Origin of the sequence: Janthinobacterium sp. 344 (assembly GCF_900112025.1) — a bacterium.
In the GTDB taxonomy this organism is placed as follows: Bacteria; Pseudomonadota; Gammaproteobacteria; order Burkholderiales; family Burkholderiaceae_D; genus Janthinobacterium.
In genome coordinates, this window is the sequence record NZ_FOKL01000001.1 from 208,281 (window position 1) to 265,951 (window position 57,671).

A 57,671-nucleotide genomic window follows, 5' to 3' on the forward strand; every position below is an offset into this window, starting at 1 on the left:
CCAGCTGGATGTCCGGATAGCGGGCGGAAAACTGCGGCAGCGCGGGCACCAGCAACATGCTGGCGAGCGGACTGGGCACGTCGATGCGCAACTGGCCACGCGGCAGCGCCGCGGCGCCGGGCAAGGTGGTTTCAATCTCGTCCAGGGTCGCCAGCACGGGCAGGATGCGCGTGTAATACGCTGCGCCATCGGCCGTGACGTTGACCTTGCGCGTGGTGCGGTTCAGCAATTTCAGGCGCAGCCGGGCTTCCAGCTGCTGCACCAGCTGCGTCACGCTGGTGCGGCTCATGTGCAGGGTCTGGGCCGCCCGGGTAAAACTGCCCGTCTCGACCACTCGCACGAACACGCGCATCGCATCCAACTTGTCCATCCTCGCCTCCGCCACTTGATTGTTTGGATTATACAAACAGTCTTGGGGGCACTTGCCCCTTTATCCGCCCTGCCTTGATGGCTACAGTGTTCTCCAGGCAGCCAGGTGGCTGCAACATCCGGCCAATCATCCCAGGAGCAAGACAATGACCCAAACACACCAGAAACGCGACGTGGTGTTTCCACCAGGACGCCAGGCCTTGTATGAGCAGAACCGCTATTCGCCCGCCGTGCGGGCCGGCGGCTTGCTGTTCGTTTCCGGCCAGGTGGGCAGCCGCGCCGACGGCTCGCCCGAACCGGAGCTCGAAGCGCAAGTCAGGCTCGCCTTCGACAACCTGAACGCCATCCTGCGCGCCGCCCGCTGCAGCTTCGACGACGTGGTCGACGTGACGGTCTTCATCGTCAATCCGGAAGCGCATTTCCAGCGTATCTGGGATATCGTGCAGGCCGGGTATTGGGGCGAGGCGCCGCATCCGACCGTGACGGCCGTCGGGGTCACGTGGCTGTACGGTTTCCAGTTCGAGATCAAGGTGGTGGCCAAGCTGCCGGACTAATACACCTCGTGGCCCCGCGAGCGCCGCAGAATATACGGCGTGGCGCAGGCTCGGCAAATATTATAGGAAATACATGCCAACTCTTTACTGATCTCCACGAGACACTGGTTCCCCTCAGCAATCCGTGGCACCATGGCTGCGCCGTTTTGCCTGCAACACGGCCTCCATCCGGATCACCAAGGAACCCTCTATGTCGTCATATCGCACCTTCGCCGGCAGCATGCTGCTCGGCCTGGCCGCAGCGGGCATTGCCCATGCACAAGCACCCGCCCCTGCCGCCGCCAATACCGATCCCCATCAATGGCTGGAAGACGTCCTCGGCGACAAGCCGCTGGCCTGGGTGAAACAGCACAATGCCGTCACCGTCAAGGAGCTGGAAAGCCAGCCCGGCTTCGCCGCCCTGCAGGCGCGCCTGAAAACCATCCTCAATTCCAAGGAGCGCATTCCCTACGTCAGCAAGGAAGGCGAGTATTACTATAATTTCTGGCGCGATGCCCAGCACGTGCGCGGCATCTGGCGCCGTACCACCCTGGCGCAGTACCAGTTGGCCGAGCCGGCATGGGAAACCGTCATCGACCTCGACCAGCTGGCCGCCGGCGAGAATGAAAACTGGGTCTGGGCCGGCGCGTCCTGCCTGTATCCGAAGGGCGAACGCTGCCTCATTTCCCTGTCGCGCGGCGGCGGCGACGCCACGGTGGTGCGCGAATACGACGTGGCCAGGCGCGCGTTTGTCGACGGCGGCTTTACCCTGCCCGAAGCGAAAGGCAGCGCCAGCTGGATCGACCAGGATACCTTGTTCGTCTCCACCGATTTCGGCCCAGGCTCGATGACCAGCTCCGGCTACCCGCGCATCATCAAGCAGTGGCAACGCGGCACGCCCCTGCCGCAGGCGCAGACCGTGTATGAGGCCAGGGCCGACGACTTGAGCGCCGCCGCCTACAAGGATTTCACGCCCGGCCACGAACACCAGTTCATCGAGCGGCAGATCGATTTCTACAGCGGCGAGATGTTCCTGCGCGATGGCGCCACGCTGACAAAAGTGCCGAAGCCGGACGATGCCACCGCCTTCACCGTGCGCGACCAGCTGATCATCACCTTGCGTTCGGACTGGAAAGTCAACGGCAAGACTTACCCGCAAGGCGCCCTGCTGGCCACCGACTTCAAGGCCTTCATGCAGGGCAAGCAAGAGCTGGAAGTGCTGTTCGCGCCGACCGCCACGTCGTCGCTGGACAATGTCACGCCGACCAAGTCGGCCATCCTCGTGACCACCCTGGATAAAGTGAAAAACCGCCTGACGGAACTGCGCCACGTGAACGGCAAGTGGCTGCGCCGCAGCGTCGACGCGCCGACACTGGGCACCCTGGCCGCCAGCGCGCTCGACCCCGTCGATTCGGACCAGTACTTCCTCACCGTCACCGACTTCCTCACCCCCACCACGCTGTACCTGGGCACGGCGCAGAGCGACAAGCGGACGAAAATCAAGTCCCTGCCCGCCTTCTACGACGCCACGCCGTACAAGGTGGAGCAGTTCGAATCGACGTCGAAGGATGGCACCAAGGTGCCGTACTTCGCCATCATGAACAAGAAGACGAAGTTCGATGGCAGCAACCCCACCGTGCTGTATGGCTACGGCGGCTTTGAAGTGTCGCTGAAACCGAGCTACAGCGGCACCACGGGCGTGGCATGGCTGGAAAAAGGCGGCGTGTACGTGCTGGCGAACATCCGCGGCGGCGGCGAATTCGGCCCCCGCTGGCACCAGGCGGCGCTGAAGGAAAACCGCCAGCGCGCATATGACGATTTCATCTCGGTGGCGCAGGACCTGATCGCCCGCAAGATCACCACCCCGCGCCACCTGGGCATCATGGGCGGCAGCAATGGCGGCCTGCTGACGGGCGCCGTGCTGGTGCAGCGTCCCGACCTGTTCAACGCCGTCGTCAGCCAGGTGCCGCTGCTCGACATGCGCCGCTATAACAAGCTGCTGGCGGGCGCTTCGTGGATGGGAGAATATGGCGACCCGGACGTGCCGGAGCAATGGGCCTACATCAGCAAGTACTCGCCGTACCAGAACGTCTTCAAGGACAAGAAATATCCGCGCGTGCTGTTTACCACCTCGACGCGCGACGACCGGGTCCACCCCGGCCATGCGCGCAAGATGGTGGCCAAGATGGAAGAGCAAGGCCACGACGTGCTGTACTGGGAAAACACGGAAGGCGGCCATGCGGGCGCCGCCAACAACGACCAGCAGGCGCTGATGTGGGCGCTGACCTACACCTTCCTGCAGGAGCAGCTCAAGTAACACGGGCTTGACGGCCCCGGCAAGCGAGAACGCCTGCACCGGACTTCCGGCGCAGGCGTTTTTTTTGGGAGCTTACTTCGCCTGCGCGCTGGGGCGTTCGGCGATGCGGTCGCGGTAGGCCTGCAGGTTGGGCAGGCCTTCCGCGCCGGGACGGTATTTCATCAGGCCGCGCGCGAACTCCAGCGCGCAGAAGGCCGTGATGTCGGCAATCGTAAAACGCTCGCCGGCGACGTAGGGCTGGTGGGCCAGCACCTGGTCGAGCCATTGCGCCGTCTCGCGCAGCTTGCCTGCCTGCGCCGTGGCGAAATCGGGAAACTGCGGGTTTTCCAGCGCCACCAGGGCCGGATGGCCGTGGCGCACCCAGTTGGCGGCGGCGCTGAACAGGTGCAGTTCCACCCGGCGGTCCGCCATTTCAATGAACGCCCGCTCTTCGAAACCCTCGCCCATCAGGTTCGGCTGCGGCTGCAAGCCTTCCAGGTAGGTGCAGATGGCGCGCGTCTCGGTCAGCACCCGCCCGTCGTCCAGTTCCAGCACGGGCACGCGGCCCAGCGGGTTTTTCGCCAGGAAGGCGGGATCGCGGTGCTGGCCCGCCATCAGGTCGAGCGCCACTTCCTCGATGCCGCCGATGCCCTTCTCGGCGATGAACATGGTGACGCGGCGTGGATTGGGCGTGCGGGGGCTGATAGTCAGTTTCATGTGCTTGGGTCTCGTCTCGTTATGGTGGTTGGCAATCAGTGGCGGGACTGGCCTGCGGCGGCACAGTCAGGCCCCCATCATACCAGCGCTCCGCCGTGCGGCGGCGCCCCTGGCGCGTTGACTTTGCCCCCGTTTCGCCTTAGATTGCTGGACGGGAACGCTGACCGACAACTCCAGCGAGGTCCCGCCACCGTCATCCACGCCTGCGGCCTATCCGGCCAGCGGGCGTTTACTTCATGAACCCAGGGCATACCATGCATCGCACTCCCCGTTTCCGCCGCAGCCAGCTGGCCGCCGCCGTTCTGGCGCTGACCGCCATCACCACCGCCGGCGTGGCCATCGCCGCCCCCGCCGCCGCCAAAACCAGCCATGTCTCGGCCAGCCATGCGCCCGGCACCACCACGCAGCTGCCGCGCGGCGTCACGCCGCTGCACTACATCGTGTCGATCATGCCGGATGCCGCCGCATCCACCTTCAAGGGCCAGGTCGCCATCAAGGTCGCCATCGACAGGCCGACGGCCACCATCACCTTCAACGCGCTGGACCTGGCGTTTCCCGCCGCCGCCATCGAAGGCGCGGGCGGCACCAAGCAGGTGACGCGCAACATCGATTTCGATACGGACAAGCAGACGGCCACGGTGCATTTCGCCCAGCCGCTGGCCAAGGGCGAATACCTGCTGCGCATCGACTACAGCGGCAAGATCGGCACGCAGGCGACGGGCCTGTTCTCGCTCGACTACGACACGCCGCAGGGCCGCCAGCGCGCGCTGTACACGCAGTTCGAGAACTCGGACGCGCGCAGCATGCTGCCATCGTGGGATGAACCGGACTACAAGGCCACCTTCGATCTCAACGTGGTCGTGCCGAGCGGCCAGATGGCCGTCGGCAACATGCCGATCATCAGCAGCGAGGAACTGGGCAATGGCATGAAGCACGTGTACTTCGCCACCACGCCGCGCATGTCGACCTACCTGCTGTTCTTCGGCCTGGGCGACTTCGAGCGGGCGACCACGATGGCCGACGGCACCGAGATCGGCGTCATCACGAAAAAAGGCGCGCTGGCGCAAAGCCGCTTCGCGCTTGACGAATCAGCCGCCCTGCTGCGCGAATACAACGATTATTTCGGCGTGCGCTACCCGCTGCCCAAGCTCGACAACATCGCCGCGCCGGGCCGCAGCCAGTTCTTTGGCGCCATGGAAAACTGGGGCGCCGTCTTCACTTTCGAGTATGGCCTGCTGCTCGATCCGGCCATCTCGACCCAGGCCGACAAGGAAAACATCTACACCACGCTGTCGCATGAAATGGCGCACCAGTGGTTCGGCGACCTGGTCACCATGCGCTGGTGGGACGACCTGTGGCTCAACGAAGGCTTTGCCTCGTGGATGGAAGGCCGCACCACGCAGCGCTTGCACCCCGAGTGGAACACCGCCCTGGCCAACGTGGCCGGGCGCGAAGCGGCCATGAGCCAGGACGCGCTGCGCACCACGCACCCCGTGATCCAGCGCATCGCCACGGTGGAACAGGCCAGCCAGGCCTTCGACGGCATCACCTACCAGAAGGGCAAGGCGGTGATCGGCATGCTCGAAGCCTACGTGGGCGCCGACACCTGGCGCACGGCCGTGCGCAGCTACATGCGCAAGCATGCGTATGGCAATACCGTGTCGGACGACCTGTGGCGCGAAGTCGATGCGGCCGCCGGCAAGCCTGTCAGCGCCATCGCCCATGATTTCACCCTGCAGCCGGGCGTGCCGATGCTCACCGTGGGCGACGCCGTGTGCCGCAAGGGCAGCACGCGCGTGACCCTGCGGCAGACGGAATTTTCCAAGGACCAGGCGGATAAAAAACCGCTGTCGTGGCAAGTGCCCGTGATCGCCTCGACGGTCGGCAGCGGCAAACAGGCCACGGTGCTGGTAAAACATGGCAAGGCGACCTTGAACGTGCCGGGCTGCGGCGCGCTGCTGGTGAACGCGGGCCAGAGCGGCTACTACCGCACCCTGTACGCGCCATCCGGCACGCGCGCGCTGGCCGGCAGCTTTGCCCGCCTGGCGCCCATCGACCAACTGGGCCTGCTGGCGGACAGCCAGTCGCTGGGCCTGGCGGGCCTGCAGGCGCCGTCCGACTTCCTGGAACTGGTGAAGGCCACGCCGCTGTCGGCCGACCCGCAAGTGCTGGGCAAGATGGCGGCCGCGCTCAATAGCCTGTACGAACAGTACGCCGGCGACCCGGCGCGCCAGCAGGCATTTGCCCGCTTTGCCATGGCCCGCCTGGCGCCGATGATGGCGCAAACGGGCTGGGACGCGCGCGCCGGCGAAGCCTCCAGCGTGGCGACCCTGCGCGCCCAGCTGATCGCCATCCTCGGCGACATGGGCGAGCCTGGCGTGCTGGCCGAAGCGCGCCGCCGCTATGCGGCCAGCGAGCAGGACGGTGAGCACGACGGTGAGCAGAACAGTGAGCAAAATACGGCCGCCATGCCCGCGCCCCTGCGCCGCAGCATCCTGGGCGTGGTGGCGCAGCACGCCGACAGCGCCACGTGGGAGCAGCTGCATGCCAAGGCGCAGCGGGAAAAGACGCCGCTGATCAAGAACCAGCTGTACGACTTGCTGGCGGCCAGCGACGACCCGGCCCTGGCGCGGCGCGCGCTGGACCTGGCGCTGACGGATGAACCGGGCGTGACCAACAGCCCCGCCATGATCTCGCGCGTGGCGCGCACGCATCCGGAACTGGCCTTCGACTTCGCGCTGGCGCACCTGGAGCAGGTCAATGCGCGCATCGACGCCAGCTCGCGCAGCCGCTACTTCCCGCGCCTGGCCGCCGGCTCGGCGCAACCGCAGATGATCGCCAAGCTGCAAGCGTACGCGCAGGCGAACCTGCCCGCCAGTGCGCGCGGTGACGCCGACAGTGCCATCGCCGGCATCGCCTACCGCATCAAGCTGCGCGCCGAGCGCTTGCCGGCCATCGATGCGTGGCTGGCGAAACAGTCCAGTTAAACGGCGGTCCCGGCGCCAGCGGGCTGGGCCAACAATGGCGTCGGCTTGCGCCCGCTGGGCTAAGCCGGCCTACGCCGAGCGACGCCACCAGAGAGAAAACGGCAGGCAAAAAAAAACCGGCTTCGCAAGTCGCGGCAGCCGGTTGAAACGCTGTTTCAGAGCGCAGGGATAAACTGGGAAAGCTGGTAAAACAAACACAGCGGAAATCGTGCCGGTCATTGAGGTGTCCGGCAACCTTGGGCCCGGGGTTTCCGTGCGCCATGTATCCACTATGCCAGCCCTTCCTCGCGGCAGGCTTAGGACTTCATTAAATCCCCGGCCTGACGGTCGCTTTTCCTGTTCCCTGCCCTGCTTTCATTGCTATCAAAACAATTTTGACGTGTCTGGTGCCGATGGTTGAGCTCACCGGCTAAGCTGTTGAGTCATGCCTGCATCCTATCGCTCCCGGAGCGTAGTGATATGCGCAATGCATGCTGTGTGCCAACGAAAGCATCATAACAGCGGCATATGACCGCCCCATGACGCAGGCTAAACTTTGGCGCGTTCAAGCGCAGTTTTTAGCGCGCGTGGAACTGGTGCCGCTCACCCGCGCCGCGCACGGCGTCGACCAGCGCCAGCACGGCCGGCGTGTTGTTGCGTGGAAAGGCGTAAAAACGGGCATCGGGCAATGGCGGCAAGCCCTCTTCCACTCCCAGGATGCGCAAGCCGTCGCGCAACTGGCTGCGCGCCACGGGCGTCACGGCAAAGCCGGCCAGCGCGGCCGCCACGCAGCCGGCCATGCTGCCGCTGTCAAATGCCAGCCGCCAGGCGCGGCCCGCCTGCGCCAAGGCGACCAGCGCCGCTTCCCGGTACACGCACGGCGCGGGGAACAGCGCCAGCGGCACGGGCAGTTGCGCATCGGGCAGGCGGCCGGCCGCATACGCCCAGACCAGCGGCTCGGACCACAGCAATTCGCCCGCCCCTTCCGTCCGGCTGCATTGCTTGCCGAAAATGACATCGATCTGCTCGTGCGCCTGGCGCCGCAGCAGGTCGGCCGTGATGCCCACCTTCAACTCGATCGACGCTTGCGGATGCCAGCGCTGGAACGTCTGCAGCACTTGCGGCAGCCACGCGCCCGCAAAATCTTCCGACGCACCGAGGACCAGCCGGCCCTGCACCGATGCACCGCTGAGCCTGGCCCGCGCCTCGCGTTCCAGGTCGACGATATTGCGCGCATACATGTACAGCAGTTCGCCGGCCGCCGTCAGTTCCAGGCTGCGCGTCGTGCGCGCCAGCAACTGTTTGCCGGCGCTGTGTTCCAGGCGCTTGATATGCCCGCTGACGGCCGACGGCGTCAGCGCCAGGTTGTGCGCGGCCAGCGCGAAGCCGCCCGTATCGACCACTTCCAGCAGGCTGCGCAGGAGGACGATGTCCAGGGTCATTGCCGGCAAGGCGTGCATGGGCCGCTCCAATTCATCAAGATACACTCATAATATCGATGAATTCCTCACGAATCAACTGCATTGCCGGCGCTACCATGCAGTTCTCCCCCCACCTTCGTCAGGAATGCCATGCAAGACTATCACTACATCGCCACCCCGCTGCTGGACGTGGCTTACCTGGAATGGAATCCGTCCGGCAACCGCTGCGCCGTGCTCGTGCACGGCTGGCCCGACAGCCCGGAAAGCTGGACCGCCACGGCCGCCGCATTGGCCGCCGCCGGCTACCGCGTGCTGGCGCCCGCCCTGCGCGGCTTCGCGCCCACGCGCTTTCGCCATGCGGACACGCCGCGCAGCGGCCAGCTGGCCGCGCTGGGCCGCGACTTGCTCGACTTTATCGATGCCATGCGACTGGACCGGCCCTTGCTGGTCGGCCACGACTGGGGCGCGCGCGCCGTCGCCAACGCCTGCGGCTTGCGCCACGACGCGGCATCCGGCCTCGTCATGCTGTCGGTAGGCTATGGCACGAATGACCCGCGACAGGAGTTGTCTTACCAGCAGGCGCGCAACTACTGGTACCACTGGTTCATGGCCACGCCGCGGGGCCAGCATGCCGTCGAGCATGACCGCCACGCGTTTGCCCGCATGATGTGGGACAGCTGGTCGCCGGCCGGCTGGTACACGCAAGCGGATTTCGCGCAGGCGGGCCGCGCTTTCGACGGTCCCGACTGGGCCGAGGTGGTGCTGCACTCCTACCGCCACCGCTGGGCGTTTGCCGAAGGCGACCCCGCGTATGCGGCCGACGAAGCGCGGCTGCATCCGGCGCCCGTGCTGCAGGTGCCCACCCTGGTGCTGCACGGCGCGGCCGACACTTGCAACCACCCGGACAGCTCGGCCGGGCGCGAGCGCCATTTCAGCGGCGCCTACCAGCGCGTGCTGCTCGAAGGCATCGGTCACTTCCCGCAGCGCGAGGCGCCGCAGGCCGTGGCGGGCGCCATCCTGCTGTTTGTCGACGCACAGACACCCTCCATCTAATCCTTGCGCACGCGCTTGATGCCTGTCAGCTCGATCTCCACCCGGCGGTTCGGCTGCAGGCAGGCGATCAGGGCCGCGCGCGGCACCACCTGGTCGCAGGCGGCGACAGGCTCGGCCTTGCCTTTGCCGTACGCGCTGATGACGTTGGCGATGCCCTGCTCGCGCAACAACTGTTTCACCGTCAGCGCGCGCTTCTCGGACAGGGCCTGGTTATAACTATCGCTGCCGAGCCTGTCCGTATGCCCCGTCACGGACAAGGTATCGATCTGCACATAGCCCTGCTGCAGGCGCGCCGCCAGTTCGCGGATCTTTTCCAGTCCTTGCGGCAGCACGTCGGCCGGGCCGGCCTTGTCGAAGCGGAACAAGGCATCCATGTCGAGCGTGATGCGTTCATGCTCGCTGCGCGGCGGCAGGATTGCGGGCTGCGGGTCCGGCTTGGGCTGGTCGGCCGGGCACGCCGCAGCGGCGGACCGGGCCGCTGCCTGCGCGTCCTCGGCCAGCTGTACGTACGGATTCGCATGGCGCCAGCCCTGCTGCTTGTATTCATTGCCCGCATGGACCAGCTCCACTTCGCCGCACGCCACCTTCTGCGCCGCGCAGGCAAAGCCGGGCGACGCCCGCAGTTGGCCAAAGCCGGACCACAGGTCCTCGCGCAAGCGCGTGGCGTCGTTCACCAGCGGCGTGGCGTCGCCGGGATTGGGCGCGCTGCCGTCTTCCAGCGCGGCGACGATCTTCGCCGATTCCTGCAAGGCTTGCAGCGGGAAGGCCGAGCGGTCGTTGCGCGTGTATTCGTGGAAGGACACGTCGAGCCAGCATTGCGCCTTGGACAGATAATAATCGCCCACGCGCACGCCGCCGTCGTTGAGCTTCTTGATGCGCTCCTGCAGCAGCCGGTAAGCCTGCTGGTCGGCGGCAACGGCGCGGTCGCTGATGCGCAGCTCGGGCATGGCCAGCGGCGCCGCCGGCAAGGTGGTTGTGGCGGCCTGGGCCAGGCCCATGGCCAGCAGGCTGGCGAGCGGCAGCAGTGTCATCATCGGGTTCTTCGTCGGTGTCAGTGTGGGTGTCATGGTGGTTTTCATGGCCGGGCCAGGGTACGGTTGATGGTGGCGTCTTTGCCTTTGAACAGGTTTTCATCGAACTTGAAGCGCAGGCGCAGGTAGGGGCCGCGCGCCGTGTAGTCGGCGCCCGTCAGGTCGCGGTCGGAAAAGCCCGACCAGTTGTGGCCGGCCGACAGCCACAGGTTTTGCGCCAGCAGATAGCCCACTTCGACGCCGTTGGCCCACTGGCGGCTGCCCCCTTGCGGGCTGCCCATCACGGCCGCCAGCACGCCGATGTCCCAGTTCTTGCTGATGTCGTACACGGTGCGCCCGGAAAACAGCCACGCCGTGTATTTCTCCTGTCCCGCCGGCAAGTTCTTGTCGTTGTTGTGCTTGGCGGCCACGCGGCCCGTGAACCACCATGGACGGCTGGGGTGGTAATCGAGGTGCGTGGATACGATATGCGCGCGGTAATGGTCGCCATCGATCTGCGACTGGTCGCGCACCGTCTTGTACTCGTAGCGGGCCAGGCCATTGAAACGGTTGTCGTCGACAGGGCGCCAGGCAAAGCCCAGCTGTGCCCGGTCCTGCAGCACGTTGCCGACCGGCGCGCCGCTGGCGTCGTCGTGGTTGCGCGTGTACAGCAGGTAATTGCGCGCGAGGAACGTCCAGTCGCGGCTCAGCTTGCGCGCCCACGCGATGGTGTTGAGCCATTGATCCTGGCGCTGGTCGCCCGGCGCGATCTCGCTGTCGAACAGGCGCCGGTACTCAAGCTTGACGGAGCCGCGCCACAATGGATTGGTGGAAAAATCGAGCCCTGCCGCCACGGCCACGGCTTGCTGCTGCTGGCCGTTCATGACTTTCAGGTATTCGATATGCGTGTTCGCCGCCAGGCCTTCGCCCAGGTTCCACGTGTTGCGCAAGCCGGAGGCCAGTTGCAGGTCGCGCTGGTTGCTCAGGCTGTAATCGATGGCATCGCGCATGCGGTATTCGCCAAACACGGTGCCGCCCGGCATATAGCCCGTATCGGCGCCAGCGATAAAGCTGGTGCTGCGGTCGGCCGGATTGAGCGCATACGCGGATGCCAGTCCCGTCTGGTTTTCATAGCGCGCATACAGCCGGCTGCGTTCGGCCAGCTGGTATTGCGCGCCCAGGCCGTAGCGATGCTGGTCCGTGTCGGCGATGCTTTTTTCCACCTCGCCCGTCAGGGTCCAGCGGTCCGTGGCCTTGTACTGCGCGCCCAGACGCACGGTGGTGGCGTCGAGCGGCGCCGTGGTGCCGCCGCCGACACCGGGGTTGACGGGCGCAAACGTGGTGATGCTGCCGCCCGTGACGGGATCGATGGCCGTGTTCGCCGTGCCGTTGCCAAAAAAACCGCCCGTGGGATTGAGGCCCGTGCCCAGTGGCGACGTATTGGGCGCGATGCCGGCCGTCGATGGCATGCCGCCGCTCTCCTTCATGTGCTGGATGGACACGTCGAGCAACCATCGCTCGCTGGCGTTCCACGCCACGCCCAGGCGGGCCGCCTCGCGCCGCGCATCGGTGCTGCGCTCGTCGCTGCGGATGGCTTCGCCGTACACGGTGACGGCCGGGGTCAGCTTGTAGCCCGCCTTCAGCCCCGCCTCGCCGCGTCCGCCCGTGATGCCGGCCGCCGTGTTGTTGAAATCCTGGTCCGAGCGGCTCCAGAAGGCTTTCGCGTCGAGCTTGTCATCCTTGTGCTGCAGCTCGACCCGCGCCGCGTTGCCACTGACTTCATCGCGCAGCTCGCCCGCCTGGCCCGACGGCGTCGTGTAGACATTGCCGCCCGCGCTGTAGCTGGTGGACGTGGTGCGCGCCACTTCCAGCACCAGCAGACTGTGCTCGCCCAGCCGCACGCCCGCGTTAGCGCTGTGCAATTTGTACGGCGACAAGGGGTTCCTGTCTTCCACGGCCGACCCGCCGAGGGAAACCATCGTGCCCAGCTGCACTTGCCCATCCACGCCCAGGGTCCAGAATTTCTCGCCGCCCTGGTCCACCTCGTAGCTGATGCGGATCGATTGCGGGTCGCCATTCGGCGTGAGGGCAGGAATCGCCTGCTTGAACAGGATGCGCCCGCTGAACGGCTCGAAACTGTAATCCTCGAAACGCCGCAGCTGCGTCACCTGCAGGATGTTGCCATTCTGGTTCTTGTCGCGCACCACGATCTCGATCTTTTCCGAGTTTTCGATGGCGTCGTTGTTGCGCACGGCGAACGGCCCCGAAGTGCCGTTCGCCCGGTACTCTTCCACCACCTGCTTCAGGCTATCGTTGATGGCGAAGGCGTTGGCGACGATGCCGTCTTTTTCGTAATGGCCGCGCCCGCCCGTCGCCGTGCGGTTGTACTGGCCCAGTTTTCTCTGCTGCAAGTTGGCCACGGCGCCGCCGCCCGCCATCTGGCTGAAACCGTCGCCCGTGGCAAAGTCGCCGTACAGCACATAGCTTTTCTGCTGGTCGATGCGCACATACAGGCGGTCACTGGAGCGGGCGTCGAAATTGCGCACGGAACTGTCGCCATACACCGGGTAAAACTCTTCCGGATTGACGTCGCGCATCAGGCGCGCGCGCGTGTCCTTGTCGGAATCGTAGGCGGCCGTCAGCAGGGCGTCGCCGCGGATGGTGCCCTTCAGGAACATCGCCGCCCTGCCCGCCACGTTGGCCTTGCCATTGTTGAAGGCGCGGCTCCAGCGCTGGATGTCGCGCTCGAAACCGTCATTGAAGCGCGACGGCGCAATATCGCTGCTCGACAGGCTGCGCTTGCTGATGATGCCGTCGATCAAGCCGACGGCCAGCATGTCGCGCAATTCCGGCAGGAAGCTGATGGTGCCCTGCGCCGCCACGGCACCGGCCGACACGCGCAGCAGCACGTCCTGCGGCGTGGCCGGGGCCAGCAGGCTGAAGGTCGCCACGCCGTTTTCCACCGTCAGCTGCGTGCCGGGCGTGACCTTGTCCACGTCGCGCCGCTCCGGTCCCAGTTCATCGGTGCGCGCGCCGGGCAGCAGGATGCGCCCGCCGCTGGCCTCGATGGTCAGCAAGGCCGTGCCCGTCAATGGCTTGCCCTGCTCGTCAAACAGTGTCACCGTCACCTTGACGGGGCTCTGGCCATCGGCCGGCGCCTCGCGGTAGTCCGTCTCGACGGCGATGCGCGCCACGCCCCGGTTGATGGCGTAGTCGGCCAGGCCTACCTTGCCTGGGAAAAAGGTGGGCGCCACGACGCCAGGGCCGGCGGCGCTGTCCGGCAAGGGCATCTGCGCCTGGCCCGCTGCCGGGAAAGCCAGCAGCGCCAGCACGGCGGCCAGGCGCCGTGGCGCGGGAGGATGTTTCTTCATGACCTGTTTCTCTGTGGCGGCGCTGGCAAGCGGCACGTGATGGAAGGGAGGCTTATTGCGCATGACTGCCTCCTGCGGCTGGCGCCTTGGACGGCACGGCGGCTGGCGCGCGGGGCGCCACGACCGGCTGGTTGGCGCTGTCGGTCGCCTGCGCGGGCGCGCTGGCGGGCTGGCTGCTGAAACTCAGGCCCGGCCCCCTGCCCTCCCTTTCCACGCTGCGCACCTCGCCTTGCGCGCGGCGCGCCTTGACCTGTTCCAGCACGGGGTTCGAGCACGAGCCTTCGATGAAGTCGGCGCGCAGCAGCTCGCCATTCTTGGTATCGAGGAACAGGCTGTGCGGATCGCCCAGGTTGCGGTTCGACGCTTCCATCATGCGGCTGGCGCGTGGCAGGGTTGCGCCATCGACCTTGATCACATGGCTGTTCGGCGTGATGCCGCAATAGCTGTACTTGCCTTCCACGTCGGTGGTGAAGTTCGTGCCATCCTCCATGTACAGGCGCACGCCGGGGATGCCCAGTTCCTCCTCGTCCTGCACGTGGTTGTTGTTGCAGTCAACAAACACCTTGCCGGCGACGCAGGCATCCGTGGTGAACACGCCGCCCATCACTTTCACCTTGGCGCGCGCCTCGTTCGACGGCGGGCCGCTGGTGGTCGTGGCCTGGGCGCGGTTGACGCCGTCGCCCTGCAGCGAACCGACGCCCACGCGCAGGCGGTAGCGGAAGCTGGCGCTGGCGTTCGGCGCCAGCGATTCCAGCTTGAAGCTCAGCTGCGGGCCCGGCTTGCCGGACGGATCGGGCTGCACCACGTTGTTGCGCGTGGTGGTGCCGTCGATATAGCGGAAGCCGGCCGGCAGTTTATCGAGCACGCTGACGCCGAATGCCGTCGCCACGCCCGTGTTCTTCACCTCGATCGTGTATTGCAGGCTGTCGCCGATCTCGGCCTGCGCCTTGTTGACGCTCTTGCTGATCAACAACATCGGCTTGTCCGTCGTGTTGAACACCACGGGCGTGAAGCTGGGCGGCGTGGCGCCCGGCGTGGCCGGCAGCAGCAAGGTGTCGGACGAACTGGCCAGGGCCAGCACGCTGACGGGCGCCACCGGCGTGTTGCCGCCATCGCCACCGCTATAGCTGTGGCCGACGTTGCGCCCGCCCGCTTCCGTGCCCGGCATGGTGCTGGCATACACCTGGTTCAGTTGCGGCACGGTGGGAATCGCCGCCACGCTGCCGAAGTCGACCAGCACCGTGAAGACGATGTTGCAGCTTTCCTGCGGCTGCAGGTCGCCCTTGCCGTTCAGCAAACCAAACACCGTGACGCCGTTGAAGTCCTCGTTTGCCACGCAAGCCGTGGCGCCGGCCGGCCGCGCCGTGACGGCCAGGCTGCCCGGCTTGAAGGTGACGCTGGTGGCCGTCGGGAAGACGGCCTTCAGGTTTTCCGCCACCTGCACCATGGTCGAGGTCGGATAACCGGCCGGATAGCGGTTGGCCGCCTGCACCGTGTAGCTGATCTCGAACTTGCTGGCATCGACCTGCTGCTGGGCGGAAACAGCCTTGATGACGTCGACCACCTGGCGCAGCAAGACCACGGGCGTGGGCGTGTCCTCGCCCGTGAACGGCACGCCGCCCACGGTTTCCGACGCATTGCCATTGCGGTTCGGGTCGGCCTTTTCCGCCAGCGCGGCCACTTCCGCCGCCGTCGCCGCGGCACCCGCATGGCCGCCGCCATTGTTCGACGCGTCAAACACCAGGCTGCCCGCCGGCGGGGTGTAGGCCGGGTTGGCGGCGATGGCGCCGGCGCCTGGTGCCGGCGGCACGCTGATGCTGCCGCCCGCATTGGCGACATTGCCGCCCAGGGCGCTGGCAAACACGCTGTTGTTGTACTGCGGCGCGCTGGTCTCCGGCACGGTGATCTGCACGGTGAAGGTCACCACAGTCAGTTCGCCTTCGGCCAGGGCCGCGTCACCGCCGAACAGGCGCAGGTCGCCGCCGCCGCAACCGCCGGTAAATCCCGGGTTGACGGCCAGCTGCCTGCTGCCGGCGATGGCCGGCGCGGCTGGCGGCGTGACGATGCGGCACGCCACCGGTTCGGGGAAGGCGGCGCGCAGGCTGTCGAGCGCCTGCACGTTCGATGCCGTGCCCTTGCCCACGTTCCGCACCACCACGGTGTATGGCACGTTGAAGACCTTGGCCGACAGCTGCGTCACCTTGCCCACGCCCAGCGCCGCGCCGATGGCCGGGTTCGCCACTTCCGTGACGGCCGTGCAATCGGACGCTTGCGCGCAGCGCGGCAAGTCCGTGCCGGTGGGCACAATGGTATTGCTCAAGCTGCCGCTGGCGGCCACTTTCGCGCTGACGCTGACGGCGGCCACGGCATTGGGCGCCAGGCCCGCCGGCACCGTGCACACCAGCTTGTTGGCGGCCAGCGGTGCGCACACGGTGGGGGCCGCTGGCGTGACGGCGATGTCCGTCAGGCTGGCGGCCAGCTCATCCGTCAGGACGATGGCCGCCGTGCTGGCGCCGCTGCCACTGTTGGTGGCCGTGATGGTCCAGCTGACGGTGTCGCCGATGCTGGCGCTGGCCTTGTCCGCCACTTTTTTCACCATCACGCTGGGGCTGGTGACGTTGGTGGTGGTCTGGCAATCGGCTGGCGCCAGGCACAGCGGCGCGTCGGGGCCGGACGGCACGACGCTGTTGCGCGCGCTGCCTGCCTGGGTGACGGTGGCCGACACTTCCACGCTGGCTTCGCCGCCATTGCCGATCAGTCCGGCAGGCACGCTGCAGGTGAGCACATTGCCGGCCACGGGCGCGCAGGTGGCGCGCAGCGGCGTCACCACCACGTTCGTCAAGCCGGCCGGCAAGGTGTCGACCAGGGTCATGACGGCGCGCGTGGGACCGCTGCCCGTATTGCTGGCCGTGATGGTCCACGCCACGGTGTCGCCCACGTTGGCGCTGGCGCGGTTGGCGATTTTCTTCACCGCCACTTTCGGCCCCGTCAGCACCACGCCCGATTCGCAGCTGCTGGCCTGGGCGCAGGCCGGATTATCGGGACCGCTCGGCATGACCCGGTTCGACAAAATGCCTTCCACGGTGCCGGTGGCCGTCACGCGCACGCTGCGCGCGCCATTGCCGGCGGCCAGCTGGCCTACCGCAATGCGGCAGCTTTGCACGCTGTTCGCCACCCAGCTGGCCAGCGGCGGACACGTCACGCCGGCGTCGGCGCTGACGGCCAGCACGGAGATATTCGCCGGCAGCAGATCGGCCAGGGTCACGATGCCCGCATTGGCCACGCCGCCGCTGTTGACGGCCGTGATGGTCCAGACGATGCTGTCGCCCACGTTGGCATTGACCGTGCTGGTGCTCTTGCTGACGCGGATGACGGGACCCGGCATGGTCACTGTTGCCGTGTTCGGCAAGTCATTCGCCACTTCCGTGGAGCTGGTGGCGATGATGCTGACGATGGTCGACACATTGCTGGCCGGCTGGATATACGACAAGCCAAAGCTGTGCACCTCGTTCGGCGCCAGGCTGGACGGCAAGCCCTGTAGCGTCAGCATGCCGCTGACAGCGTCGTAGCTGCCCGCGGCGCCGCTCAGGGTCACGCCCATCAGGCCTTGCGCCAGTTTCAGGCTGTACGTCACGTTCTCGGCGGTGCCGGGGCCGATGTTGCTGAAGGTCACGATACCGTTGATCTGGTCGCCCGCATTGGTGGTGCCGGGGAAACCGTTCAAGGTGGTGGTCACGTCGACCAGCAGCTTGATGGCCGTGGTGCTGGTCGTGCAATCGGCGGCCTGCACACACACAGGATTGTCGGGGCCGGCAGGCAGCACCGTGTTTTGCAGCACGCCGGCCGCGCTCACCGTGGCGCGCAGCACCACTTGCGCCTGTCCGCCCGGCGCCAGGCCCGCCGTCACGCTGCACGTGACGATATTGCCGGCCACGGGCGCGCAGGTGGCCAGTTGCGTCGACAGCACTTGCGCGCCGCTGACGCCGGCAGGCAGGTTATCGGTCAGCACGATGGCGGACCTGGTCGCGCCCGTGCCGGTATTGCTGGCGGTAATCGTCCAGGTCAGCAAGTCGCCCACGCTGGCGCTGCTCTTGTCGACGCTCTTGCGCACCGTCACCTGCGGCGCCACCAGGGTGGTGGTGGCCTGGCAGGCGCTGGCCGTGTCGCAGGCGGGATTGTCGCCACCGGCGGGCACGACGCGGTTCGACAGCTTGCCGCCCAACGATCCGCGGCCCGTGACGACGACCTTGCGGCTGCCATTGCCGGCGGCCAATTGACCAGCCGCCACCGTGCATGCCTGCACGCTGCCGGGCGCCCAGCTGGCAGCCGGCGGACACGCCACGCCCGCATCGGGCGTGACGCTGACAATGACTATATTCGCGGGCAAGACGTCGCTGATGACGACCGGGTTTTGATTCGGCAAGTTGCCCGTGTTGACCGCCGTGATGGTCCAGCTCAGGAGATCGCCCACGGCCGCATTCGTCTTATCGACCGTCTTGCTGACGCGGATCACGGGGCCCGGCAGATTCGTCGTCGCCGTGTTCGGCAAGTCGTTGACGATTTCCGTGGAACTGGTGCCCACCACGCTGGTGATGCGTGAACTGTTGCTGGCCGGCTGCGTATAGAACAGGTTGAAACTGGCACTTTGTCCGCTGATCAGGGTGGTCGGCAAGCCGCTCAGCACGAACAGGCCCGTGCCGCTGTTGTAGGCGCCGCTGATGCCGGGCGCGCCGCTGATGGCGCTCAGCGACACGCCGGCCAGGCCCGTTTCCAGCTGCAGGCTGTAGCTGACATTGTCCGCCACGCCCGGGCCGGAATTGGCGAACGTCACCACGCCACGGATGGCGTCGCCCGCATTGCTGCTGGCGGGGAAACCGTTCAGGGTGGTCGTCACGTCGACCAGCAATGTCGATACCACCGTGGTGGTCTGGCAATCGCCGGGCACGGCGCAGGCGGGATTGTCCGGCCCGCCAGGCACCAAGGCGTTCACCAGGCTGCCCGACAGCGTGGCCGTGGCGCTCAGTTTGACGCCGGCGCTGGCGCCGGCGGCCAGGCCGGCCGGCACGCTGCACGTGACGACATTGCCCGCCGGTACGGCGCAGGTGGCGGGCGCCACCGGCGTGACCAGCACGTTCGCCAGGCCCGCAGGCAAGGTATCGCCGAGGGTGGCGATGGCCGTGCTGGGTCCCGTGCCGGTATTGCGCAAGGTCAAGGTCCACGTCAGGGTGTCGCCCACGCTGGCCACCGTCTTGTCGACGGTTTTGCTGGCCGTCAGCAGCGGCGAACTGACTGTGCTGGTGGTGCCGCAATCGCCCGCCTGCAGGCACACGGGCGTATCCGGGCCGCTGACGCTGACGCTGTTGGCCAGCGTGCCGGCGGCGACGGCGCGCGCCGTCACCTGCAGCGTGGCGGCGCTGCCGGCGGCCAGGCCGGCCGGCACGCTGCACGTGAGGACATTGCCCGCCAGCGGCGCGCAAGTGACGGGCGCGGCGGGCGTGACGACGAGATTCGCCAGGCCGGCCGGCAAGGTGTCGGTGATGGTGGCAACGGCCGTGCTGGCGCCCGTGCCCGTGTTGGCCAGGGTGATGGTCCAGCCCAGGCTATCGCCGATATTCAGCGCCGTCTTGTCGACGGTCTTCTTCAGCGCCAGGGCCGGGCTGGTGATGGTGGTGCTGGTCTGGCACGTGCTGGCCTGGAAGCAGGCGGGATTGTCCGGACCGCTCGGCATCAGCTGGTTGGCCAGGGTGCCGCCCGCGCTAGCCTTGCCGGTCAGCACGATCTGGCGCTGGCCATTGCCCGCCGCCAGCTGGCCGATGGCCACGCTGCAGCTCTGCTGGCTGTTGGCGACCCAGCTGGCCAGCGGCGGGCAGGTCACGCCGCTGTCGGGCGTGACGGCCGTGATGACGATATTTGGCGGCAGCAAGTCCGTCAAGACCACGGCGCCCTGGTTGGCCAGGCTGCCCGTGTTGCTGGCCGTAATCGTCCAGATGATTTCCTCGCCGACGTTGGCGATGGCCTTGTTGGCCGTCTTGCTGACGCGGATGATGGAGCCGGGCATGGTGACGGTCGCCACGTTCGGCTGGTCGTTCGCCACTTCCGTCGAGGTGGTGGCGATGCGGCTGACGACGGTCGACAGATTGCTGGCCGGCTGGATATAGCCGAGCTGGAAGCTGAAACCCTGCCCCGGCGCCAGGGTGGCGGGCACGCCGGTGAAAGTCGCCAGTCCGGTGCCCGCATTGTAGCTGCCCGTCACGCCATTGAAGGTGACGCCGGCCAGGCCGGGCGCCAGCTGCACGCTGTAGCTCACGCCTTCGGCCGCGCCGGGGCCGATATTGCTGAAAGTGACCGTGCCGCCGATATTGTCGCCCGCATGCGTGCTGCCGGGGAAACCGTTCAGCGTGGTGGTCACGTCGACCAGCAGCTTGACGGCCGTGCTGGTGGTGCTGCAATCGCCGGCCTGCAGGCAGGCCGGGTTGTCCGGACCGCTCGGCACCACGCTGTTGACGAAGGCGCCGGCCGCGTTGGCCACGCCCTTGACGAGGATGTTCAAGGTGGCGCCCGCCGCCATGCCGGCGGGAATGGAACAGACAAGCTGGTTGCCGTTCGGCACGGCGCACGTGGCCGGCGATGCGGGCAATACTTGCCACACGGTCAGGTTGGCCGGCAAGGTATCGGTCAGGGTGATGACGCCGCGCGTCGCGCCCGTGCCCGTGTTGGCGACGGCAATGGTCCAGGTCAGCGCATCGCCCACATTGATGTTGCTCTTGTCGACCGTCTTGCGCACGGCCACTTGCGGGCTGAGGATGGTGGTGGTGGTCTGGCACGACGCGGCCTGCGCGCAGGCGGGATTGTCCGGTCCGCTCGGCAGCACCTTGTTGCCCAGGCTGCCGCCCGCCGTGCCCGTGGCGCTGATGGTGATGCTGCGGCTGCCATTCACGGCGGCCAATTGGCCGGGAGCAATGGTGCACGCTTGCGCGCTGTTGGCCAGCCAGCTGGCCAGCGGCGGACACGTCACGCCCGCGCCCGGCGTGACGGACAGCACCGTCACGTTGGCGGGCAGGATGTCCGTCAGCGTCACCACGCCCAGGTTGGCCAGGCTGCCCGTGTTCGTGGCCGTGATGGTCCACGTCACCGTCTCGCCCACGTTGGCCGTCGCCTTGTCGGCCAGTTTCGTCACGCGGATGATGGGACCGGGCACGGTCGCCATGGCCGTGTTCGGCAAGTCGTTCGCCACTTCCACCGAGGTGGTGGCAATCGTCGACGTCACCATCGACAGGTTGTCGGCCGGCTGCGTGTAGCTGACGTTGAAACTGGTGCTCTGGCCATTCGCCAGGGTCACGGGCAGGCCGGACAGCGTCACCAGGCCCGTGGCCGGATTGTAGCTGCCGACGGCGCCCGTCAAGGCGACGTTCGCCAGGCCCGGCGTCAGCTGCAGGGTGTACGTGACGCCTTCGGCGGGACCGGGCCCCACGTTGGCATACGTGACGATGCCGGAAATGCTGTCGCCGGCCAAAGTATTCGGCGGGAAATTGTTCAAGGTGGTGGTGACGTCGACCAGCAGCTTGACCACTGTGGTGGTGGTGCCGCAATCGCCGGGCAGCGCGCAGGCGGGATTGTCGGGACCGCCCGGCACCACGCTGTTGACGGCGGCGCCGGCCAGGGTGGCCGTGGCGCTCACGAAGATGCGCGCGGAAGCGCCGGCGGCCAGGCCGGCCGGCACGCTGCACGTCAGGGTCGCGCCGGCCAGCGGCGCGCAGGTGGCGGGCGACTGCGGGCTGATCACGACGTTCGTCAGGCCGGCCGGCAAGGTGTCGCTCAGGGTCACGCTGCCCGTGCTGGCGCCCGTGCCGCTATTGCTGACGCTCAAGGTCCAGGTGATCGTCTCGCCCACATTGACCGTCGCCTTGTCGACGCTTTTCTTCACCGCCACGTTGGGGCTGGTGACGGTGGTCGTCGTCTGGCAGGCGCCCGGCGTGGCGCAGACGGGATTGTCGGGGCCGGACGGCAGCAGGCTGTTGGCCACCGTGCCGGGCGCATTGGCCACGGCTTTCACGACGACGCTCGCTTCCGCATTCGCGGCCAGGCCGGCCGGCACGCTGCACGTCAAGGTGGTACCGGCGGGCACGCCGCACGAGACGGGCGCGACAGGCAATATCTGCAGCGCGCCCACGTTGGCGGGCAAGCTGTCCGTCAGGGTGATGACGGCATTCGTCGGGCCGCTGCCGTTGTTGCGCGCCTTTAAGGTCCAGGTGATGGTGTCGCCCAGGTTGACGGTGGCCTTGTCGACGCTTTTCGTCACGGCCACGCTGGGGCTGGTCACGGTGCTGGTGGTGGCGCAATCGGCGGGCGTGGCGCAGGCCGGGTTGTCGGGGCCGGACGGCACGACGCTGTTGGCATAGGTGCCGGCGGCGGCAGGCTGGGCCGTCACAGTGAACCCGGCGACGCCGCCATTGGCGGCCAGGCCGGCCGGCACGGTGCAGCTGAGGATATTGCCCACTGGAACAGCGCAGGTGGCGCCGCCCACCAGGGCCACGTTCAGGCCCACCAGGTTGGCCGGCAGGGTATCGGTGAGGGTGATGGGCGCCGTAGTGGCGCCATCGCCGCTGTTCGTCGCCGTCACGCTCCAGCTCAGGGTGGCGCCGATATTCACGGTGGCATGGTCGACGGTTTTCTTCACCGCCACTGTCGGGCTGGTGATGGTGCTCGTCGTCTGGCACACGCTGGCCGAGCTGCAGGCCGGGTTGTCGGGACCGCCGGGCATGATGCGGTTCGACAGGCTGCCGCCCGCCGTCGCATGCGCGGTGATGGTGACGGTGCGGCTGCCGTTCACGGCCGCCAGCTGGCCGGCGGCGACGGTGCACGTCTGCGTGCTCGACGCCACCCAGCTGGCCAGCGGCGGACACGTCACGCCCGGTGCCGCCACCACGCTCGTCACCACCAGGTTCGGCGGCAGCAAGTCGGCCAGGCTGACGATGCCCTGGTTGGCGATATTGCCCGTATTGCTGGCCGTGATCGTCCAGGTGATGTCTTCGCCCACGTTGGCCGTGGCCTTGTTGGCCGTCTTGGTGACGCGCACGTTCGGTCCCGGCACCGTCACCCTGGCCATGTTCGGCAAGTCGTTCGCCACTTCCGTCGAGGTGGTGGCGATGATGCTGGTGACGGAGGAGATATTGCTGCCCGGCTGGGTGTACGACAGGTTGAAGCTGAATGTCTGCCCCGATGCCAGGGTCACGGGCAAGCCCGTGAAGGTGACGAATCCCGTGCCTGCGTTGTAGCTGCCGCTCACGCCGGTGACGGAGACGCCCGCCAGGCCCGTGGCCAGTTGCAGGCTGTACGTCACGCCTTCGGCCGCGCCCGGCCCCTGGTTGGCGTAGGTGACCACGCCAGCGATGATATCGCCCGCGTTCGAGGTGCCGGGGAAACCGTTCAAGGTGGTGGTGACGTCGACCAGCGGCTTGCTGACGACGGTCGTCGTCTGGCAGGCGGCCGGCGCGAGGCAGCTGGCGCCATTGCCGCCCGACGGCAGCACGCTGTTGATGAAGTTGCCCGCCGCCGTGGGGCTGGCGCTGATGCTGACCTGGGCGCTGGCGCCCGCTGCCAGGCCGGCCGGCACCGTGCACGTGAGCGTATTGCCGGCCAGCGCCGCGCAGGTGGTGGGAGCCGTGGGCGTGACGACGATGGCGGCCAGGTTGGCGGGCAAGGTATCGGTCAGGGTCAATGCGGCCGTGGTGGCGCCCGTGCCACTGTTCGCGGCGCCCAGGGTCCATTGCAGCGTGTCGCCCACGGTGGCGGCCGCCTTGTCGACGCTTTTCTGCACGCGCACCAGGGGGCTGACGACGCCCAGCGGGTCGCTGTCGACATTATTCGCCGGCACGGGATCGAGCGTGGTGCTGCCGGCCGTGGTGGTGATCGTCAGGCTGCCGCTGGCGGGCAGGTTGAAGGTGGCGCTGCAATTGATGCGCGAGCCGGGAATGAAGGGCGCGGCAGGCACGTTGCAGCTGGGCGTGGTACCGGCCGGCAAGCCGCTCATCACGCAGGTGGGCACGGCCGCGTTGTCGGGGCCGTTATTCGTGCACACGCCCGTGACAGTGATGGCGCTGCCCGCATTGTAGGGGCCGGGCGGCACGGTGGTAACGGCTTGCATGTCCGCCTGCAGGCGGCGGTTGCTGATGGTGCACGCAACGGGCGCGTCCGGCATGGTGAGATTGCCCGATGCGGCCGCGCCGCTGGCGATGACGGCGGCCGTATCCGTGCGCACGCAACTGTAGCTGCTCTGGTACTGCGCCAGCGCGGTGCCCGTGCCCGCGCTTTCCGCGAACGTCGCCACGTTACCCACGCGCACCACGGCGCTGGCCGTGGCGCCATTGCCGCCCTGCGCGCCAGGCGTGCCGTTGGCGTTCATGATGAACAGGCCGGCGTCGCTGACGGGCGCCAGCGCCTTGGTCACCGTCAAGGTATTCGTCCTGACGGTGGCCGTGGTGCTGCTGCTGTTGTTGCTCAGGTCGCTATCCGTCTCGTTCGGCGAGACGGTGACATTCGCCGTGTTGACGATGCTGGCCGCGTCGCCGGGCGTGGCCGTGATGGTCACTGTCAGATACGCGCCGCTGGTGGGGTCGCTGACGGCGGCATTCAAGGGCAAGGCGCCCATGGTGATGGTCACGCTGTTGCTGCCGGCCCCCGAGGTTTTCGTGCCGCACGAGGCCGTGCCGCTGGCGGCGCACGTCCAGCTGACATTGCTCAGGGTGGCGGGCAGCACGTCGCTGAAGGTGGCGCCCGTGCTGACGGCCGGTCCCCGGTTCCACACCTTCATGGTGTAGCTGAAGGGCTTGCCAACGGAAAACGTGGCAGGTCCGACCTTGCCCACGGCCAGGTCGGTCTTGGCGTTGGTGCAACTGGTATAGGAACTGGCCTGGCCGGGATCGCGCAACTGGGAAGCGGGAATGATTTCCGTGACATTGTCGGGACGCGTCCAGCGCATGTGCAAATAATTGATGCCGCCGACGTTATTCCACAGGACGCGGGCCAGATAACAGCCCCCTGGTGTGGCGCTATTGAAATTGCCGGCCAGATTCTGGAAATCCGTTTCATTATTCGAATATTCGGCCACGCTGCCGACGGCCACGTTATACACGGCGCCGCGGTAATTGGTCGAATACTGGGTGGAAAAATCGACTTTCACGTCATCGTCGTGCGCCACGCTGAACTTATAGTTGCCCGCTTGCGGAAATACCACCAGCGTGTACATCGCGCGGCCCATGATCCACGCGCGGCAGGCAGGCGACGTCTGCTGCGTATCGAGGTTGCATAGCTGGCCCGGAGCGGCAGACGAGCCATTGGCCCAGTCCAGCTGGGCCGAGCTCCCCGTGCGCGCCGCGTTGGCGCCGGGATTGGCGGCCAGCGCCATCAGGCTGGCCAGCCTGGCCGTGCTGCCGGCGTCGAAGCCATTGTTGTAATTGGGCGTGAGCGGATTGGCCGGCACGCGGTCGATACCGCGGTAATCCTCCCAGAGCACCTGCGCGCTGGCGGGCGCCGCGGCGCCCAGCAAGATGGCGGCCAGCGCCAGCAGCGGCGTGCGGCGGGCATGCGTGACGCCGGCGGAAAAACGGGACGCGCCGACAAGGTCGGTCACAAGGCGGATGGCACGGCGGGCAATGGCGGCAACAGGCGGACGCGGGGCGGGCGAGACGGAGTTCTGGCGGCCGGCATGCACCGTACCCTGTGATTTTTTTGTCATGTTGTTCGCTATGAAATGTTCCTCTGCAAGGCGCAGATCGATATTAAAATGTCATTAAATTGACACAATTATATGGACAAGTAACAGTTCAAGCGTACGTGACGGCGGCTTTTTTTGCTTCCAACAAAGAAATTAAATTTATTCGTTGATATTTCGCAACACATTCCTTTAATTAACATGCTGATCAAGTCGACATTCTCGATTGATGCCTATACTGATCGACTCAACTGATTATTTAAATTATCAATTACATAATCATGAGAAACTATCAAATACATAGTTTGTTTTCCAAATGCAATTATTAATTCTGATTGTCACTGATTATTTCAAGGCGCCACCGCTATTACATCCACAATAAAATATTAATCAAAAGATATTGATAATATTTCTCTCGCCAGATTTTCTTTCTTTTCAATAGTCAATACCAATTTTCATTTCCAGACGCCGCTTTCACTGCTGAGTTAGGCATCGCCGTACCCGACTGGTCTTGTTTTGCAGGCAGCTTGCCGGCGCAACAATCCACGGCGGCGCGAACAGGGCTGGCCCCTGGCCCGCCCGATCGCTTACCATTGGCACATTGCCCACCGCGCCATCACTGCCTGCCCATGCCCTTCCAGCAATCCTCATCGATGCCGACTCCCCGCCGCCGCGCCCTGCTCGCTTGCGCCTGTGCCTGCGGCTGGCTGGCGGCCTGTTCGCCATTCGCCCCGCCGCCCGCCGCGCTGGCGCCAGTGCCGGCCACGCAGGCGGGCGCGATGCCGGCGCCCGCGTGGCAGCAGCCTGGCATGCGCCTGCTGCAGATCGACCCGCAAGCGTCCCTGCTGACCATTACCGTGCGCCGCGGCGGCGCGCTGGCGCGCCTGGGCCACGACCACGTGATCGCCAGCCGCACGCTGCAAGGCGTGGTGGCGCCCGCGCCGGGGCGCGCCGCCTTCCGGTTCCGGCTGGACGAGATGAGTGTGGATGAGGACGGCCTGCGCCAGGCGACAGGCCTGACGACCACGCCGTCGGCCGACGCCATCGCCGGCACGCGCCAGAACATGCTGGTGCGCGTGCTCGACGCGGAACGTTATCCGTGGGTGCGCGTCGACGCCCGGCGCATCGACGCCCGGCGCATTGGCGACAGCGAGGCGCTTGACGCCGACATCACCGTGCACGGCGTGACGCGCGCGGTGCAGGTGCCCGTGCGCATCGAGGCAGGCGCCGACGGCGGCAGCCTGCAGGCCAGCGGCACCCTGCTGTTGAAGCAGAGCGATTTCGGCATCGTGCCGTTCGCCATCCTGGGCGGCGCCATGGCCGTGCAGGACCAGATGGAACTGGCCTTCCGCATCACGGCCAGGCGCGAGGCCGGCGCGATCAGCGCGCCAGGATCAGGCGCAAGCCCAGGGCGATGAAGATGCTGCCGGCCACGCGGTCGAGCCACAGGCCGGCGCGCGGGCGGCCGTTCAGCCAGGCGCCGACGGCGCCGGAAAAGTAGCCAAGCAAGCCGAACAGCACACACGCCTGCGCCGTGAACACCAGGCCCAGCTGCGCCGTCTGCCAGCTGGCATTGCCCTGTCCCGCGACGATGAACTGCGGCAGGAACGAGAGGAAGAACAGCACGACTTTCGGATTGATACTGTTGGCAAACAGGCCCTTGCCGAACAGGCGCAGCAGCGATTCATCGGGCAAGGCCGCCGCGCCATCGACTTTCGCGCCGCCCCGGCTGCGGATGGCGCCGATGCCCAGCCACACCAGGTACAGGCCGCCGGCCACTTTCAGGGCCGTAAACGCCGTGGGCGAGGCGGCCAGCAGCGCCGATACGCCGATGGTCGCCAGCACGGTGTGCGTGAGGCAGCCGAGGGCGCAGCCCAGGCCGAACGCCATGCCCTGGCGCCGCCCGCGCGACATGCCCACGCCCAGCACCATCAGGTTATCGGGGCCGGGGCTGGCGGTGATGAGAACGGCGGCGGCCAGGAAGGCCAGGAACTGGTCGGGACTGAGCATAATGACTCGCAGGCAAAAGGCGACATGATACCGGAGCCCGGCCGCCGGCCTGGCCGCGGCATGTCCGTTGCCGACGAAATTGCGCGTGCGCCACCAAGAGTCGATTAAAATGGGCACTCCACAGCACAGGGCGTTGCCGCCACTCCCACGCGCGACCATCACCATACTCACCGATGCCAGCCCACCCGTCCCCATCCCGCCACCGCGCCTCCAGCTTCCGCGCCAGCGCCTGGCTGTACGGGTGGCTGTTCGTGCTGGGCCTGCTGGGCCTGGCTGGTACGGTGCAGGCACAAGCGCCAGGCCAGTCCCAGCTCCAGCTCCAGCCGCTGCCATTGACGACGCAAGGCATCCACACCCTGGGCCACGGCGCGCGCCTGTTTCTCGCCAGCGACGCTACCGCGCCCGCCGATGCCGCCGCCCTGCCCGCCTGGCTGGCGCAGCAGCGCCCGGCCGCCGAAGTCGACCTGTTCGGCGGCGCCTACTGGATGCTGGCGCAGGTGCGCAACGACACGCGCGAGACGGCCTGGGTCATCGATCCGAACGATACCCTGATCGACCTGGTCGACATCCACGTCTACGGTCCCGGCGAGCACGACGCCCCCCAGACCCTGCTGACGGGCTACCAGCGCCCGCACGAGTATTTGCTGCACTACGGCAAGAACGTGCAGCTGCGGCCGGGCGCCACGTATGCCATCCTGATCCGTTTTTCCAGCCCGTACTACGCGCGCGCGCCCATGTTCGGCGTCAAGACGCAGCAGGCTTACCGCAAGCTGGTCGGCAAGGAAAATTTCCTCATGGTCGCCTCGATCGGCGCCCTGCTGGCGCTGGGCCTGTTCAATTTCTTCATCTTTTCCATCACCCTGGAAAAGGCCTCGGCATATTACGCGCTGTACGTGCTGACGTATGGCCTGGCCTGGGCCATGACCTTCCATGTGTTCGCCGACCTGTTCGACTGGCACCTGCTGCAGCTGCATTACGTGCCGTTTTTCCTGCTGCCCGTCTTCAGCACCCTGTTTTACATGCATTTCCTGCACCTGCGCGACTATTCGCCCCTGCTGTACCGCATCAGCAAGGTCAACCTCGTGCTGCCGCTGCTGCTGCTGCCCAGCTGCTACTTCGCCATGCAGTATGCGCACGCGCTGGCCACCATCGCCATCACCATCTGGATGCTGCTGGCGCTCACCTGCGGCATCGTCGTCTGGTGCCGCGGCTACCAGCCGGCGCGCTTCTTCGTGCTGGCGTTTGTCGCGCTGATGCTGCCCGGCTTCCTGATCCTGCCCGCCAACCTGGGCCTGATGCCGGCCATGGTCGACAACGCCCAGCTGGTGACTCTGCTGGGCGGCACCTTCGACGGCCTGCTGCTGGCGTTTGCCCTGGCCGACCAGATCCGTCTGCTGCGCAACAACCTGGAGCAGCGCGTGCGCGAGCGCACGCTGGCGCTGACCCTCAGCAACGACGCCCTGCTGACAGCCAAGGAGCATGCGGAAGTGGTCAGCCGCCACCGCATCGACTTTTTGTCGGCCATGAGCCACGACATCCGCACGCCGCTGGCCGGCGTCATCGGCATGCTGAAATTCGCCCTGCGCGACCAGTCCATACGGGGCCGTACGCAGGAGTACCTGCGCATCGGCCTGCATAATGGCGAGTCGCTGCTGACCATCCTCAACGACATCCTCGACTTTTCCAAGATCGACGCGGGCAAGCTGAGCCTGGAAACGCTGGACTTCGACCTGCTGGCCCTGATCGGCGACGCGGCCGGCATCGTGCAGGGCCAGGCCGACGCCAAGAGCCTGCTGCTGCGCCGCGAACTGGCGCTGGACCTGCCCCGCTACGTGCGCGCCGATCCCACGCGCCTGCGGCAAATCCTCATCAACCTGCTGGGGAACGCGCTGAAATTCACGGCGAACGGCGAGGTGCTGCTGGAAGTGCGGCGCGCCCGCTCGGCGCCGCGCCGCGACGGCCGCGTGCAGATCGACTTCATCATCAGCGACACGGGCCCCGGCATCGATGCCGACACCTTGCCGCGCCTGTTCCAGAAATTCGAGCAGGCCGACCATTCCACCACGCGCCGCTACGGCGGCACGGGCCTGGGCCTGGCCATCTGCAAGGAACTGGTCGAGCTGATGGGCGGGAGCATCGGCGTGGAAAGCCGGGTCGGCATCGGCTCGCGCTTTCATTTCAGCCTGCCGCTGCTGGAAGGCAACGCGCCGCCGGCCGATGCGCGCCTGGCGCCGCGCCATGCGCGCCACGCCTGCCGCCTGCGCATCCTGTGCGCCGAAGACGTGCGCACCAACCAGATCATCATCGGCACCCTGCTCGAAAGCATGGGCCATGCCGTGACCATCGTCGAGAACGGCGAGGAAGCGCTGCGGGCGCTGGGCAGCGACGCCTACGACTGCGTGCTGATGGATGGCCGCATGCCGCTGATGGATGGCGAACAGGCCGCGCGCCTGGTGCGCGACGGCGGCAACGCGCAATTCCCCATTCCCGACGCGCATATCCCCATCATCGCCCTGACAGCCAACGCCAGCGAACATGACCGCCAGCGCTACCTGGCGGCCGGCATGGACGACTTCCTCAGCAAGCCGGTCGACGAGGCGCTGCTGTTTGAAAAAATCGACGCCATCATCGACCTGCTGCTGGCGCGCGGCCAGGCGCTGCCGCCGGCGTTGCCGGCCTCCACCGACGACGATGCGCTGGCGCGCCAGTTCGGCCTCGATGGCGCCAGCGCGGCGCCGGCCGCCGAACCATCCGCGCCGGCCGATCCCATGACCACGGCCGTGCATATCCTGCCGCTGGCGGGCCTGTCGCCGCAGCACCTGCAGCGCATCGCCCAAGCCTTTTTGCTGGAGGCGCCACGGCGCCTGGACCTGGCCTGCCACGCCGTGCGCAATGGCAATGCCAGCGCGGCGGCGGCCGCCTTCCACGCCTTGAAAGGCAGCGCGGGCTACCTGAGCCGGCCTACCCTGCACAGCCTGTGCCACCAGATGGAAACGCTGGCCTCGAATGGCCGGCTCGATGAGGTGGAACAGTACCTGCCGCAGATCCGTGCGGCGCTGGACGCGGCGCGGCAGGACCTGGAAGCGCACTCGGGCAGCATGTCCTAAGGCTGGCCCGGCCAGCGATGCCCTTGCAGCCACGCCAGCAGCAATCGCGGCCAGGCGGCCGGCTCGCTGCCCGCCCGGCCCAGGCCCCAGCCATGGCCGCCGTGCTGGAACAGGTGCAGTTCCACGGGCACGCCCGCGCGGTCCAGGGCGGCGGCCATCAGGCGGCTGTTTTCGGGAGGCGCAATCGGGTCGTCCAGCGCCTGCGCGATGAAGGCGGGCGGCGTGCGCGCATCGACGTGCAGCTCCACCGACATGGCGTCGCGCGCCGCCTGCGTCGGATGGGTCCCCAGCAGTTCCTTCTTCGCGTGCGTCGTGTCGAAGGGCCGCCGCATGGTCAGCACGGGATACAGCAGCACGGCGAAATCGGGGCGCGCCGGGACCCGGTCCGCCGCATCGACGGGTGCGTAGCGCGCGGCGTCCGGCTGCACGGCCATCATGCCGGCCAGGTGCGCGCCGGCGGAGAAACCGAGCATGCCGATGCGCGCGGGATCGATGCGCCATTCGGCGGCGCGCGCGCGGATCACGCGCATGGCGCGCTGGCCATCCTGGAATGGCGCGTCCACCCCGCCGCCCTCCCGGGGCAGGCGGTACACCAGTTCAAAGGCCGTGATGCCCTGCGCCTGCAGCCAATCGGCGGCCGGGCCGCTTTCCTTGCCCGCCTCGATATGCGCATAGCCGCCGCCGCTGACCAGCAAGACGGCCATGCCGTTCGGCCGCGCCGGGCGATGCACGATCAGGTAAGGCTGCGCCACCTGCGTGATGGAACCTTTGGCGCTGTCGCGCTGCGGTCCCGGCGCCGCGCCACCGGGCGGCGCGCCTGGCCACAGCACGATCGCGCCGGTCGGCGCGGCGCCGGCGTGCAGGTGGACGAGGACGAGGCACAGCGGCATCAGGCGTTTCATGGGCATGCTCGCGCAAGGTTCAATGAAACGCCATCATAGCAAGACTAGAAATCCGTCTCGCCCTGGATCACGGCCGGGTAGCCCGTCATGGCGCGCGAGGTCTGCATGCCCGCCATCACCGCCGCTTCCACGCAGCCGGCGTTGATGCCCGTCCTGATCCAGTCGCCCGTCAGGAACAGGTTGGAAAAGCCCGACTGGTCGGTGGCCAGCCGGTACTGCGTGCTGTTCACCACCGACATGACGTAGCGCTCGGACGGATCGACGTTGGCGCGCCAGTACTGGCTATCGAAGCGCGCCGGCCCCGTCCCCGCCTTCGCGTCGACCAGCCATTGCCACGGAAACGCGCCGGGCGCGCCCGCCTCGGGCCACAGCGCGCCGATCTCGCGCTCGAGCTGGTGCAGCGCGCCCTGCTTGGCGCGTTGCGCGCAGCGGGCGGGGAAATCCGTGTCGGTGACGGGCGGGTAGCTGTCGACGGGGAAGGCGCTGCAAAAGTACGAGACGTTCTTCGGCTCCAGCCCCGCCGGCCAGTCCTCGTGCGCCAGCAGCTGGTCCATCGGCGCCCACGTGTCGTACGGTTCCGTGAAGGCCGACAGCACCGGCTGCTGGCCTTTCGGCTGCGTGGTCCAGCCCATCTGCGCCAGGTTCTTGTTGAGCCACACCTGGTAGGCTTGCGTGGCCACCGTCTTCACCTTCTCGGCGCTCAAGCGCAGGGCCGGGCTTTGCGCCAGCAACTGGGGACACAGGGCCGGCAGCGCGCCGATGGAAATGCCGAACACCACCTTGTCGAAATCGACGCCCCGCTTCAGGACGGTGACGGGCAGCTGCCGGCCGAACGCCTGCTGGTACTGCCGCGGCCAGTCGCTCCAGTACGATTCGAGGTTCACCTCTTTGTCCTGCAGCAGGGCCGCCTGGCCGGGTTCGAGCTGCGCGTAGTCGGGCGCGCTGGGCCAGCAGGCCAGGCCCTTGACGTCGACCAGCGGCGCGTAGCCGGCGGCCGGGTCGCGCAGCTGTACCTGCTCGGTGATGCGGATGCTGTCGATGTCGCCCGCGCCCGGCACCAGTTCCTCCACGCGCTGGAAGAACTTGAACTTCACGCCGCGCTTTTCCAGCACTTCGTACAGGGGCGTGAAAATCGTGTCGCCCATGCCGGCCTGCATCTTGAACATGATGCCGCCCTTGTAGGCCAGGCCGATGCGCGCCATCGCCCGCAACAGCGTTCCCGCCTCGATGTTCGGCTTGGCGAAATCGCCGCCCTCGTAGGCGAACACCAGGTCGTAGAAGCCCCGCACGGGGGCGGAGTTGACGCTGAACTGCTCGTCGCCGCCATGCTTGCGCAGCCAGGCGCGGAAGTCGATATCGTTGATGACGTCGAAGCCGTTCTTGAACACGCCATCCTGGAACATGCCCTTCATGACGGTGATGCCCAGGTCCAGGCAGATGAACAGGCGGCGCAATTCATCGTCGCCATCGATCAGCGCGCGGTAGCGCAGGCGCAGCCAGGCGCGGATGCCGTTCAGGGTGCTGGCCAGCAGCTGGTGGCGCGCCACGTCGTGGCGCGTGGAATCGGGCGCCAGGTCGGCCACCAGCGCCGCCAGCGCGCCCACGGACAGGCCCACGTCGAGGCCCAGTTCATCAGCCTGCCCCACCACTTCGTCGGCCAGGCGGCGCAGCCAGCCCGGCCACACGCCCTCTCCTTGCGATGCGCTGGCCCGGACGATGCGCGCGTCGGCGTCGGCCACTTGCCGGATCTGGCGCAGCCACTGCTCGATCCAGCCCACCATGGCGATGGCCATCTGCCACAGGGTGATGTCCTCGCCGCCCTCGCCCGGCTCGCCCGGCAAGGTGGGAAAGACGATCGACCAGTTGCGCCACTGCCCTTTCACGTCTTCGGACAGGGCCACGTAGTCGTGCTGCTTGAAGGCGTCGCGCCAGGTGGCCAGCGGCGATCCGGGCGGGCGCTGCAGGCTGGCGTAGGCTTCCTTGATCATCTTGAAGGCGTTGGCATAAAAGCCGAACCAGATATGCAGGCCGTGCTCCTCGATGCGCTGCCCCGCCTGCGCATTGCGTCCGCTGGCGCCCTTGCCGCCCAGGCGCCAGCCCAGCTGGTAGACGGTGATGTCATGCTGGTTTTGCCAGCCAGGCTGGCTCGTCAAATAATACGCGGTGGTCATGGCCGCCACGCCGCCACCGAGGATGGCGATCTTTTCCGGCGCGATCTGCGAATTGTCGACCAGCTCCTCGCCCGGCATGGCCGTGAAATCGAACTGCACGTTGAAGGGCAGGATGGCCGCCTGCGGTCCCAGCTGCAGTCCCAGGGTCTGGTCCAGCGGGAAGCTGTCGAAGGCGTGCAAGGTGCATTCGTAGTCGTAGCCGAGCAGGCGCGCGCTGTGCAGGCGGTTGATCTCGGCCGGCGCCGCCACCAGCGCCTGGTATACGGCCTTCACGCCCGCGCTGTCGGGGAATTGCTTGAGGAAAATCTGGTCGATGCGCGGCTTGCGCAGCAGGGACAGGATGTCGGCCCAGCCGGCCTGGTCCATGTCGAAGAAATCGGGGATGGAGAGGAAGATCTTGAACGCCTGCTCGATGAGTTCCAGGAAACTGTTGACGGGTTTGTGCGGCCCCGTCTGCACGGTGGCGTTGACTTCCAGCAGCGGGTGCAGCGCCAGTGGCGTTTCCGGCGAAAAGTGCTGGAATCCCTTGGCGGCCACGGAGCAGCGCAGCGGCTCGCTGCCGGCCACGGGAATTTCATATTCGCACAGGTATTTCGGGTAGCCGAACAGCTCGCGGCCGTTGATCAGGGCCATGGCGTCGTCGACGAAAATGTGGCACGGGTACCAGTAGATATGCGCCAGCTTGCCGTGTTCATCCATCTGGCCGACCATGATCCAGGTGACGATATCGACTTCCGTGATCCAGCCCTTGGCCTGGTCGACGGGATTGGCGGAATCGGCATGGTTGACGCGCGTAAACGTCAGCATCACGTACGGGGACAGGGCTTTCAGGGTCAGGCGCCGGCCCGCCACCTGGTTCAGGGTGGTGTTGACGGTCGCCTGCAGCTTCGCCAGGTCGCCCTTGACGAAATAGCCATACATTTCCGACTGTTTCAATTGCAGCGGCGAGTGCATCATCACCGAACCGCCCTGATAGATATACGAAGGTCTTGCCGAAGGTATCGCCGTCATTGCCCTGCCCCCAAAGTAGGTTTCAGAAAAACAAGATTGATATAGTGTATTTGAGAAAGATCAATGAATGATATGAAATAAATTAAAGGATTTGCCAAGATGCATAGCGTGGCGTCCCTCCCTGCGGGAGGGACGCAGGCGCGCGCGGCTGCCGGGGCAAGCCCCTGCCATCGGGTGTACGATGCAGCATCTTGAGCGTTCCGAGCACCATGCCATGGCAATGATTACCACCGACTACGTGTCGACTTTTTCCGGCAACCGTTTTTATCCCTTGCGCCCGCATATCGACAAGGTCGCCATCGAGGATATCGCCCACGGCCTGGCCTACCAGTGCCGCTTCAATGGGCAGACGCACGTGTTTTACTCGATTGCCCAGCACAGCCTGATCGTCGCCAGCCTCGTGCCGCCGCCCCTGCGCCTGGCCGCGCTGCTGCACGACGCCGCCGAGGCTTACCTGGGCGACATGGTAAAGCCGCTGAAAGTGCTGCTGCCGGAATTTGCCGCGCTGGAAGACAAGGTGAGCGCCATCATCGCCGCCACCTACGGCATCGACTTTTCCGATTACGCGCCCATCAAGCAGGCCGACCTGATCGCGCTGGCGACGGAAAAGCGCGACTTGATGCCCCACTCGGCCGAGCGCTGGGCCTACCTTGACGGCATCGCCCCCTTGCCCGGTATAATCGAGGCCATGGGACCGGCCGAAGCCAAGCAGCATTTCCTGCAGGCATTTGCCGAGCTGAGCGGAGTAGGCATGGCCGCATGAGTCCCTCGCATCCCGCCTCGCCATCGCGCTAAGGCCCCGTTTTTACACGGCTTTTTTAGATATCCACAGCAACTGTGGATAAAGTTGTTGATAAACCCCTCTTGACAAGCCGCAACGCCAGTATTGATGCGGCTTTCAATAATTTGCTGATTTCGCAGGCATTTTTTTAGTCGAATAAAATCAATGACTTGCAACCATGCATTTGCGCTTGGGCAAAGTTACTTCACGACTATGAAAATATATTTTTGCCGTGCAGCGATAGCCAGGGCCATTTCACCCATTGCCAGAACAGCATTGTTTTGACAAACCTTGCGGACTGGCATAGTGTGGAGTGAAGGGGAACGATCAACGTTGGAAAATGCATGAATATGGATAGCGATAGTGCCGCGAAGGCGGCGGACGAACCGGACTGGCTGATGGATGAGCCGCTGGAGCATGCCGGCGGCGCATCCGGGCAAGCCGGCGCGCCGGCGCCATGGCGCGTGCTGATCGTCGACGACGATGTCGACGTGCACGTGGTGACCAAGTTCGCCCTCAGCCAGGCCAGTTTCCAGGGGCGCCGGCTGAGTTTCCTGCACGCCTATTCGGGCGCCGAGGCGCTCAGCGTGCTGCGCGCCACGCCCGATATCGCCGTGGTGCTGCTCGATGTCATCATGGAAACGCAGGATGCGGGCCTGCAAGTGGCGCGCCAGATCCGCGAAGAGCTGCACAACAGCGCCGTGCGCATCATCCTGCGCACGGGCCAGCCGGGCCAGGCGCTGGAGCACCGCATCATCATCGATTACGACATCAACGATTTCTGGTGCAAGACGGACTTGACGACGCGCAAGCTGTTCACCACCGTGATCGCCTCGCTGCGCACCTATGCCAGCCTGCGCGAAGCGCAGCAGCAGTTGGCCGACCTCGCGGCCGCCCTGGCCCGCAATGGCGGCACGCCGCCCGCCCCGCCCGCCGGCACCCCCTGATGCCCCGCGCTTACTTTTAGTGACAAAACAAGAGCACTGGATAGACATACAGCCTTGTGCGCGGGACCCATTTCGCCTTTCGCGCCGGCAAATGCGGCGCGCGGATTTGCCGCAATAGCCTAAGTGGCGGATTGTTAAGCGCTTTTTCAGATATCCACACGGACTGTGGATATCTTTGTGGATAAGCGCCTATTGACAGGCCTCAAAGCCACAGCCCGTGCGGCTTTCAATAAACTGCTCAATCAAACAGCAAAAATAAAATCGAATAAAATCAATGAGTTAGAAAATCACACATAATCACGAGAAAATTATTTCGCCAATTTCGCTAGCCCATCATTTGTGCATAACTGAGCCGTAATGAGCAAATCGACAACGCACGATCATGACGCTCGGCAACACCGTTGCCGCCGCGCGTATCAGTGCAAGACTTGGCGGCGCTGCTCCGGATGCAGCAGCACCCGTTCGATCAAGGCGGCGTCGATATTGTATGACTTCAGGTATTCCAAGGCGCACAAGGTGCTGAAGGCGGCCTGTACGGCAATACCCAGATTGACGATATCGCACATCTTCTGGTCGACCCGCGCATGGCGCACCATGGGCTTGACGGGCATATGCAAGGTTTCGGTGGAATTCGGCATGGCGGCAACTCCTGCGATGAGGGGGATGAAAGGACGGCGGCGCAAGGAATGGCTACCCTGACGCCTGCGGAGGCACGGAGGCAAGGGACAGCGGCTGTGTCGCCGGTAAAGTATTGCCGATAAATTCTCGATGTCAATGACAGGCGAACATGAGATGCCGTTTTTTCTTGCAGGCACAACAGTCGCCGAAAGCGGTGGACAAGCATAATCGGCCACGGCGATAATCAGCCATGCCCCCCGCTTCCCCCGCCCAGCCCGACCTCTCCCGCCCGCAGCCCGCCTCGCTTGCCGACCTGTTCTTCTCGTTCACCTGGCTGGCCCTGCAGGGCTTCGGCGGCGTGCTGGCCGTGATCCAGCGCGAGATGGTGGAGCGCAAGCGCTGGCTGACGCAGGAGGAATTCCTCGAGGACTGGGCCGTGGCGCAGATCATGCCCGGACCGAATGTCGTCAACCTGTCGCTGATGGTGGGCGGGCGCTATTTCGGCTTGCGTGGCGCGCTGGCGGCGCTGGCCGGCATGCTGGCCGTGCCCCTCGTCATCGTCCTGCTGCTGGGCGTGCTGTACACGCGCTTCGGCGACAACCCGCAGATGGCGGGCGCCCTGCGCGGCATGGCCGCTGTCTCGGCCGGCATGATCGCCGCCACGGGCGTGAAACTGGCCGCCGCGCTGGGCAAGCACCCGCTGCCCCTGTGGCTGACCTTGCCCATCTGCGTGCTGGGCGTGCTGATGGTGGCGGTCTTCCGCTGGCCCCTGCTGTACATCCTGCTGGGCCTGGGCGGCATCGGCTGCCTGCTGACCTATCGGAAGCTGTCCGCATGAACCCGCCCCTGCAACTGGTGCTGAGCGCGGGCGACTGGCTGAACCTGTTCGGCCATTACCTGATGCTGTCGCTGATGTCGATCGGCGGCGCCATTTCCACCACGGCGGAAATGCACCGCTTCCTCGTCGAACAGCATGGCTGGCTGACGCAGGCGCAATTCAATGAGTCGATCGCCATCGCCCAGGCCGCGCCGGGACCCAACGTGCTGTTCGTCGCCCTGATGGGCTGGAACGTGGGCATGAACGCGGGCAGCTATGCGGCCGCCTATTTCGGCGTGCTGGTGACGATGGTGGGCATCATGCTGCCCAGCACCACGCTCACCTACGTGGCCGCCCAGTGGGGCTACCGCAACCGCGACCTGCGCGCCGTGCGCGCCTTCAAGCAGGGCATGGCGCCCATCGTCGTCGCCCTCCTGATTTCCACCGGCATGATCCTGGGCGGCGCCCACCATGACATCCGCACGGACTGGCCCCTATGGAGCCTGTCCATCGTGGCGGGCCTGATCATCTGGCGCACGCAGATCCATTTATTGTGGCTGCTGGCGGGCGGCGCCGTGCTGGGCTGGCTCCAGCTCGTGTAAGCTACACGGCCAGGTGCCGCTTCACCTCCTCGCCATCCATCTGCGCCGCCAGTCCGCTGGCCACCACGCTGCCGCGCGACAGGACGATGAAGTCATCGGCCAGTTCGCGGGCGAAGTCGAAATACTGTTCGCACAGCACGATGGCCATGTCGCCCCGCTGTTTTAACAGGGCAATGACCCTGCCGATATCCTTGATGACGGAAGGCTGGATGCCCTCGGTCGGCTCGTCGAAGATGATCAATTGCGGCTCGGCCAGCAGGGCGCGGGCGATGGCCAGCTGCTGCTGCTGCCCGCCGGACAAATCGCCGCCGCGCCGCTGCAGCATCTCTTTCAATACCGGAAACAGCTCGTACACGTGCGGGTCGATGCGCGATGCCTGCCTGCCCCGCTTGCTCGCCATGCCCATCAGCAAGTTTTCCTCGACCGTCAGGCGCGCAAAGATGTCGCGCCCCTGCGGCACGTAGGCGATGCCCAGTTTGGCCCGCGCATGCGGCGCCAGCTTGGTGATGTCGCGGCCGTTGAACAGCACCGAGCCGTGCGCCACGGGCAGCACGCCCATCAGGCATTTCAGCAAGGTCGTCTTGCCCACGCCATTGCGCCCCAGCAAGGCCAGGCATGCGCCCTGGCGCGCCGACAGGTCGATGCCGCGCAAGGTGTGCGAGGAGCCATAGTACTGATTCAATTCTTTGACTTCCAGCATGATTATCTTCCCAGATAGACTTCGATGACCCGCTCGTCCGCTTGCACTTCGTCCATGCGGCCCTGCGCCAGCACGGCCCCTTCGTGCAGCACGGTGACGATGCCTTGCCGGGCGATTTCCGCAACGAACCCCATGTCGTGCTCGACCACCATGATGGAATGCTTGCCGCGCAACTCATTGAGCAATTCCGCCGTGCGCGCCGTTTCCGCGTCCGACATGCCCGCCACGGGTTCGTCCAGCAGGATCAGCTGCGGTTCCTGCATCAGCAGCATGCCGATTTCCAGCCATTGCTTTTGCCCATGCGACAGTAGTCCGGCCGGCCGCGCTTCGTGGCCGTTCAGGCGGATCAGGCGCAAGATGGCTTCGATCCTGCCCGCCTGCTCGGACGACAAGCGCGCAAACAGGGTGGGCGCCACGCGCTTGTCCATCTTCATGGCCAGCTCCAGGTTGTCGAATACCGTGTGCTGCTCGAACACGGTGGGGCGCTGGAACTTGCGGCCGATGCCTGCGTGGGCGATCTGTGCTTCCGTCATGGTGGCCAGATTCATGGTCTGGCCGAACCAGGCCGTGCCGGACGTGGGGCGCGTCTTGCCGGTGATGACATCCATCATCGTCGTCTTGCCCGCGCCATTCGGGCCGATGATGCAGCGCAACTCGCCCACGGAAATGTCAAGGCTCAGCTGGTTGATGGCCTTGAAGCCGTCGAACGACACGCTGATGTCTTCCAGGTACAAAATGGCGCCATGCGTCGTATCGACGCCCTCGCCTTTGACGCGCGCGTACGTGGGGCCCGCCTCGGCGCTGGCCATGCCGGGCAACATGCGGATGCTCATGCGGCCTCCTCTGCCACGATGGCGGCTTTTTTACGTTTGAGCTTGTTCAACACACCGAGCATGCCCTGCTGCATGAACAGGGTGACGCCGATGAACAGCAGGCCCAGCGCGAACAGCCACAGTTCCGGCAAGGCGGCCGTGAACCAGCTTTTCAAGCCATTCACGGTAAAGGCGCCCAGGATGGGCCCGAGCAGGGTGCCGCGCCCGCCGACGGCCACCCACACGACCATTTCGATGGAGTTCGCCGGCGACATCTCGGACGGGTTGATGATGCCCACCTGCGGCACGTACAGGGCGCCGGCGATGCCGCACAGCACGGCCGACAGGGTCCAGACGAACAGCTTGAACCACAGCGGGTTGTAGCCAAGGAACATCAAGCGCGCCTCGCTGTCGCGCACGCCCTGCAGCACCCTGCCCAGTTTCGACGTGACGATGGCGCGCGCGCCGATCAGCGCCGCCAGCAGCATGGCCAGCGTCAGCAGGAACAGCACGGCCTTGGTGGCGGGCGCCGTCACGCTGTAACCAAGGATGGTCTTGAAATCCGTGAAACCGTTGTTGCCGCCAAAACCGGTGTCATTGCGGAAGAACAAGAGCATGAAGGCATACGTCATCGCCTGCGTGATGATGGAAAAATACACGCCCTTGATGCGCGAGCGAAAGGCAAAATAGCCGAAGACGAAGGCCAGCACGCCCGGCACCAGCACGACGAGCGCCATACAGTACCAGAAATGCTCCGTAAACGCCCAGTACCAGGGGTAGGTTTTCCAGTCGAGAAACACCATGAAATCGGGCAAGCTGCTGTGGTACTGGCCCTGGTCGCCGATGGCGCGCATCAGATACATGCCGTGCGCATACGCGCCCAGCGCAAAGAACACGCCGTGGCCCAGCGACAAGATACCCGTGTAGCCCCACACGAGGTCCAGCGCCAGCGCGGCCAGCGCGTAGCACATGAACTTGCCCACCAGCGCCACCGTGTAGGCGGACACGTGCAAGGCATGCCCTTCGGCAAACGCCAGGTTACACATCGGCAGCAGCGCCACCAGCACGCTGCAGGCGGCAATCGCCATCCACGCGGGCCGCGTGAACAGGCCGGGTTTGATCGGGTAGGAGGTAGTCATTCGACGCTGCGTCCCTTCATGGCAAACAGGCCCTGCGGCCGGCGCTGGATGAAAATGATGATGAACACGAGGATGGCGATCTTCGCCAGCACGGCGCCCGCCACCGGTTCGAGGAATTTGTTCACTTCGCCCAGGCCCAGCGCGGCGATCACGGTGCCGGCCAGCTGGCCCACGCCGCCCAGCACCACCACCATGAAGGAATCGACGATATAGCTTTGCCCCAGGTCCGGCCCCACGTTGCCCAGCTGCGACAGGGCCACGCCGCCCAGCCCCGCGATGCCGGAACCGAGGCCGAAGGTCAGCATGTCGACCTTGCCCGTGGCCACGCCCACGCAGTCGGCCATGCGGCGGTTTTGCGTGACGGCCCGCACGAACAGGCCCAGGCGCGTCTTGTTGAGGATCAGCCACACGGCCACGACGACGACGACGGCGAAGACGATGATGGCCAGGCGGTTGTACGGCAGCACGAGGCCGCCCAGCACGGTCACGCCGCCCGACATCCAGGCCGGGTTCGCCACTTCCACGTTTTGCGCGCCGAAGATGGTGCGCACCAGCTGCATGAGGATCAGGCTGATGCCCCAGGTGGCCAGCAAGGTTTCCAGCGGCCGCCCGTACAGCCAGCGGATCACCGTGCGCTCCAGCATCACGCCCACCAGTCCCGCGACCAGAAAGGCGGCCGGCAAGGCGGCCAGCAAGTACCAGTCCTGCACGCCGGGCAGGTAGCTGCGGAAGAACAGCTGGCATAAATACGTCGTGTAGGCACCGATCATCAGCAATTCGCCATGCGCCATATTGATGATACCCATCAAGCCGAAGGTGATGGCCAGGCCCAGCGCCGCCAGCAGCAGCACGCTGCCCAGAGAAATGCCGTAGAACACATTGCCGGCGAACTCCATGCGCGCCATTCGTCCCTTGATCTGGCGCATGGTCTCGATGGCGGCCAGCTGCACGGTTTCATCGGGCTCGCCAGCCTTGCCGTCCGGCCCGTGCTCCAGCATGGCTTGCAGCACGGGCAGCAGGCGCGCATCGCTGCTGCCGGCCAGGTCCTGCACGGCGGCCTTACGCGTGGCGGCATCGGGCGCGTGCAGGTTGGCGCTGGCAATCAGCACCTGCAACCGCTGTTTAATGTCAGCATCGCTTTCCTGCGCCAGCGCGGCGCGGATCAGGGGCAGCTGGGCGGGATCGACGGATTGCTGCAGCGCCTGCGCGGCGGCCAGGCGGGCGTTGCGCTCCGGCGCCAGCAACTGCAAGCCCGACAAGGCGCCCGCCACGGCCGCCCGCAGCCGGTTGTTGACCATCACGCCATCGATGCCGTCGGGCAGCGGCACCTTCCCGCCGCTTGCCGGGTCATATGCCTGCTCGCCCTCGACGATGTACACCTTGCCATCGGGCGCGGCATACAAGGCATCGTCCTGCAACGCCTGCAGCACCTTGGCGGCCTCGGGCGTGGCCAGGGCGGCGATCCGCGCCACGGCGGCGACCCTGGCGTCGGGGTCATCGCCCGCGAGCGGCTTGAGCAAGTCGGAAGGGATGGCGGCCTGCGCCAGCGAGGATAGCAACAGGCAGGCGAGGACCAGCAGTTTGGGGAGAAGCTGCATGTGCATGGATTCCATGTAGTAAAACCGATGTCTTGATAGGTATCCTTCCCCCAAAGACAAGGACAGGGGTCAGACCCGGCGGGTCTGACCCCAGCTCTCTGCCTGGGGTTGCGGCGACGAATCGACGCGCAAGCTTTTTACAACTTCTGCTTGCCCTCATTGCCCTTGATATACGGGCTCCACGGCTGGGCGCGGATCGGTTCCTTGGTTTTCCACACGACATTAAATTGCCCATCGGCCTTGATCTCGCCGATCATCACGGGCTTGTGCAAGTGGTGGTTCGTTGCATCCATGGTCAGGGCAAAGCCCGACGGCGCCTTGACGCTCTGGCCCGCCATGGCGGCGATCACCTTGTCCGTGTCCGTCGATTTCGCCTTTTCCACGGCTTGCGCCCACATGTGGATGCCGACATAGGTCGCTTCCATCGGATCGTTCGTCACGACCGAACCCGCGTTCGGCAGCTTGTGCGCCACGGCGTACGCTTTCCACTGCTTGATGAAGGCCGTATTCACGGGGTTCTTGACGGATTCAAAGTAATTCCACGCCGCCAGATGCCCCAGCAGGGGCTTGGTATCGATGCCGCGCAGTTCTTCCTCGCCCACGGAAAACGCGGCGACAGGCACGTCCGTCGCTTTCAAGCCCGCGTTGCCCAGTTCCTTGTAGAACGGCACGTTGGAATCGCCATTGATGGTGGAAATGACGGCCGTCTTGCCGCCGGCGGAAAACTTCTTGATATTGGCGACGATGGTTTGATAGTCGGCGTGGCCGAACGGCGTGTAGACCTCGCTGATATCGCTATCCTTGACCCCCTTGCTTTTCAAAAAGGCGCGCAAAATCTTGTTGGTGGTGCGCGGATACACGTAATCCGTGCCCAGCAGCACGAAGCGTTTGGCGCCGCCGCCATCTGTACTCATCAAATATTCCACGGCCGGGATCGCCTGCTGGTTCGGTGCGGCACCCGTATAAAACACATTCTTTTCCAGCTCCTCGCCCTCGTATTGCACGGGGTAAAACAGCAGGCTGTTGAGTTCCTTGAACACCGGCAAGACGGATTTACGGGACACGGACGTCCAGCAACCGAACACGACGGCCACCTTGTCCTGCGCCACCAGTTGTCTCGCTTTTTCCGCGAACAGCGGCCAGTTCGAGGCCGGGTCGACGACGACCGGCTCCAGCTTCTTGCCCAGCACGCCGCCCTTGGCATTGATTTCGGCGATCGTCATCAGGGCCACGTCTTTCAGCGACGTTTCGGAAATGGCCATGGTGCCCGACAGGGAGTGCAAAATGCCCACCTTGATCGTATCGGCGGCCCAGGCCGCCTGCATGGTGGTGGACGTGGCCAGGGCCAGTGCGCCTGCTGCTGCCGCTTTCAAGATGATGCGTCGTGACATGTGGACTCCTGAGTGAAGAACTGCATGAGTATCAATGGATGGGCATACGATGTTGTTAAAGCAGAATGCATGCCAGCGCCGGCAGGCGTCCAGCGTGGTGCACGCGGCTCGCGCCGCACGAAAAAAAACCTGGCTGCACAAGGACTGTGCAGCCAGGTTTCAAATTGCCGTAAAACGGTGCGCCGGCGACTTTAATGCTTGCGCATCAATCCTTGCGCGGCAGGCCCCGCAGGCGGCGCCAGCCCTTGCGGCCCAGCGGGAACAGCAGCACGAACGCGAGCAGCCACGGCAGGATGTAGGCCATGGCCGTGATGGCGTTGGCCACGCCTTCCGACAGGTTTTCCGTGAAATTGCCCAGCGCGCGCTTGACTGGGCGCCAGAACGATTGCTTGCCTTCCGCACTGATGGCCACGTTCAGCAAGTCCGTGTCGATACGCTGCATCAACAGCGCATTGGCCGCCGTCGCCTGCTCCAGTTCCGCCTGCACGGTGGCCAATTCCTTCGTCACCTTGATCAGCGCGTCCACATTCGTGCCCGAGCGCTTTTCCAGCTCCTGCAATTGCGCCTGGTACTGTTTCAGCATCTCCAGGCGCTTCTTGCTGTCGAGCACGGGGCGGCCCAGGTCTTCCACCTTCGTGCCCTGGCTGGTGACGTCGCCTTCGGCCGCGACCAGCGCGACGAGCTTCTTGATGCCGGCCGGCTTGGCGCGCATGCTGATGCGCGCGTGCACGTAACGGCCGCCGTCGATGCTGGAATCGAGCAGCAGGCAGCCGTTGTCCGTGTCGGCCTTGCAGGCGGCCACGACTTTTTCGTACAGGGGCCGCACTTGCGCCTCGCTCGTGTCGACGCTGACATTATGTTCATAGGCAAGAAATTCGCTGCCCTTTTCCTTGCCATCGAGGCGCGCGGCACTCGATGGGCCGCCGCTCTCGCCTTTGCCGGCGCAACCGGCCAGGACAATCATGCCGGCCACTGCCAGCCGCCGCATGCCTGTGTGTAGACGCTTGTTCATGAAATCCTTAATTAAAATGCTGCGTGTCCCTGCTCGCGCCAAGTTTATTGCCTCATGAAAACCATAAGGAAAAAACAAGGGGCGATTTTAGTCGAAAGACAGGTCCATCCGCTGTTCTTCTGCGCCAGCGCAATAAAAATGCGGCCTTTTGCCCGCAGTGCGCGGCCGCTGCGACTTTGGCGCCGGCGCCGTAGCTGGTATCATGCGGGCAAACGCCAGCCGGCGCCTGTGCAACAGGACCGGCGCATGCACCACCTTGCGAAGCGGCCCTGCCCAGGCGCGCCGCCGACGCCCCCCTACAGATCAGAGAAACGAGTTCCTATGAGCACATCATCGTCCCACCCATCGTTCTGGCGCAGAGTCCCGCTGGCTTTCGGCGCCTTCTTCAGCACCCTGTCGGACGCCGCCTATGCGGCCCGCGTGGAAAAGCTGTCCCTGCCCGAAGCCGCTCCCGTGGCGCCCGTGGCCCCTGCTCCGGCGCCCGTGCCGACGCCCGCCGCCGCCCCCGTCATCTTGAAGGAAGCGACGCCGGACGCGGCCCTGCAATTGCTGGCCCTGCTGCAACGCGAAGCGCGCTTGATCGACTTCACCCAGGAAAACCTGGGCAGCCATGCCGACGCCGACATCGGCGCGGCCGCCCGCGTGGTGCATGAAGGCTGCGCCAAGGTCCTGCGCGACTACTTCACCATCGACGCCGTACGCCAGGAAGCCGAGGGCAGCCGCATCGTCCTGCAGGAAGGCTTTGATTCCGCGCAAGTACGCCTGACGGGCAACGTGGTCGGCGCGGCGCCATTCACGGGCACCCTCAGCCACCGCGGCTGGCGCGCCTCGAGCGTGCGCCTGCCGAAACTGAGCGGGCAGCACGACGCGGCCATCCTCGCGCCAGCCGAGGTGGAACTGTGAACGACGTGACCAACAACACCCCCCGCTACGCCATCGGCATCGACCTGGGCACCACCCACAGCGCCCTGTCGTATGTGAACCTGGTCGAGAGCGACGGCGAAAAGTCCAGCCACGGCGTGCTGAAAGTGCCGCAGCTGTCGGCGCCGGGCACCGTCGAAGAATTGTCGCTGCTGCCCTCCTTCGTCTACCTGCCGCACGCCGAGGAAGTGGCGGCGGGCGACCTGGCCCTGCCCTGGGTCACAGAGGAAGCCGAAGCGCCGTTCGTCGTGGGCGAAATGGCCCGCAGCCGCGGCGCCACCACGCCGATCCGCCTGGTCTCCAGCGCGAAAAGCTGGCTGTGCCACCCGGGCGTGGACCGCCGCGCGGCCATCCTGCCGAACGACGCGCCGGCCGAAGTGCCGCGCATCTCGCCCATCACGGCCGCCACGCGCTACCTGACGCATTTGCGCCAGGCGTGGGACCACGCCCACCCGCAAGCGCCGTTCGCCGAGCAGGAAATCACGGTGACGATACCCGCCTCGTTCGACCCGGCCGCGCGCGAGCTGACGATGGAAGCGGCGCAGGCGGCCGGCTACACCGCATTGACCCTGCTGGAAGAGCCGCAGGCGGCCCTGTACAGCTGGATCCAGACCAGCGAAGGCCGCTGGCGCAAGGAAGTCAAGCCGGGCGACATCATCCTTGTCGTCGACGTGGGCGGCGGCACCAGCGACTTTTCGCTGATCGCCGTGCTCGAACGCGACGGCGTGCTGGAGCCGCACCGCGTGGCCGTGGGCGAACACATCCTGCTGGGCGGCGACAATATGGACCTGGCCCTGGCCCACCTGGTGGCGCGCAAGCTGGCCGCCAACGGCACCCAGCTGGACGCCTGGCAAATGCGCGCGCTGACCTATGGCTGCCGCAGCGCCAAGGAAAGCCTGCTGGCCGACAGCGGCCTCGATGTGGCACCGATCGTCGTGCCGAGCCGCGGCTCGAAACTGATCGGCGGCTCCATCCGCACGGAACTCACGCGCGCCGAAGTGTCCACCTTCATCCTCGACGGCTTCTTCCCGCAGGTGGAAGCGTCGAGCCGCCCCGCCGTGCGCACGCGCGCCGGCCTGACGCAACTGGGCCTGCCATATGCGCAGGACGCGGCCATCACGCGCCACCTGGCCGCCTTCCTGGGCCGGCAAGTGGCGGCCACCAGCGAACTGGAAGGCTTCGCCGGCCGCCAGTCGCAAGACGCCAGCTTCCTGCATCCGACGGCCGTGCTGTTCAACGGCGGCGTCTTCAAGTCGGACTTGCTGGTCCAGCGCATCATGAGCACCGTCAACGACTGGCTGTACATGGAAGGCGCGGAACCGGCCCGCATGCTGGCCGGGGCCGACCTGGACCTGGCCGTCGCGCGCGGCGCCGCCTACTACAGCTACGTGCGGCGCGGCCATGGCGTGCGCATCCGCGGCGGCACGGCCAGCGCCTTCTACGTCGCCATCGAATCGGCCATGCCCGCCATCCCCGGCATGGAACCGCCGATCCAGGCCCTGTGCGTGGCGCCATTCGGCATGGAGGAAGGCAGCGAGCTGGAACTGCCGGGTCAGCAATTCGGCCTGGTGGTGGGCGAACCCGTGCACTTCCGCTTCTTCGCCTCGTCCACGCGCCGCAACGACCAGATCGGCGACCTGCTCGACTTCTGGGGTCCCGATGAATTGCAGGAGCTGAGCGAAATCCAGGCCACCCTGTCCGCCGAAGGCCGGTCGGCCGGCGACGTGGTGCAAGTGAAACTGCATGCGCGCGTGACGGAAGCGGGCACCCTGGAGCTGCTGGCCGTGTCCCCTGACGGCGCCGAGCGCTGGAAGGTGGAGTTCGACGTGCGCGGCACGCCGCAGCAATAAGCATGCGCGGCGCTGCGGGCAAGCCGGCCTTCCTGGTCGGCATCGACCTGGGCACCACCAACACGGTGGTGGCGTATGCCAATGCCAATGATGCGCAGGCGGCGATCGACCTGTTCGACATCGAGCAGCTGGTGGCGCCCGGCGAAGTGGGCGCACGCCCCCTGCTGCCGTCCCTGCGCTACCACCCCGCCCCCGGCGAGCTGGCGGCGGGCGATTTACAACTGCCGTGGCAGCAAGATGACGTGGCCGGCGTGGCGCAGCCCGTGCTGGGCGCCCTGGCGCGCCAGCTGGGCGCACAGGTGCCGGGCCGCCTCGTTGCCAGCGCGAAGAGCTGGCTGTCGCATGCCAGCGTGGACCGTCAGGCCCCCATTTTGCCGTGGGGCGCGGACCATGATGTGCCGAAGGTGTCGCCCGTGGCGGCCAGCGCCAGCTACCTGGCCCACGTGCGCGCGGCGTGGAATGCGCGTTTCCCGCATGCCCCTTTGGCGCAGCAGGAACTGGTGCTGACCATCCCCGCCTCGTTCGACGAGGGTGCGCGCGCACTCACCCTGCAAGCGGCGCGCATGGCGGGTTTGCCCACCGTGCGGCTGGTGGAGGAGCCGCAGGCGGCCTTTTATGATTACCTGCAGCGCCGGCGCGCCACCCTGCGCGCAGACCTGGCCGGCACGCGCCGCATCCTGGTCTGCGACGTGGGTGGCGGCACCACCGATTTCAGCCTGATCGACGTGGCCTTCGACGCGGATGGCGAAGCGCAGCTGGAACGCAGCAGCGTGGGCAACCACCTGATCCTCGGCGGCGACAATATGGATCTGGCCCTGGCGCACCTGGTGGAAACGCGCATGGCCGCCGGCATCGAGGGCGGCATGAAGCTGTCGGCCGCGCGATTGTCGCAGCTGATGCAGCGCTGCCGCGCCGCCAAGGAGCTGCTGCTGTCGAAGGACGCCCCCGACAAGGCCACCGTCACCCTGCTGGGCGCCGGATCGCGCCTGGTCAAAGGCAGCCGTTCCGTCGACGTCACGCGCGAGGAAGTGGCGGCCATGCTGGTCGACGGCTTCTTCCCGATGGTGGCACAGGACGAGACGGCGAAAAAAGGCCGTGCCGGCATCGTCGCATTCGGCCTGCCGTATGCGCAGGACGCGGCCATCACGCGCCATCTGGCCAGCTTCCTGCAGCAGCATCCGGGGGCACTGCCCGACACCGTGCTGCTGAACGGCGGCGTGTTCCGCGCCGACGCGCTGGCGCGCCGCCTGGCCGAGACCCTGGCGCACTGGCGCGGCGCGCCCTTGACCATCCTGCACAACGACAATCCCGACGTGGCCGTGGCGCGCGGCGCCGTCGCCTACGCGCTGGCCCGCCGTGGCCAGGCGCCGCGCATCGGCGGCGGTTCGCCGCGCAGCTATTTCCTCGTGCTGGGCGAAGCGGGCAAGGACAACCGCGCCGTCTGCATCCTGCCCCGTGGCAGCGCCAGCGGCGAGGAAATTCGCCTGACGCAGCGCCTGTTCGCGCTGCGCCTGGGCCGGCCCGTGCGCTTCCACCTGGCCACCTCCATCGCGGAAGCGGGCACGCCGCCCAAGCTGGGCGACATCGTCGACCTGGGCGCCGGCGACTACCTGCGCCTGCCGCCGCTGGCCAGCGTGCTGCACGACAAACAGGATGCGGGCGACAAGCGCGAAATCACCGTGCAGCTGGCCACCGTGATGACGGAGGTGGGCACACTGGAAGTGCATTGCGTGGCCGAAGCCGATGCCAGCGACCGCTGGCTGCTGGAATTCCAGCTGCGCGGTAGCGAGGAGGAGCAAGGCCACGATGGCAGCGAAGGCAACGCTGCCGCAGTCCCGCCCCGGATAAAAGAGGCGGTCGAGAAAATCGAGCGCATCTTCGGCGGCAAGGCGCAAAAGGTCGACGTCAAGGAAGTGCGCCAGCTGCGCCAGCACCTGGAACGGGGACTGGGCGGGCGCGACAGCTGGGACACACCCCTGCTGCGCCAGCTGTTCGACGCCCTCCTGCTGCGCGCCCGCGGGCGGCGCCGCTCGGCCGAGCATGAGCGTGTCTGGCTGAACCTGGCCGGCTACTGCCTGCGTCCCGGCTATGGCGACGCGCTCGATGCGTGGCGCATCGAGCAGCTGTGGGCCATGTTCGACGCGGGCGTGCAGCATCACAAGGACAGCCAGGTGTGCGCCGAATGGTGGACCCTGTGGCGCCGGGTGGCCGGCGGTTTGAGCACGGAGCAGCAATTGCGCCTGCTCGACGACTTCGCCTTCAACCTGCAAGCCGATGCGGCCCAGCGCGGCAGCCGCCCCGTCACCCTGGTGAACGGCAGCGACGACGACATGCTGCGCCTGGGCGCCTCGCTGGAGCGCATCCCTGGCGCCTACAAGGCGGAAGTGGGCGCCTGGCTGCTGAAGCGCCTGGACAAAGCCAGCAAGAAGGGCGAGCCGGCGGACACCAACACCCTGTGGGCGCTGGCCAGGGTCGGCGCGCGTCAGCCCTTCCACGGCAGCGCGCACGAAGTGGTCGACAGCGCCACCGTGGCCGACTGGCTGGCCGTGCTGCTGGCGCTGGACTGGAAGAAGGTGGAGCCGGCGGCGTTTGCCGCCACCCACCTGGCCCGCATGACGGGCGACCGCTCGCGCGACATCGGCGACGAGCTGCGCGCCACCATCCTCGCCCGCCTGAAAGCCGTGGGCGCGCCGCCCCTGTGGCAGGCGATGGTCAGTGAAGTGACGCAGCTGGACGAGGCGGCGGCCAAGCGCATGCTGGGCGAAGCGCTGCCGCCGGGCTTGAAGCTGATCGGCTGAATCAGGCTGGCGTGCCGCTGCGCGCCCCACGGCGGCGGCGCAAGCCGGCTGCGCCGCACAGGGCCAGGCCGGCCAGCAGCATCGCGTAGGTGCCGGGTTCCGGTACGGGCGACGTGAAAATGGTCAGGGTCGGATTGACGAGGCGGTAACTCGCATAGGCAGGAAGGCTCCCGTCATAACTATAATCGGGGCCGTTCACGCGATATTGACCCAGCTGTGCATTGACATAGCTCATACCGCTGATAAACATCGTGAACGGGTCCGTCAACGACAAGCCGACTCCTTGCAGCAATATGTTCTGCGTGCCGTCCAGGCTTTCTTGGCGGAATGATTCGCCCGCGATGCGCTGGCCATGCGGCCCGGTCAAAGCGAGGGCTTCCATCGATCCACTGTTGCTGGCGTTGCCAGGCTGAATAATGCTGGCGCCAGCGGGCGCCTCGGCAACCTGCAGCACGCCCACCAGCGTGGCGGCAAAGGAAAAGCCCGTCACGCGATACCCGTTACGCACGCTGATATCGAACACGCCCGTGTACAGATCGCCATTCGACATGCTGGTTCCCTGGGTATCCATGCTGAGGCTGCTGGCCAGGCTCGTCATGCCCAGTGTCGTCACGCCACCGGCATCGGACAACAAGGTCACCTTCTGTGCTTGCGAATTGCCATAGTACTCCGGATACTCCGTCATCAAAAAATTGCTGGTTTGCAAAGGTTGCATCGTTGACTGGGCGTGCGCCGCGTGCATCGACGCAGCGGCCAGCATCATGCTCAAAAAACACAGCTGTTTTCGTATCAGGTTCATTTGTCGGCTTTCGCGGAAAGGGAAAGTGAGCACCTGCGGCGCAGATGATGCCTCACATGAAATTATCAAAAAATCATTTTAAATTAGTAAGTAAATAAAAACAACAATGTTTTTTTAAATTTACTTAAAGATAATTTCGCCTTCCTGTCCAGCCCTGCCCGGCCCGCGCCGTTTCCCGGGGATTTACAGCAGCGCCACCACCAACAGCAGCACCGCCAGCGGCGCCTGCACCAGCACGATGCCGGGATGCGTGCGGCGCAGCTGGGCCCATACGTTCAGGCCCGGCACTTCCTCGTGCGGGTGGTGCGCCTCGTCGCGCAAGGACATCGCGTGCAGGAACATGCCGGCGATCAGGGGCCCCGGGTTGACCCACCAGCCCTGCTCCAGCAAGCCGCGCGACAAATACATGGCCAGCGCGCCGATGACGAAGGGCGAGGCCCACACCAGCACCAGCATCAGGCGAATGCCATAGAACTCGGCCAGGGTACCCATGCGGTGCAGGCGGCCGAAGTCATGGTCCTCCATGCGCTTGTCGATGGCCAGTTCGGCGCGGCCATACAAGGTCCACAGGCCGCCGAACAGGCAGCCCAGCAGCACGCCGATGACGATATCGGCCAGGAAGACCACATATTTGTTGACGTCGGCCGTGCCGATGCCCAGCGAAGTGTAGCCCGCCGCGTGCAAATGCAAGCCCGCCTGCTCGCCTTCGGCCGTCGTGTAGCGGTCGCGCACATCGTAGGTGGCGCCGACGAACAGGACTTTTTTGCGCGCCGCATCGGCCGCCACGCCCGCCTTGCCATCGACCAGCCGCACGCCCAGGCGCGTGGGGTCGAGAAAGGCGGGCGCCACGGCGGCCGGGTGAAAGGGCGCCGTGACGGCATTCTGCTCGGCCGCGTCCTTGGCGTCGCCGTGGATGACGGGTTCGAAGGCCCAGCGCGCCAGTTCCTTTTCGCTGCGCGCGCGCTGCGCCAGCTGGCAGACCCGGTCGGCGAGCCGGTAGCCCTGCTTTTGTTCCGACAGCGCGGCCGGCATGGGCTGCGCCTGCTCCTGCTGCCAGGCGCCATGCGCCAGCTCGAACGCCACGGCCGCCAGCACGGGGCTTTTCAGCTCGATGCGCGTGACGGCGCCCATGCGTTCGCGGATGCGCGGGCTGGCGAAATGCACGCCGGCCGCGCAGCGCGCGCGCAGCCACGGCAGGTTCGCGTTCTGGTCCGATTGTTCCGGCAGGATCAGCACCAGCTGATGGCCATCCGTGGCCAGCCGGTCGAGCAGCTGGTCGAGCGGCCGCGCTCCCGGCGCATGCTGTTCGTAGACGGCCGGCGCCAGGTCCAGGTCGATGGCCAGCACCTGCGCGCCGCGCTGCGCCACGTTGGCCAGCAACTGCTGCAGGCGCGCCCGCTCCAGCGGTTCACGCTCGTCGAACACCTGTTCAAACGCGGGCTGGTCGATCTCGATGATGCCGGGCCGGTAGGCGGCGCCCGGATCCTTGCCGCGGTTTAGCAGCTGGCCCTGTTCCGCGCTGGCGCGCAGCATGGCCGCATCGAGCCACTCCAGCACGTGAAACCCTTCCAGCGCCAGCATCAGCGAGGCGATCAGGCTGGCGCCGATCACATGGTGCAGCAGATGCGTGCCCGTCAGCTTGAAGGCCGAGCCGAGCTGGACAACCGGCCACAGCAGGCGCCGCCACAGCGGTGGGCGCGCGGATTCAGGCTGGCCGGTTTTCAATGTGCATTCCCCTTGGTGTCGTTGTTGAATTATATTTCAAACAACAATTGATAACGAAAGGAATATAGTATTGCAATTGTGCTCAGGCTGCCGCACGCCTGGCGCCGGCGCCGCTGACAGGATGCCGGCGGCAATACGCAATGAACTGCGCTGCCGGCAAGGCCTTGGAAAACAGCCAGCCCTGGCCATACTCGACGCCGCGTTCGCGCAGGTAGTCGGCCTGCAGCGGCGTTTCGACGCCTTCGGCGATGATCTGCAATTCCAGGGTGTGCGCCATGTCGATGATGTGCGACGTCACGCTGCTCGTCACCGTGTCGCCGCCGATGGTATCGATGAATGATTTGTCGATCTTCAGCGCGTCGACGGGCAGGTTCTGCAGATACGCGAGGCTGGAATAGCCGGTGCCGAAATCGTCGATGGCGACGGAAAAGCCCATGGCCCGCGCCCGCTCGAGCGCATTGCGCGCCGCCGCCACGTCGATGAAGCCGCGTTCCGTCGCTTCCAGCCATATCTGGCCCACGGCGATGCCGCTGCCATCGAGCGCCCTGGCCAGCACATCGAGCAGCCTCCCCGTCTGGATATCGGAGGCGCAGACATTGATGGCGATATGCAGGTGGCCGTTGGCCAGCAGCAGCGCGCGCATCTCGCGCACGACGATGTCCACCAGCTGGTCGGTGATCGGCTCGATCAAGCCGCTCTCCTCGGCCTGCGGAATGAAATAATCGGGCCGCACCATCGTGCCATCGGGACGCGGCCAGCGTATCAGCGCCTCGGCGCCCACGCAGGCGCCATCCTTCAGGCGCACCAGCGGCTGGTAATGCACGATGAATTCGCGCTTTTTCAGCGCGTCCGCCATTTCTCCCTGCAGCGACAGGCGGCTGCGCGTCAGCCAAACCAACAGGCTGATGGCCACGGCGGCCAGCAGGAAACCGAAGGGCAGGATGTACAGCTGCTCGTTGCGCAGCTGCCTGCGCATGCTGCTCTCGGGCGCCAGGCCGACGGTGGCCAGTTCGCCCTTGCGGGCCACGGCGGCCTGCATCTTGTCCGCGCCGGCGATGGCTGGGTCATTGCCCTTGTCGCGCACCAGCCGGCCCACCAGTTCCGCGTCCGGCCCGTTCTGGCTGCCCAGCATGGCGCCGCCCGACGTGGCGACGGCGACCTGCACGTCGGGATCGGCGATGATGTCGGCCAGGTGGGCAGGGTCGACCAGCACCAGGTGCTTGTCCTTGAACAGGCCGATCATCGCCTTGCCCGTGACCCTGCCTGCCGACGGCGGCGCCGACGTGTAGACGTCGACGCCGCTTTTCGTCGTGAATTCAGGCTTGTCGAGGACGATGGTGCGGCCCTTTTCCGGCATGCCCCAGCTTGAACATTTCAGCTTGCCGTCCTCGAAATAAGCGATTTCCACGACACCGCGCGACTCCAGCGTCGACTGGCGCATCAGCGCGATATGGGCGTCGGAACACGGGCGCACCGTCAGCCTGGCAACCGATTGCAGGGCCGCGCCCACCTCGTCAAACGACTTGCTGGCGCGCGTCATGGCGATGTCCGCCACGCGCTGCAGGCGCAGCTGCTCGACTTCCCGCGCCCGCAGGCCGGAAAAATGCAGGCTGCCCCAGAGGGACAGCAGCACGACCATGGCGGAAGCGCCCACTGCCGCGCAAACGAGCTTGTTACGACGATTCAATCCGCCCTCCCCGTTGAATGTGCAAATGGCCCGCACGCGCGGGCCATTCGGCGTTGCGGCGGCGCTTACTTCGGCTTGGCCAGCAGCAGCTTGCCCAGCGCTTCAAAGGCGGGCGTGGTGGTCGGATCGTTGGCCGCGTTGGCCGCCGTCGGCGTCGAGGCAAAACGCACGATCACCATCTCGGCCTTCGGATCGACATAAATGCGCTGGCCGTAGACGCCACGCGCCATGTAGGCGCCATGGTCGTTGTGCGTGACCCACCACATGTCGCGGTAGCTCCAGCCTTTCAGCAGGTCATAGCCGCCCTTGGCGAACAGCTGCTTGTCGCCGCCGCCGCGAATGTCCGCGACCGCTGCCTTGGGGAGGATTTGCTGGCCGTTGTAACGGCCATCGTTGCGCAGCATTTCGCCAAAGCGCGCCAGGTCGCGCAAGCCGGCGCTCAGGCCGCCGCCGGCAAACGGCGTGCCCGTCGAATCGACGCTCATGTAGCTATCCTGCTCGGCGCCCAGCTTTTTCCACACATGCTCGGACAGGTAGTCGTTGACGTTCTGTCCCGTGACCCGGGCGATGAGCCAGCCCAGCACATCGGCATTGACCGTGCGGTAGCCGAATGCCTCGCCATGCTTGCCCTGGTGCTGCACCGTTTGCAGGTACTCGAAATAGCTGCGCGGCCCCGTGTAATCCTTGGGCTTGGGCAGCGGATTGCCGGCCGCCGCGTGCTTCCACACTTCGGCGTCCGGATCGGCATAGTCTTCGCTGAATTTCAGGCCCGTGGTCATGTCGAGCACCTGGCGCACGGTGGCGTCGCCGAACGCCGACTTGGCCAGTTCGGGAATGTAGTCGGCCACGGTCTTGCCGGGATCGAGCTTGCCTTCCGCCACGAGCGCGGCGCCCAGGGTGCCCATCACGGATTTCGTCACCGACATGGCGCCATGCTGGCCATCGTCCTTCAGCACGCCCAGGTAGCGTTCGTACACGATGCGGCCGCGGTGCAGCACCACGATGCCATCCGTGTAATTGGCGCCCAGCGACTGCTCCCAGGTCATCGTCTCCTTGCTGCCCAGCGGCGTGAAGCGCAGGCTGTCGATATCGTGGCGCAGCGCGCGCCGCAAGGGCAGCGGCGCTCCCAGGCCGCGCGACACATTCACCGTCGGCATCAGCTCGCGGAAATGCGACACGCTCCAGCGCAGCTGCGGGAAGTTGAAATAGCTGCCGTCATCGAAGCGGATGATCTTGTCGGCCGGCGGCGGCGCGCCCACCATCCATTTCAAGGCGGCCGGATCGCTGGCCGCAGCCGACAGCGGCGCAGCGGGGGCCGTTTCGGCGGCGCGCGCAGCGGCCGGCATGCCGCCCGTCGCGAGGGCCATGCAACTGGCCGCCAGGGCCATGCGTTTGATCTTCGGTAGTACATTCATGCGGGTTCTCCTGTGTTCAACAACAGATTAAATGCGAGCATCTTCAGTAAATCCAGACCACGTTGGCCAGCCATCCCGTCCAGGTTCTGGCCTGGCCCTTCACCAGCTGGTTGATGCCGGACTGCGCGAACGACGCACTCGCGCCCAGGGTCAGATAGGTATTCGGATTGACGACGCGCACATACTTGACGAAGACATCGTTCGCCAGCATCGGACGCAGCACGCCCGAGATCACCACCGGCGCGTCGCCCGGCACGTCGAGGCGCGTGGCCTGGCCGAACTGCAGCGGACTGCCCATCTGGTTGGCGCGCACCTGCGCCAGGTAGGCGATCACGGTGTCCTTCGGCGTGGGGTGCAATTCGATCGTCGCCTGCAGCGCATTCACGTTGGAATTGACGAAGACCCAGGTCGCCTTGCTGCCCGAGGCCCAGGCGCCCGGCGTGCCTTCGAAGAACAGCGGATCGAAGCGTTCATTGCGCGCCGTGCGCGGATCGTCGCCGGAAAAGCTCTGGTAGCCCAGCGTGAACTTGGGCGTCCACGCCACGTCGGGCAGCGAAAAGCCCCCTTCCGTGCGCCAGCCCCAGGCCCGCATCGGCTCGCGCGTATTCCACTCGCGCGCGGCGTCGAAGCCGAACCAGCCTTTCGGCAGCGTGCCGGGCAGCAGGGGAACGCGCGCGTAGCCGTACACGAACTGCAGATCCTTGCGTCCGTCCGGCACGGCCAGCGGCGCGCCGATGCCGCCCGGCGCCGCCTGCGGATAGGCGGCGCGCGAACGCGGCACCTTGCCATATGCGATGCCCGCCTTGCGGTCATCGGCCAGCGTGTAGCTGGCGTCAACGCCGACCAGGCGCGTGCCGCTATCGTTGTCGGGGTTTTCATTCGGGTCAAGGTAGAACGCCTGCGCGCTGAACGCCTCGTGGCTCACCTTGGCCACCACGGAGTTCTGGAAGGCCTTGCGCGGGCCCAGTTTCAGCGCGCCGCGGTCAAAACCGTTCGAGCCGCCATTGGCGACCAGCATGCCGGTACCGAGCGTAAAATTCTGCGCACCGGCCGACAGATCCAGGCGCGTGCCCGCATCGCCGAGCGGCATGCGGATGCCGGCGACGAATTCCTCGATCGAGATGCGGCCCGTATCGCCCGCCCCAAACGGGTCATGGCGCACGGTGCCCGAGCCCACGGCGGACACGCGCGCATACAGTTGCCTGCCGTCGCCGAGATTGCGCTTGAAGCCGAGCGCCGGCTTGACATAGAACTCGTACCAGTAGGGTTGGAAATCAAAGGCGGGATTGCGCGCGGGCGTGTTCGACAGCTTCCAGAACAGATTGTTCTCGCCGGCGATCTGCGCGCCCGCCTCGACGGAACGCGTCATGTGCCAGTCCGCGCCGACGGGCGGTTCAACGGCGGCGCGCCGG

34 protein-coding genes (2 of these 34 cut by a window edge) are annotated in these 57,671 nt (G+C 66.2%); 13 read left to right on the forward strand and 21 right to left on the reverse strand.

From position 1 onward, the window contains the following. A protein-coding gene (locus tag BM193_RS00960; protein ID WP_092794531.1) for a LysR family transcriptional regulator crosses the window boundary here: on the reverse strand, nt 1-370 show its 5' portion. The gene continues 563 nt to the left of window position 1, outside the view; 370 of the gene's 933 nt are visible here — the first part of the coding sequence; it begins with the start codon at nt 368-370; the stop codon falls past the left edge of the window. Between the two features lie 145 nt (nt 371-515). On the opposite strand from BM193_RS00960, the gene BM193_RS00965 reads away from it, so the two are divergent. Continuing rightward, complete coding sequence (locus BM193_RS00965; RefSeq protein WP_092794534.1) at nt 516-923, forward strand: RidA family protein; 408 nt, start codon at nt 516-518, stop codon at nt 921-923. Nucleotides 924-1,113: 190 nt separating this feature from the next. Next, complete coding sequence (locus tag BM193_RS00970) at nt 1,114-3,219, forward strand: prolyl oligopeptidase family serine peptidase (protein ID WP_092794537.1); 2,106 nt, start codon at nt 1,114-1,116, stop codon at nt 3,217-3,219. Between the two features lie 72 nt (nt 3,220-3,291). On the opposite strand, the gene BM193_RS00975 is transcribed toward BM193_RS00970, so the two are convergent. Then, entirely contained in the window at nt 3,292-3,915 is a 624-nt protein-coding gene (locus BM193_RS00975) for a glutathione S-transferase family protein (protein WP_092794540.1), read from the reverse strand. A 254-nt stretch (nt 3,916-4,169) separates the two neighbouring features. Between BM193_RS00975 and BM193_RS00980 the strand changes: the two genes are divergently transcribed. Continuing rightward, nucleotides 4,170-6,902: a M1 family metallopeptidase gene (locus BM193_RS00980; protein WP_092794544.1), complete on the forward strand. Its 2,733-nt coding sequence runs from the start codon at nt 4,170-4,172 to the stop codon at nt 6,900-6,902. 557 nt (nt 6,903-7,459) lie between these two features. Here BM193_RS00980 and BM193_RS00985 read toward each other — a convergent pair. Beyond that, nucleotides 7,460-8,341, reverse strand: a complete 882-nt coding sequence (locus BM193_RS00985) for a LysR substrate-binding domain-containing protein (protein WP_092794546.1) — start codon at nt 8,339-8,341, stop codon at nt 7,460-7,462. Between the two features lie 111 nt (nt 8,342-8,452). On the opposite strand from BM193_RS00985, the gene BM193_RS00990 reads away from it, so the two are divergent. Then, entirely contained in the window at nt 8,453-9,355 is a 903-nt protein-coding gene (locus BM193_RS00990) for an alpha/beta fold hydrolase (protein ID WP_092794548.1), read from the forward strand. On the opposite strand, the gene BM193_RS00995 is transcribed toward BM193_RS00990, so the two are convergent. From BM193_RS00995 to BM193_RS01005, 3 genes are read right to left on the reverse strand one after another with little or no spacing between them, the layout of a single operon-like run. Further along, nucleotides 9,352-10,422 (reverse strand): OmpA family protein, encoded by a 1,071-nt coding sequence (locus tag BM193_RS00995; protein WP_139175986.1) that lies wholly within the window; start codon nt 10,420-10,422, stop codon nt 9,352-9,354. The two genes, BM193_RS00990 and BM193_RS00995, sit on opposite strands and share 4 nt — an antisense overlap. A gap of 8 nt (nt 10,423-10,430) precedes the next feature. After that, complete coding sequence (locus BM193_RS01000) at nt 10,431-13,799, reverse strand: hypothetical protein (RefSeq protein WP_092794554.1); 3,369 nt, start codon at nt 13,797-13,799, stop codon at nt 10,431-10,433. Next, complete coding sequence (locus tag BM193_RS01005) at nt 13,789-25,470, reverse strand: DUF11 domain-containing protein (RefSeq protein WP_092794557.1); 11,682 nt, start codon at nt 25,468-25,470, stop codon at nt 13,789-13,791. Before BM193_RS01005 ends, BM193_RS01000 begins: the two co-directional genes overlap by 11 nt. Nucleotides 25,471-26,099: 629 nt before the next feature. On the opposite strand from BM193_RS01005, the gene BM193_RS01010 reads away from it, so the two are divergent. Then, a complete protein-coding gene (locus tag BM193_RS01010) occupies nt 26,100-26,864 on the forward strand; it encodes a YceI family protein (protein ID WP_254785763.1) in 765 nt (254 codons plus the stop codon). On the opposite strand, the gene BM193_RS01015 is transcribed toward BM193_RS01010, so the two are convergent. Beyond that, the gene (locus BM193_RS01015) at nt 26,827-27,456 is read right to left on the reverse strand and encodes a LysE family translocator (RefSeq protein ID WP_175533116.1); all 630 of its coding nucleotides are present in this window, start codon (nt 27,454-27,456) and stop codon (nt 26,827-26,829) included. The genes BM193_RS01010 and BM193_RS01015 overlap by 38 nt on opposite strands. A gap of 173 nt (nt 27,457-27,629) precedes the next feature. On the opposite strand from BM193_RS01015, the gene BM193_RS01020 reads away from it, so the two are divergent. Further along, on the forward strand, nt 27,630-30,563 hold the full coding sequence (locus tag BM193_RS01020) for a hybrid sensor histidine kinase/response regulator (protein WP_092794560.1): 2,934 nt from the start codon (nt 27,630-27,632) through the stop codon (nt 30,561-30,563). Here BM193_RS01020 and BM193_RS01025 read toward each other — a convergent pair. Both BM193_RS01025 and BM193_RS01030 read right to left on the reverse strand, forming a co-directional pair. Beyond that, nucleotides 30,560-31,465: an alpha/beta hydrolase gene (locus BM193_RS01025; protein WP_254785765.1), complete on the reverse strand. Its 906-nt coding sequence runs from the start codon at nt 31,463-31,465 to the stop codon at nt 30,560-30,562. The two genes, BM193_RS01020 and BM193_RS01025, sit on opposite strands and share 4 nt — an antisense overlap. 44 nt (nt 31,466-31,509) lie before the next feature. Further along, the gene (locus tag BM193_RS01030; RefSeq protein WP_254785766.1) at nt 31,510-34,647 is read right to left on the reverse strand and encodes an NAD(P)-binding protein; all 3,138 of its coding nucleotides are present in this window, start codon (nt 34,645-34,647) and stop codon (nt 31,510-31,512) included. A gap of 214 nt (nt 34,648-34,861) precedes the next feature. Here BM193_RS01030 and BM193_RS01035 point away from each other — a divergent pair, with 214 nt between their 5' ends. Then, nucleotides 34,862-35,410: a phosphohydrolase gene (locus tag BM193_RS01035; RefSeq protein ID WP_092794569.1), complete on the forward strand. Its 549-nt coding sequence runs from the start codon at nt 34,862-34,864 to the stop codon at nt 35,408-35,410. Nucleotides 35,411-35,772: 362 nt separating this feature from the next. Beyond that, complete coding sequence (locus tag BM193_RS01040) at nt 35,773-36,375, forward strand: response regulator (RefSeq protein WP_254785768.1); 603 nt, start codon at nt 35,773-35,775, stop codon at nt 36,373-36,375. Between the two features lie 416 nt (nt 36,376-36,791). On the opposite strand, the gene BM193_RS01045 is transcribed toward BM193_RS01040, so the two are convergent. Continuing rightward, on the reverse strand, nt 36,792-37,013 hold the full coding sequence (locus BM193_RS01045; RefSeq protein ID WP_092794573.1) for a hypothetical protein: 222 nt from the start codon (nt 37,011-37,013) through the stop codon (nt 36,792-36,794). 230 nt (nt 37,014-37,243) lie between these two features. Here BM193_RS01045 and BM193_RS01050 point away from each other — a divergent pair, with 230 nt between their 5' ends. Together BM193_RS01050 and BM193_RS01055 are read left to right on the forward strand one after the other, a co-directional pair. Next, the gene (locus BM193_RS01050; protein ID WP_092794575.1) at nt 37,244-37,831 is read left to right on the forward strand and encodes a chromate transporter; all 588 of its coding nucleotides are present in this window, start codon (nt 37,244-37,246) and stop codon (nt 37,829-37,831) included. After that, nucleotides 37,828-38,412, forward strand: coding sequence for a chromate transporter (locus BM193_RS01055; RefSeq protein WP_092794578.1), 585 nt, complete (start codon nt 37,828-37,830; stop codon nt 38,410-38,412). The genes BM193_RS01050 and BM193_RS01055 overlap by 4 nt, the downstream gene beginning before the upstream one ends. A 1-nt stretch (nt 38,413) precedes the next feature. Here the strand turns inward: BM193_RS01055 and urtE are convergent, their stop codons facing one another. The 6 genes from urtE to BM193_RS01085 form a co-directional block, all read right to left on the reverse strand. After that, complete coding sequence (gene urtE / locus BM193_RS01060) at nt 38,414-39,112, reverse strand: urea ABC transporter ATP-binding subunit UrtE (RefSeq protein WP_092794579.1); 699 nt, start codon at nt 39,110-39,112, stop codon at nt 38,414-38,416. A gap of 2 nt (nt 39,113-39,114) precedes the next feature. Then, nucleotides 39,115-39,945 (reverse strand): urea ABC transporter ATP-binding protein UrtD, encoded by an 831-nt coding sequence (gene urtD / locus BM193_RS01065; protein WP_092794582.1) that lies wholly within the window; start codon nt 39,943-39,945, stop codon nt 39,115-39,117. Beyond that, nucleotides 39,942-41,063, reverse strand: a complete 1,122-nt coding sequence (gene urtC, locus BM193_RS01070; RefSeq protein WP_092794584.1) for an urea ABC transporter permease subunit UrtC — start codon at nt 41,061-41,063, stop codon at nt 39,942-39,944. Before urtC ends, urtD begins: the two co-directional genes overlap by 4 nt. Then, complete coding sequence (urtB, locus tag BM193_RS01075) at nt 41,060-42,661, reverse strand: urea ABC transporter permease subunit UrtB (protein WP_092796931.1); 1,602 nt, start codon at nt 42,659-42,661, stop codon at nt 41,060-41,062. The genes urtC and urtB overlap by 4 nt, the downstream gene beginning before the upstream one ends. A 137-nt stretch (nt 42,662-42,798) precedes the next feature. Further along, a complete protein-coding gene (urtA, locus tag BM193_RS01080) occupies nt 42,799-44,052 on the reverse strand; it encodes an urea ABC transporter substrate-binding protein (RefSeq protein WP_092794587.1) in 1,254 nt (417 codons plus the stop codon). A gap of 205 nt (nt 44,053-44,257) precedes the next feature. Then, nucleotides 44,258-45,064 (reverse strand): DUF4349 domain-containing protein, encoded by an 807-nt coding sequence (locus BM193_RS01085; protein WP_254785770.1) that lies wholly within the window; start codon nt 45,062-45,064, stop codon nt 44,258-44,260. Between the two features lie 321 nt (nt 45,065-45,385). On the opposite strand from BM193_RS01085, the gene BM193_RS01090 reads away from it, so the two are divergent. From BM193_RS01090 to BM193_RS01100, 3 genes are read left to right on the forward strand one after another with little or no spacing between them, the layout of a single operon-like run. Beyond that, the gene (locus BM193_RS01090) at nt 45,386-45,967 is read left to right on the forward strand and encodes a DUF2760 domain-containing protein (RefSeq protein WP_092794592.1); all 582 of its coding nucleotides are present in this window, start codon (nt 45,386-45,388) and stop codon (nt 45,965-45,967) included. Beyond that, complete coding sequence (locus tag BM193_RS01095) at nt 45,964-47,835, forward strand: Hsp70 family protein (RefSeq protein ID WP_254785772.1); 1,872 nt, start codon at nt 45,964-45,966, stop codon at nt 47,833-47,835. Before BM193_RS01090 ends, BM193_RS01095 begins: the two co-directional genes overlap by 4 nt. Nucleotides 47,836-47,837: 2 nt before the next feature. Beyond that, complete coding sequence (locus BM193_RS01100) at nt 47,838-50,633, forward strand: Hsp70 family protein (RefSeq protein ID WP_092794595.1); 2,796 nt, start codon at nt 47,838-47,840, stop codon at nt 50,631-50,633. Nucleotide 50,634: 1 nt separating this feature from the next. Here the strand turns inward: BM193_RS01100 and BM193_RS01105 are convergent, their stop codons facing one another. The 5 genes from BM193_RS01105 to BM193_RS01125 all read right to left on the reverse strand — a co-directional run. Next, on the reverse strand, nt 50,635-51,318 hold the full coding sequence (locus BM193_RS01105) for a PEP-CTERM sorting domain-containing protein (RefSeq protein WP_254785774.1): 684 nt from the start codon (nt 51,316-51,318) through the stop codon (nt 50,635-50,637). Nucleotides 51,319-51,615: 297 nt separating this feature from the next. Then, nucleotides 51,616-53,157: a CHASE2 domain-containing protein gene (locus BM193_RS01110; protein ID WP_092794601.1), complete on the reverse strand. Its 1,542-nt coding sequence runs from the start codon at nt 53,155-53,157 to the stop codon at nt 51,616-51,618. A gap of 82 nt (nt 53,158-53,239) precedes the next feature. Then, a complete protein-coding gene (locus BM193_RS01115) occupies nt 53,240-54,844 on the reverse strand; it encodes an EAL domain-containing protein (RefSeq protein ID WP_254785775.1) in 1,605 nt (534 codons plus the stop codon). 65 nt (nt 54,845-54,909) lie between these two features. Continuing rightward, nucleotides 54,910-56,190 carry a serine hydrolase domain-containing protein gene (locus BM193_RS01120; protein ID WP_254785870.1) on the reverse strand — a complete coding sequence of 427 codons (1,281 nt, stop codon included), beginning with the start codon at nt 56,188-56,190 and terminating at the stop codon, nt 54,910-54,912. Between the two features lie 112 nt (nt 56,191-56,302). After that, nucleotides 56,303-57,671 carry the 3' portion of an alginate export family protein gene (locus BM193_RS01125; RefSeq protein WP_092794610.1) on the reverse strand. It continues 128 nt past the right edge of the window, so 1,369 of the gene's 1,497 nt are visible here — the last part of the coding sequence; its start codon lies beyond the right edge, outside the window; the stop codon is at nt 56,303-56,305.

Excerpts from the sequence above, each read along its gene's own strand:
- BM193_RS01120 (WP_254785870.1), bottom strand. The coding sequence starts at position 56,190 with ATGCCGGCCGCTGCGCGCGCCGCCGAAACGGCCCCCGCTGCGCCGCTG.
- BM193_RS00990 (WP_092794548.1), top strand. The coding sequence starts at position 8,453 with ATGCAAGACTATCACTACATCGCCACCCCGCTGCTGGACGTGGCTTAC.
- BM193_RS01020 (WP_092794560.1), top strand. The coding sequence starts at position 27,630 with ATGCCAGCCCACCCGTCCCCATCCCGCCACCGCGCCTCCAGCTTCCGC.
- BM193_RS01085 (WP_254785770.1), bottom strand. The coding sequence starts at position 45,064 with ATGAACAAGCGTCTACACACAGGCATGCGGCGGCTGGCAGTGGCCGGC.
- urtB (WP_092796931.1), bottom strand. The coding sequence starts at position 42,661 with ATGCAGCTTCTCCCCAAACTGCTGGTCCTCGCCTGCCTGTTGCTATCC.
- BM193_RS00965 (WP_092794534.1), top strand. The coding sequence starts at position 516 with ATGACCCAAACACACCAGAAACGCGACGTGGTGTTTCCACCAGGACGC.
- BM193_RS00970 (WP_092794537.1), top strand. The coding sequence starts at position 1,114 with ATGTCGTCATATCGCACCTTCGCCGGCAGCATGCTGCTCGGCCTGGCC.
- BM193_RS01055 (WP_092794578.1), top strand. The coding sequence starts at position 37,828 with ATGAACCCGCCCCTGCAACTGGTGCTGAGCGCGGGCGACTGGCTGAAC.
- BM193_RS01090 (WP_092794592.1), top strand. The coding sequence starts at position 45,386 with ATGAGCACATCATCGTCCCACCCATCGTTCTGGCGCAGAGTCCCGCTG.
- BM193_RS01045 (WP_092794573.1), bottom strand. The coding sequence starts at position 37,013 with ATGCCGAATTCCACCGAAACCTTGCATATGCCCGTCAAGCCCATGGTG.
- urtD (WP_092794582.1), bottom strand. The coding sequence starts at position 39,945 with ATGAGCATCCGCATGTTGCCCGGCATGGCCAGCGCCGAGGCGGGCCCC.
- BM193_RS00980 (WP_092794544.1), top strand. The coding sequence starts at position 4,170 with ATGCATCGCACTCCCCGTTTCCGCCGCAGCCAGCTGGCCGCCGCCGTT.
- BM193_RS01040 (WP_254785768.1), top strand. The coding sequence starts at position 35,773 with ATGAATATGGATAGCGATAGTGCCGCGAAGGCGGCGGACGAACCGGAC.
- BM193_RS01000 (WP_092794554.1), bottom strand. The coding sequence starts at position 13,799 with ATGCGCAATAAGCCTCCCTTCCATCACGTGCCGCTTGCCAGCGCCGCC.
- BM193_RS00995 (WP_139175986.1), bottom strand. The coding sequence starts at position 10,422 with ATGACACCCACACTGACACCGACGAAGAACCCGATGATGACACTGCTG.
- BM193_RS01100 (WP_092794595.1), top strand. The coding sequence starts at position 47,838 with ATGCGCGGCGCTGCGGGCAAGCCGGCCTTCCTGGTCGGCATCGACCTG.
- BM193_RS01105 (WP_254785774.1), bottom strand. The coding sequence starts at position 51,318 with ATGACGGAGTATCCGGAGTACTATGGCAATTCGCAAGCACAGAAGGTG.
- BM193_RS00985 (WP_092794546.1), bottom strand. The coding sequence starts at position 8,341 with ATGCACGCCTTGCCGGCAATGACCCTGGACATCGTCCTCCTGCGCAGC.
- BM193_RS00975 (WP_092794540.1), bottom strand. The coding sequence starts at position 3,915 with ATGAAACTGACTATCAGCCCCCGCACGCCCAATCCACGCCGCGTCACC.
- BM193_RS01030 (WP_254785766.1), bottom strand. The coding sequence starts at position 34,647 with ATGACGGCGATACCTTCGGCAAGACCTTCGTATATCTATCAGGGCGGT.
- BM193_RS01015 (WP_175533116.1), bottom strand. The coding sequence starts at position 27,456 with ATGCTCAGTCCCGACCAGTTCCTGGCCTTCCTGGCCGCCGCCGTTCTC.
- urtA (WP_092794587.1), bottom strand. The coding sequence starts at position 44,052 with ATGTCACGACGCATCATCTTGAAAGCGGCAGCAGCAGGCGCACTGGCC.
- urtC (WP_092794584.1), bottom strand. The coding sequence starts at position 41,063 with ATGACTACCTCCTACCCGATCAAACCCGGCCTGTTCACGCGGCCCGCG.
- urtE (WP_092794579.1), bottom strand. The coding sequence starts at position 39,112 with ATGCTGGAAGTCAAAGAATTGAATCAGTACTATGGCTCCTCGCACACC.
- BM193_RS01025 (WP_254785765.1), bottom strand. The coding sequence starts at position 31,465 with ATGAAACGCCTGATGCCGCTGTGCCTCGTCCTCGTCCACCTGCACGCC.
- BM193_RS01050 (WP_092794575.1), top strand. The coding sequence starts at position 37,244 with ATGCCCCCCGCTTCCCCCGCCCAGCCCGACCTCTCCCGCCCGCAGCCC.
- BM193_RS01010 (WP_254785763.1), top strand. The coding sequence starts at position 26,100 with ATGCCGACTCCCCGCCGCCGCGCCCTGCTCGCTTGCGCCTGTGCCTGC.
- BM193_RS01005 (WP_092794557.1), bottom strand. The coding sequence starts at position 25,470 with ATGACAAAAAAATCACAGGGTACGGTGCATGCCGGCCGCCAGAACTCC.
- BM193_RS01035 (WP_092794569.1), top strand. The coding sequence starts at position 34,862 with ATGGCAATGATTACCACCGACTACGTGTCGACTTTTTCCGGCAACCGT.